This is a genomic window from Deefgea piscis, from assembly GCF_013284055.1.
In the GTDB taxonomy this organism is placed as follows: domain Bacteria; phylum Pseudomonadota; class Gammaproteobacteria; order Burkholderiales; family Chitinibacteraceae; genus Deefgea; species Deefgea piscis.
This window is the reverse complement of sequence record NZ_CP054143.1, coordinates 687,829-743,448: the sequence shown is the minus strand read 5'-3', so window position 1 is coordinate 743,448 and position 55,620 is coordinate 687,829. Positions and strand designations below refer to the sequence as shown.

59 protein-coding genes (2 of these 59 cut by a window edge) are annotated in these 55,620 nt (G+C 47.9%); 31 read left to right on the top strand and 28 right to left on the bottom strand.

What is annotated here, in order from left to right:
• On the top strand, positions 1-572 hold the 3' portion of the coding sequence (locus HQN60_RS03545) for an ABC transporter ATP-binding protein (protein WP_173532383.1). 517 nt of this gene lie to the left of the window's left edge; 572 of the gene's 1,089 nt are visible here — the last part of the coding sequence; the start codon falls outside the window, past its left edge; it ends in the stop codon at positions 570-572.
• Positions 573-636: 64 nt separating this feature from the next.
• Here the strand turns inward: HQN60_RS03545 and HQN60_RS03540 are convergent, their stop codons facing one another.
• From HQN60_RS03540 to aceA, 3 genes are all read right to left on the bottom strand, one after another.
• Positions 637-1,260, bottom strand: coding sequence for a glutathione S-transferase N-terminal domain-containing protein (locus HQN60_RS03540; RefSeq protein ID WP_173532382.1), 624 nt, complete (start codon positions 1,258-1,260; stop codon positions 637-639).
• Positions 1,261-1,390: 130 nt separating this feature from the next.
• Positions 1,391-2,962 (bottom strand): malate synthase A, encoded by a 1,572-nt coding sequence (gene aceB, locus HQN60_RS03535; protein WP_217390221.1) that lies wholly within the window; start codon positions 2,960-2,962, stop codon positions 1,391-1,393.
• Between the two features lie 99 nt (positions 2,963-3,061).
• On the bottom strand, positions 3,062-4,342 hold the full coding sequence (gene aceA, locus HQN60_RS03530; RefSeq protein WP_173532381.1) for an isocitrate lyase: 1,281 nt from the start codon (positions 4,340-4,342) through the stop codon (positions 3,062-3,064).
• 371 nt (positions 4,343-4,713) lie between these two features.
• On the opposite strand from aceA, the gene grpE reads away from it, so the two are divergent.
• The 3 genes from grpE to dnaJ all read left to right on the top strand — a co-directional run bounded on the left by grpE (position 4,714) and on the right by dnaJ (position 8,522).
• Positions 4,714-5,265, top strand: a complete 552-nt coding sequence (gene grpE, locus HQN60_RS03525) for a nucleotide exchange factor GrpE (RefSeq protein WP_173532380.1) — start codon at positions 4,714-4,716, stop codon at positions 5,263-5,265.
• A gap of 126 nt (positions 5,266-5,391) precedes the next feature.
• Entirely contained in the window at positions 5,392-7,317 is a 1,926-nt protein-coding gene (gene dnaK / locus HQN60_RS03520; protein ID WP_173532379.1) for a molecular chaperone DnaK, read from the top strand.
• A 71-nt stretch (positions 7,318-7,388) separates the two neighbouring features.
• A complete protein-coding gene (dnaJ, locus tag HQN60_RS03515; protein WP_173532378.1) occupies positions 7,389-8,522 on the top strand; it encodes a molecular chaperone DnaJ in 1,134 nt (377 codons plus the stop codon).
• 64 nt (positions 8,523-8,586) lie between these two features.
• Here dnaJ and HQN60_RS03510 read toward each other — a convergent pair whose 3' ends face one another.
• Entirely contained in the window at positions 8,587-9,741 is a 1,155-nt protein-coding gene (locus HQN60_RS03510) for an ABC transporter substrate-binding protein (RefSeq protein WP_173532377.1), read from the bottom strand.
• Positions 9,742-9,993: 252 nt separating this feature from the next.
• Between HQN60_RS03510 and coaD the strand changes: the two genes are divergently transcribed.
• The 3 genes from coaD (at position 9,994) to HQN60_RS03495 (ending at position 13,090) form a co-directional block, all read left to right on the top strand.
• Positions 9,994-10,479 (top strand): pantetheine-phosphate adenylyltransferase, encoded by a 486-nt coding sequence (gene coaD, locus HQN60_RS03505; RefSeq protein WP_173532376.1) that lies wholly within the window; start codon positions 9,994-9,996, stop codon positions 10,477-10,479.
• 87 nt (positions 10,480-10,566) lie between these two features.
• A complete protein-coding gene (locus tag HQN60_RS03500) occupies positions 10,567-11,505 on the top strand; it encodes a class I SAM-dependent methyltransferase (protein WP_173532375.1) in 939 nt (312 codons plus the stop codon).
• Between the two features lie 145 nt (positions 11,506-11,650).
• A complete protein-coding gene (locus HQN60_RS03495) occupies positions 11,651-13,090 on the top strand; it encodes an exonuclease domain-containing protein (protein WP_173532374.1) in 1,440 nt (479 codons plus the stop codon).
• 406 nt (positions 13,091-13,496) lie between these two features.
• Here the strand turns inward: HQN60_RS03495 and HQN60_RS03490 are convergent, their stop codons facing one another.
• Together HQN60_RS03490 and HQN60_RS03485 are read right to left on the bottom strand one after the other, a co-directional pair.
• Positions 13,497-13,835 carry a DUF1622 domain-containing protein gene (locus HQN60_RS03490; RefSeq protein ID WP_217390219.1) on the bottom strand — a complete coding sequence of 113 codons (339 nt, stop codon included), beginning with the start codon at positions 13,833-13,835 and terminating at the stop codon, positions 13,497-13,499.
• Positions 13,836-13,906: 71 nt separating this feature from the next.
• On the bottom strand, positions 13,907-14,767 hold the full coding sequence (locus HQN60_RS03485) for a PIG-L deacetylase family protein (RefSeq protein WP_173532372.1): 861 nt from the start codon (positions 14,765-14,767) through the stop codon (positions 13,907-13,909).
• A gap of 219 nt (positions 14,768-14,986) precedes the next feature.
• On the opposite strand from HQN60_RS03485, the gene HQN60_RS03480 reads away from it, so the two are divergent.
• Complete coding sequence (locus tag HQN60_RS03480) at positions 14,987-16,045, top strand: DUF475 domain-containing protein (protein ID WP_173532371.1); 1,059 nt, start codon at positions 14,987-14,989, stop codon at positions 16,043-16,045.
• Here the strand turns inward: HQN60_RS03480 and HQN60_RS03475 are convergent.
• The 3 genes from HQN60_RS03475 to HQN60_RS03465 form a co-directional block, all read right to left on the bottom strand.
• Complete coding sequence (locus HQN60_RS03475) at positions 16,042-16,452, bottom strand: globin family protein (RefSeq protein ID WP_173532370.1); 411 nt, start codon at positions 16,450-16,452, stop codon at positions 16,042-16,044. The genes HQN60_RS03480 and HQN60_RS03475 overlap by 4 nt on opposite strands.
• Positions 16,453-16,582: 130 nt before the next feature.
• A complete protein-coding gene (locus tag HQN60_RS03470; RefSeq protein WP_217390217.1) occupies positions 16,583-17,563 on the bottom strand; it encodes a TerC family protein in 981 nt (326 codons plus the stop codon).
• Between the two features lie 267 nt (positions 17,564-17,830).
• Entirely contained in the window at positions 17,831-19,447 is a 1,617-nt protein-coding gene (locus tag HQN60_RS03465; RefSeq protein ID WP_173532368.1) for a methyl-accepting chemotaxis protein, read from the bottom strand.
• Positions 19,448-19,648: 201 nt separating this feature from the next.
• On the opposite strand from HQN60_RS03465, the gene HQN60_RS03460 reads away from it, so the two are divergent.
• Positions 19,649-20,422 carry a TatD family hydrolase gene (locus tag HQN60_RS03460; RefSeq protein WP_173532367.1) on the top strand — a complete coding sequence of 258 codons (774 nt, stop codon included), beginning with the start codon at positions 19,649-19,651 and terminating at the stop codon, positions 20,420-20,422.
• A 67-nt stretch (positions 20,423-20,489) separates the two neighbouring features.
• Here HQN60_RS03460 and HQN60_RS03455 read toward each other — a convergent pair whose 3' ends face one another.
• Positions 20,490-21,389, bottom strand: coding sequence for a helix-turn-helix transcriptional regulator (locus HQN60_RS03455; protein ID WP_173532366.1), 900 nt, complete (start codon positions 21,387-21,389; stop codon positions 20,490-20,492).
• Positions 21,390-21,803: 414 nt separating this feature from the next.
• Between HQN60_RS03455 and HQN60_RS03450 the strand changes: the two genes are divergently transcribed.
• The 5 genes from HQN60_RS03450 (at position 21,804) to HQN60_RS03430 (ending at position 25,639) form a co-directional block, all read left to right on the top strand.
• Positions 21,804-22,808, top strand: a complete 1,005-nt coding sequence (locus tag HQN60_RS03450; protein WP_173532365.1) for an ABC transporter ATP-binding protein — start codon at positions 21,804-21,806, stop codon at positions 22,806-22,808.
• Positions 22,802-23,590: an ABC transporter permease gene (locus HQN60_RS03445; protein WP_173532364.1), complete on the top strand. Its 789-nt coding sequence runs from the start codon at positions 22,802-22,804 to the stop codon at positions 23,588-23,590. The genes HQN60_RS03450 and HQN60_RS03445 overlap by 7 nt, the downstream gene beginning before the upstream one ends.
• 3 nt (positions 23,591-23,593) lie before the next feature.
• Entirely contained in the window at positions 23,594-24,385 is a 792-nt protein-coding gene (locus tag HQN60_RS03440) for an ABC-2 family transporter protein (RefSeq protein ID WP_173532363.1), read from the top strand.
• A gap of 139 nt (positions 24,386-24,524) precedes the next feature.
• The gene (locus HQN60_RS03435) at positions 24,525-25,001 is read left to right on the top strand and encodes a YHS domain-containing (seleno)protein (RefSeq protein WP_173532362.1); all 477 of its coding nucleotides are present in this window, start codon (positions 24,525-24,527) and stop codon (positions 24,999-25,001) included.
• A gap of 137 nt (positions 25,002-25,138) precedes the next feature.
• Positions 25,139-25,639 carry a GNAT family N-acetyltransferase gene (locus HQN60_RS03430; protein WP_308419422.1) on the top strand — a complete coding sequence of 167 codons (501 nt, stop codon included), beginning with the start codon at positions 25,139-25,141 and terminating at the stop codon, positions 25,637-25,639.
• Here the strand turns inward: HQN60_RS03430 and HQN60_RS03425 are convergent.
• The 9 genes from HQN60_RS03425 to gloB form a co-directional block, all read right to left on the bottom strand.
• Positions 25,629-27,761, bottom strand: coding sequence for an ATP-binding protein (locus HQN60_RS03425; protein WP_173532361.1), 2,133 nt, complete (start codon positions 27,759-27,761; stop codon positions 25,629-25,631). The genes HQN60_RS03430 and HQN60_RS03425 overlap by 11 nt on opposite strands.
• 3 nt (positions 27,762-27,764) lie before the next feature.
• Positions 27,765-28,238, bottom strand: coding sequence for a putative pterin-binding protein (locus HQN60_RS03420; RefSeq protein WP_173532360.1), 474 nt, complete (start codon positions 28,236-28,238; stop codon positions 27,765-27,767).
• A gap of 182 nt (positions 28,239-28,420) precedes the next feature.
• Positions 28,421-29,764 (bottom strand): gluconate transporter, encoded by a 1,344-nt coding sequence (gene gntU, locus HQN60_RS03415; RefSeq protein ID WP_173532359.1) that lies wholly within the window; start codon positions 29,762-29,764, stop codon positions 28,421-28,423.
• Between the two features lie 6 nt (positions 29,765-29,770).
• Positions 29,771-30,286 carry a gluconokinase gene (gene gntK, locus HQN60_RS03410; RefSeq protein WP_173532358.1) on the bottom strand — a complete coding sequence of 172 codons (516 nt, stop codon included), beginning with the start codon at positions 30,284-30,286 and terminating at the stop codon, positions 29,771-29,773.
• Between the two features lie 236 nt (positions 30,287-30,522).
• Positions 30,523-31,536 carry a substrate-binding domain-containing protein gene (locus tag HQN60_RS03405; RefSeq protein ID WP_173532357.1) on the bottom strand — a complete coding sequence of 338 codons (1,014 nt, stop codon included), beginning with the start codon at positions 31,534-31,536 and terminating at the stop codon, positions 30,523-30,525.
• Positions 31,533-32,321, bottom strand: a complete 789-nt coding sequence (locus HQN60_RS03400; RefSeq protein ID WP_173532356.1) for a HesA/MoeB/ThiF family protein — start codon at positions 32,319-32,321, stop codon at positions 31,533-31,535. Before HQN60_RS03400 ends, HQN60_RS03405 begins: the two co-directional genes overlap by 4 nt.
• Positions 32,322-32,451: 130 nt before the next feature.
• Positions 32,452-32,853, bottom strand: coding sequence for a hypothetical protein (locus HQN60_RS03395; RefSeq protein ID WP_173532355.1), 402 nt, complete (start codon positions 32,851-32,853; stop codon positions 32,452-32,454).
• Between the two features lie 138 nt (positions 32,854-32,991).
• Positions 32,992-34,563, bottom strand: a complete 1,572-nt coding sequence (locus HQN60_RS03390; RefSeq protein WP_173532354.1) for a LysM peptidoglycan-binding domain-containing protein — start codon at positions 34,561-34,563, stop codon at positions 32,992-32,994.
• Positions 34,564-34,646: 83 nt separating this feature from the next.
• Positions 34,647-35,396: a hydroxyacylglutathione hydrolase gene (gene gloB, locus HQN60_RS03385; RefSeq protein ID WP_173532353.1), complete on the bottom strand. Its 750-nt coding sequence runs from the start codon at positions 35,394-35,396 to the stop codon at positions 34,647-34,649.
• 33 nt (positions 35,397-35,429) lie between these two features.
• Here gloB and HQN60_RS03380 point away from each other — a divergent pair, with 33 nt between their 5' ends.
• A complete protein-coding gene (locus HQN60_RS03380; RefSeq protein WP_173532352.1) occupies positions 35,430-36,164 on the top strand; it encodes a class I SAM-dependent methyltransferase in 735 nt (244 codons plus the stop codon).
• Between the two features lie 90 nt (positions 36,165-36,254).
• Here HQN60_RS03380 and HQN60_RS03375 read toward each other — a convergent pair whose 3' ends face one another.
• Complete coding sequence (locus HQN60_RS03375; RefSeq protein WP_173532351.1) at positions 36,255-36,548, bottom strand: hypothetical protein; 294 nt, start codon at positions 36,546-36,548, stop codon at positions 36,255-36,257.
• 27 nt (positions 36,549-36,575) lie between these two features.
• On the opposite strand from HQN60_RS03375, the gene rnhA reads away from it, so the two are divergent.
• Positions 36,576-37,004, top strand: a complete 429-nt coding sequence (gene rnhA, locus HQN60_RS03370) for a ribonuclease HI (protein ID WP_173532350.1) — start codon at positions 36,576-36,578, stop codon at positions 37,002-37,004.
• Here the strand turns inward: rnhA and HQN60_RS03365 are convergent.
• Positions 37,001-37,801 carry a DODA-type extradiol aromatic ring-opening family dioxygenase gene (locus tag HQN60_RS03365; RefSeq protein ID WP_173532349.1) on the bottom strand — a complete coding sequence of 267 codons (801 nt, stop codon included), beginning with the start codon at positions 37,799-37,801 and terminating at the stop codon, positions 37,001-37,003. The two genes, rnhA and HQN60_RS03365, sit on opposite strands and share 4 nt — an antisense overlap.
• 404 nt (positions 37,802-38,205) lie before the next feature.
• Here HQN60_RS03365 and dnaQ point away from each other — a divergent pair, with 404 nt between their 5' ends.
• The 5 genes from dnaQ to HQN60_RS03340 all read left to right on the top strand — a co-directional run bounded on the left by dnaQ (position 38,206) and on the right by HQN60_RS03340 (position 41,912).
• A complete protein-coding gene (gene dnaQ, locus HQN60_RS03360; RefSeq protein ID WP_173532348.1) occupies positions 38,206-38,952 on the top strand; it encodes a DNA polymerase III subunit epsilon in 747 nt (248 codons plus the stop codon).
• A gap of 8 nt (positions 38,953-38,960) precedes the next feature.
• The gene (locus tag HQN60_RS03355; protein WP_173532347.1) at positions 38,961-39,869 is read left to right on the top strand and encodes a hypothetical protein; all 909 of its coding nucleotides are present in this window, start codon (positions 38,961-38,963) and stop codon (positions 39,867-39,869) included.
• Positions 39,866-40,630, top strand: coding sequence for a 2-C-methyl-D-erythritol 4-phosphate cytidylyltransferase (gene ispD / locus HQN60_RS03350; protein ID WP_173532346.1), 765 nt, complete (start codon positions 39,866-39,868; stop codon positions 40,628-40,630). The genes HQN60_RS03355 and ispD overlap by 4 nt, the downstream gene beginning before the upstream one ends.
• Positions 40,631-40,698: 68 nt before the next feature.
• Positions 40,699-41,184, top strand: a complete 486-nt coding sequence (ispF, locus tag HQN60_RS03345) for a 2-C-methyl-D-erythritol 2,4-cyclodiphosphate synthase (protein WP_173532345.1) — start codon at positions 40,699-40,701, stop codon at positions 41,182-41,184.
• A 173-nt stretch (positions 41,185-41,357) separates the two neighbouring features.
• Positions 41,358-41,912: a hypothetical protein gene (locus HQN60_RS03340; protein ID WP_173532344.1), complete on the top strand. Its 555-nt coding sequence runs from the start codon at positions 41,358-41,360 to the stop codon at positions 41,910-41,912.
• A gap of 231 nt (positions 41,913-42,143) precedes the next feature.
• On the opposite strand, the gene HQN60_RS03335 is transcribed toward HQN60_RS03340, so the two are convergent.
• From HQN60_RS03335 to HQN60_RS03320, 4 genes are all read right to left on the bottom strand, one after another.
• Positions 42,144-43,136, bottom strand: a complete 993-nt coding sequence (locus HQN60_RS03335; RefSeq protein WP_254456671.1) for an extracellular solute-binding protein — start codon at positions 43,134-43,136, stop codon at positions 42,144-42,146.
• A gap of 155 nt (positions 43,137-43,291) precedes the next feature.
• Positions 43,292-44,017, bottom strand: coding sequence for a UDP-2,3-diacylglucosamine diphosphatase (locus HQN60_RS03330; RefSeq protein WP_173532342.1), 726 nt, complete (start codon positions 44,015-44,017; stop codon positions 43,292-43,294).
• Positions 44,018-44,097: 80 nt separating this feature from the next.
• Positions 44,098-44,601 (bottom strand): peptidylprolyl isomerase, encoded by a 504-nt coding sequence (locus HQN60_RS03325; protein WP_173532341.1) that lies wholly within the window; start codon positions 44,599-44,601, stop codon positions 44,098-44,100.
• A 26-nt stretch (positions 44,602-44,627) separates the two neighbouring features.
• Complete coding sequence (locus tag HQN60_RS03320; protein WP_173532340.1) at positions 44,628-45,227, bottom strand: peptidylprolyl isomerase; 600 nt, start codon at positions 45,225-45,227, stop codon at positions 44,628-44,630.
• Positions 45,228-45,316: 89 nt separating this feature from the next.
• Here HQN60_RS03320 and coq7 point away from each other — a divergent pair, with 89 nt between their 5' ends.
• Both coq7 and HQN60_RS03310 read left to right on the top strand, forming a co-directional pair.
• Complete coding sequence (coq7, locus tag HQN60_RS03315) at positions 45,317-45,952, top strand: 2-polyprenyl-3-methyl-6-methoxy-1,4-benzoquinone monooxygenase (RefSeq protein ID WP_173534578.1); 636 nt, start codon at positions 45,317-45,319, stop codon at positions 45,950-45,952.
• Positions 45,953-46,133: 181 nt separating this feature from the next.
• Positions 46,134-46,937, top strand: a complete 804-nt coding sequence (locus HQN60_RS03310; RefSeq protein WP_173532339.1) for a formate/nitrite transporter family protein — start codon at positions 46,134-46,136, stop codon at positions 46,935-46,937.
• 96 nt (positions 46,938-47,033) lie between these two features.
• On the opposite strand, the gene HQN60_RS03305 is transcribed toward HQN60_RS03310, so the two are convergent.
• Positions 47,034-47,453: an OsmC family protein gene (locus HQN60_RS03305; protein WP_173532338.1), complete on the bottom strand. Its 420-nt coding sequence runs from the start codon at positions 47,451-47,453 to the stop codon at positions 47,034-47,036.
• A gap of 374 nt (positions 47,454-47,827) precedes the next feature.
• On the opposite strand from HQN60_RS03305, the gene rplM reads away from it, so the two are divergent.
• The 8 genes from rplM to HQN60_RS03265 all read left to right on the top strand — a co-directional run bounded on the left by rplM (position 47,828) and on the right by HQN60_RS03265 (position 54,444).
• Complete coding sequence (gene rplM / locus HQN60_RS03300) at positions 47,828-48,256, top strand: 50S ribosomal protein L13 (protein ID WP_173532337.1); 429 nt, start codon at positions 47,828-47,830, stop codon at positions 48,254-48,256.
• Between the two features lie 29 nt (positions 48,257-48,285).
• On the top strand, positions 48,286-48,678 hold the full coding sequence (gene rpsI / locus HQN60_RS03295) for a 30S ribosomal protein S9 (RefSeq protein ID WP_173532336.1): 393 nt from the start codon (positions 48,286-48,288) through the stop codon (positions 48,676-48,678).
• 232 nt (positions 48,679-48,910) lie between these two features.
• The gene (argC, locus tag HQN60_RS03290; RefSeq protein ID WP_173532335.1) at positions 48,911-49,954 is read left to right on the top strand and encodes an N-acetyl-gamma-glutamyl-phosphate reductase; all 1,044 of its coding nucleotides are present in this window, start codon (positions 48,911-48,913) and stop codon (positions 49,952-49,954) included.
• A 3-nt stretch (positions 49,955-49,957) separates the two neighbouring features.
• Positions 49,958-50,677 carry a DUF6776 family protein gene (locus tag HQN60_RS03285; protein ID WP_308419438.1) on the top strand — a complete coding sequence of 240 codons (720 nt, stop codon included), beginning with the start codon at positions 49,958-49,960 and terminating at the stop codon, positions 50,675-50,677.
• Positions 50,678-50,687: 10 nt separating this feature from the next.
• Entirely contained in the window at positions 50,688-51,104 is a 417-nt protein-coding gene (locus HQN60_RS03280) for a bactofilin family protein (protein WP_173532333.1), read from the top strand.
• Positions 51,105-51,174: 70 nt separating this feature from the next.
• Positions 51,175-51,525: an iron-sulfur cluster insertion protein ErpA gene (erpA, locus tag HQN60_RS03275; protein WP_173532332.1), complete on the top strand. Its 351-nt coding sequence runs from the start codon at positions 51,175-51,177 to the stop codon at positions 51,523-51,525.
• Between the two features lie 177 nt (positions 51,526-51,702).
• The gene (gene pap, locus HQN60_RS03270) at positions 51,703-53,214 is read left to right on the top strand and encodes a polyphosphate:AMP phosphotransferase (RefSeq protein ID WP_173532331.1); all 1,512 of its coding nucleotides are present in this window, start codon (positions 51,703-51,705) and stop codon (positions 53,212-53,214) included.
• Positions 53,215-53,364: 150 nt separating this feature from the next.
• Positions 53,365-54,444, top strand: coding sequence for a hypothetical protein (locus tag HQN60_RS03265; RefSeq protein ID WP_173532330.1), 1,080 nt, complete (start codon positions 53,365-53,367; stop codon positions 54,442-54,444).
• Positions 54,445-54,488: 44 nt separating this feature from the next.
• Here HQN60_RS03265 and HQN60_RS03260 read toward each other — a convergent pair whose 3' ends face one another.
• Positions 54,489-55,256, bottom strand: coding sequence for a class II glutamine amidotransferase (locus HQN60_RS03260; protein ID WP_173532329.1), 768 nt, complete (start codon positions 55,254-55,256; stop codon positions 54,489-54,491).
• Between the two features lie 102 nt (positions 55,257-55,358).
• A protein-coding gene (locus tag HQN60_RS03255; RefSeq protein ID WP_173532328.1) for an enoyl-ACP reductase FabI crosses the window boundary here: on the bottom strand, positions 55,359-55,620 show its end. Its footprint extends 524 nt past the window's final position; the window shows 262 of its 786 coding nt (coding positions 525-786); its start codon lies beyond the right edge, outside the window — the gene reads right to left on this strand; it ends in the stop codon at positions 55,359-55,361.

The window sequence follows — 55,620 nt, the reverse complement described above, 5'->3', positions numbered from 1 at the left end:
GCGTTGAAATCAAACAACTGCATCAACGCTTGAAAACGACGATTGTGTACGTGACGCACGATCAGATTGAAGCGATGACTTTAGGCGATAAAATCGCGGTCATGAAAGACGGTGTGATTCAACAATTTGGCCGCCCACAAGATATCTATGAGAACCCGGCCAACCTTTTTGTGGCCAGTTTTATTGGTTCGCCATCGATGAATTTTATTCCCTGCCATTTAATTGAGCATGACGGCGAGTTGGGTGTTTCTTTGCAAGGGATGGCGAGCCCTTATTTTATTAGCTTGGCGGAACGGCCTAATTTGCGTGCACGCTTGGGTGAGAAAATTACCCTAGGGATTCGGCCAGAACAGCTGGATGTGGCAGAGGCACAATCGAGTGCGTTGGAGTGCAAGGTGAAAATCACCGAGCCGACGGGGCCTGACACCATGGTGTACACCGAAATCAACGGGGTGGAAGTGATCGCGCGCGTGCATCCGCGACTGGTGCCTCCGACTGGGCAGAGCATTAAGCTGGTGCTGGATATGAAAAAAGTGGTGCTATTTGATCCAGCGACTGAAGCTAGAATTTAAATTCAGCCCACCGCCAATAAAAAAAGCGCAGATAAAGATCTGCGCTTTTTTTATTGGCTTAGATTTAAGCGACAGAAGTCATCTCGACTGGCCGAGTCTCAATGATGGCCGCGCGCTCGCCGACGCGCTGGTGATATTGCTGCAAAGCCGGATAGTGAGTGGCCCACTGCAGTTGGGGTAGGCGTAAATCAAGATATTCCAGCATACAAATGACGCCAATATCCGCAATGCTATATGCATCACCAGAAAACCAGCGCTTTTCTTCCAGTTGGCTTTCGAGTGCGGCTAAACCACGAATGATTTTATCGTGCTGGCGGTTTATCGCGTCTTGGCTTTGCAAAGCGCTAGGGCGGCGCTGCTCCATCACGACGGCAACGGCAGCATCACAAATCCCATCGGCCAAAGCCGCGGTTCGTTTGGCGCTAATCATTGGGCGTTGATCGCTTGGAAATAACTTACACACCGGCGATAGGTAGTCTAAGTGCTCGGCGATAACACTGGAATCATAAATGACACGGCCATCATCGAGCGCCAAAACTGGCACTTTACCCAGTGGGTTATAGCTCTGAATCAGGGCATCATCTTCACCTGGCTTGGCAATGATCAGCTCAAAATCGATCTTTTTTTCCGCCAAGACAATGCGAATTTTCCGACCGAATGGGCTATGTAGTGCGGTAATCAGCTTCATTTTATGGGCTTCTCTTGAGACCGAAGTAAGATTCTAGGAGGCATTGGTAAGATAGGCTAGTGAATCTACACCGATACAACAAAAATGCCTCGGTTTCCCGAGGCAGATCAAGCATTAAATCAAATGTGCATTAAGCAATTCTGGCGTAACCCGGTAGCGTCAGAAACTCAATAAATTCATCCGCCGTGGTGATTTGGTCAAAGAGCTTGGCCGCCTCAGTCAAGGTCGCGCTAAAACGGCCCTGCGCTTCGATTTTAGCCACTTCTTCAGGCAACCATTGATGAAACATCTCCACGGTGACTTTGCGACCATCAACTAGCACGCCTTTGTCTGAGCGTAGCCATTGCCAAATTTGCGAGCGACTAATTTCAGCTGTGGCCGCGTCTTCCATCAAGTTATGGATCGGCACGCAACCCATGCCCGCTAACCACGATGCCAGATATTGCACGCCGACTGAGATATTGCCGCGTAAACCAGCCTCAGTAATTGGGCTTTCGGGTTGGAAGTTGAGTAAATCGGCTGCCGAGCAGGCAATATCATCACGCTGCTTGCTAATTTGATTGGGCTGATCGCCCAAGACTGCATCCCAAGCGGCCATCGCCACAGGGACTAGGCCCGGATGCGCTACCCAGCCACCATCGTAGCCATCACCGGCATCGCGTTCTTTATCGGCACGTACTTGGGTCATGGCTTTTTCATTGGCTACCGGATCGGATTTAACCGGAATATACGCCGACATACCGCCCATCGCTGGCGCGCCGCGCTGATGACAGGTTTTTAGTAACAGCAATGAGTACGCGCGCATAAATGGCACGGTCATGGTGATTTGGCTGCGATCGGCAAGGCAAAAGTCGCCATCCATACGGAATTTTTTGATGCAGCTAAAAATGTAATCCCAACGCCCAGCATTTAGGCCGGATGAATGCTCACGGAGTTCATATAAAATTTCATCCATTTCAAACGCGGCTAAAATCGTTTCGATTAGCACCGTGCCCTTGATACAAGCATGTGGCGCTTTGAGCTGATTTTCTGCCCACGTAAACACGTCATTCCATAAGCGTGCTTCAAGATGGGATTCCATTTTTGGCAAGTAGAAATAACAAGAGCTGCCTTGGCTGAGGCGATATTGCAGATTGTGAAACACCACCAAACCGAAATCAAATAGCGAACCGGACATGATTTCACCATCAACTTCAAAATGTTTTTCCATTAAATGCCAGCCACGTGGCCGAATGACGAGGGTGGCAATTGTATCGTTGAGTGCGTAAACCTTGCCCTCTGGGCTAGTAAAGCTGATCGTGCGGCGATAAGCGTCACGCACATTGATTTGGCCTTCGATTTGATTGTTCCAAGTTGGGGTGTTGGAATCTTCGAAATCGGCCATAAATGATTTTGCCCCAGAATTAAGGGCATTGATCATCATTTTTCTTTCGACCGGGCCAGTAATTTCGACGCGTCGATCTAATAAATCGGCAGGTAAAGGATTGATTTGCCAATCACCGGCGCGGATGTGTGCCGTTTCGGCGAGAAAGTCGGGTTTAATGCCGGCATCTAATTGCGCTTGGCGAGCTTGGCGAGCGGCCATTAATTCTCGGCGGCGGGGTTCAAATTGGCGGTGTAGTTGCGCCAAAAAATCAAGCGCAGCTGGAGTCAGTATGCTACTCACTTCTGGACTGGTTTGACCTTTAATTCGCATATTCATCGTGATGCTCCCTTGCAAGAGACTGTGACGGCACAATGTGCCGTCACAGGGTATTTGTCGCTATACCTTATTTAGCATGATCTATATGCTAATACCCGATTAATGAAATTGTTCTTCTTCGGTAGAACCTTGCAAGGCGGTGGTAGATGATTGGCCTTGCTGAATCACTTGAGTTACTTGATCAAAGTAACCGGTACCGACTTCCCGCTGGTGTTTAACTGCGGTAAAGCCGCGTGGTGCAGCAGCAAATTCGGCTTCTTGCAATTCAACAAAAGCGCTCATGCCATCACGCGCATAGCCGTGTGCCAAATTAAACATGCCGTAGTTCAAGGCATGGAAGCCTGCCAAGGTGATAAATTGGAATTTATACCCCATGGCACCGAGTTCTTTTTGGAACTTGGCAATCGTTGCATCGTCGAGGTTTTTCTTCCAGTTAAATGATGGCGAGCAGTTATAAGCCAGCAATTTGCCAGGGAATTTGGCATGGATCGCATCGGCAAATTTACGCGCATATTCCAAATCGGGCTTACCGGTTTCACACCAAACCAGATCAGCATAAGGGGCATAGGCTAGGCCACGAGAGATGGCTTGGTCTAGGCCTGGATACGTCTTGTAAAAGCCTTCCATCGTGCGCTCGCCAGTGCAGAATGGCTTGTCGTTATCATCCACATCGCTAGTGAGCAAATCAGCCGCTTCAGCGTCAGTACGTGCCACGATAATGGTCGGTACGCCCATCACGTCGGCAGCTAAACGCGCTGCAACCAGTTTTTCGATGGCTTCACGTGTTGGCACCAAGACTTTGCCGCCCATATGACCACATTTTTTTACTGAGGCCAGTTGGTCTTCAAAGTGAACCCCGGCAGCACCGGCTTCAATCATTGCTTTCATCAATTCAAACGCATTGAGTACACCACCAAAGCCTGCTTCGGCATCGGCCACAATCGGAGCGTAAAAATCGATGCTGTCATCACCTTCTGAGTGATTGATTTGGTCGGCACGCGCTAACGTATTATTAATGCGGCGAACAACTTGCGGCACTGAATTCGCTGGATAGAGCGATTGGTCTGGGTACATTTCACCGGCTTGATTGGCGTCCGCAGCCACTTGCCAGCCAGAAAGGTAAATGGCTTTAAGGCCTGCTTTAACTTGTTGCATCGCTTGATTGCCGGTCAATGCGCCCAAGGCATGAACATAAGGTGTTTCGTGCATCAATTGCCACAGTTTTTTAGCGCCGTGACTTGCAAGGGTATATTCCTGCAATAAAGTGCCGCGCAAACGATCAACATCAGCTGCGGTATAAGGGCGTGTTATGCCCTTCCAACGCGGGTTAGTCTGCCAGTCATTTTCGATTGCTGCGATGCGTTTTGCTTGCGTGCTCATACTGATCTCCGTGTTGGTTAGGGCAATTTTGAGTGTGTTTTTTTTGAAACACCGTTTCATTCTCACTTCAGCTGCCGTCTTAAAATCATTGGGTATATAAATACTCAGCGTGGTTTTAAAACGTTGGCTTGGGCGATCAAGCGCGGTAATTCAATTGTCTATCGTGTGCACTCGCTATTGCTTTCATTGAAGCAGGGTTTTTATTCAGTGCAATGTTTTTATTGCGCTGCACCATAGTGTAGTCGAATTATTCTTACTACATATTGGGGCTTGCCTGTAGAGGGTTTAGATTTTGTCGGTGTCCTCGCTCTTGAAAAGCAAGTGCCTACCCCCATTTCATATCGGAACGTAACAAATTTGGAGTACAGGCAATGAGTCAAGACAATATTCAAGACGTAAATCAAGAAGCCACTGAGCAAGAGGCCGCTGTGGCATCGACGGTAGAAACCGTTGCAGATGAAGTGGAAAATGGGATTGAAGCGCAATTGAGCGCCGCTTTGGCTGATCTAGATAAAGCACGCCAAGATATTTTGTATATTCGTGCCGAAGCCGAAAATGCGCGTCGTCGGGCATTAGAAGAAAATGAACGCACCCGCAAATTTGCGTTAGAAAAATTTGCACGCGAAGTGATTGCAGTCAAAGACGCGATTGATATGGCCTTGCTGGATGAATCGGGCAATTTTGAAGGCTTGAAAATGGGCGTTGATCTGACCGCAAAAAGCTTGACCAATGTGTTTGAAAAGTTTGATCTGCTTGAAATTAACCCGATCGGTGAAAAATTAGATCCAAACAAGCATCAAGCGATTTCAATGGCCCCTAGCGACGAAGAAGCCAACACGGTGATTCAAGTGATGCAAAAAGGCTATGAATTATCTGGCCGCGTAATTCGCCCAGCCATGGTTGTGGTTGCGGCAGCAAAATAATTTATTAGCATAAATGAAGTCGGTGGGCTTGAAATGCAAACGGCAATCCCCACTTGATTATTAAGGTTAATTGAACAAGGTGCTCCGCTTTGCGTGAGCCGCAATTAGAAAGAAGGAAAATACGACATGGCTAAAATTATTGGTATCGACTTAGGTACAACAAACTCTTGTGTAGCTGTTTTGGAAAACGGTCAACCTAAAGTGATCGAAAATGCAGAAGGTGCGCGCACAACACCTTCGATTATTGCTTATCAAGAAGACGGCGAAATTTTGGTTGGTGCGCCAGCTAAACGCCAAGCGGTAACAAACCCAAAAAATACTTTGTACGCAGTGAAGCGTTTGATCGGCCGCAAGTTCGTCGATAAAGAAGTGAAAAAAGACATCGACTCGATGCCATTTACGATTGTCGCTGCCGACAATGGCGATGCTTGGGTTTCAGTTCGCGACAAAAAAATGGCACCACCGCAAATTTCTGCTGAAATCTTGCGCAAAATGAAAAAAACCGCCGAAGACTACCTCGGTGAAGAAGTAACAGAAGCCGTTATTACCGTTCCTGCATACTTTAACGATAGCCAACGTCAAGCGACTAAAGACGCAGGCCGTATCGCTGGTTTGGACGTAAAACGCATTATCAATGAGCCAACTGCTGCGGCAATGGCGTTTGGTATGGATAAAGTTGGCCAAGGCGATCGCAAAGTTGCGGTGTATGACTTGGGTGGTGGTACGTTTGATATTTCGATTATCGACATCGCTGATGTGGATGGCTCGACTGCATTCGAAGTATTGGCTACCAACGGCGATACATTCTTGGGCGGTGAAGACTTTGACCAACGTTTGATGGATTACATCATTGCTGAGTTCAAAAAAGAACAAGGCATTGACCTGAAAAACGACGTAATGGCATTGCAACGTCTGAAAGAAGCGGCAGAAAAAGCCAAGATTGAATTGTCTAGCGGCGCGCAAACTGAAATTAACTTGCCATACGTGACCATGGATGCAACGGGTCCAAAACACTTGGTAATGAAGATTACTCGCGCTAAATTCGAATCTTTGGTTGATGATTTGATCGCTCGCTCAATTGAGCCTTGCAAAATTGCATTGAAAGATGCTGGCTTGAAAGCTTCTGATATTGATGATGTGATTTTGGTTGGCGGTCAAACGCGTATGCCTAAAGTCATGGATGCGGTGAAGGAATTCTTTGGTAAAGATCCACGTCGTGACGTGAATCCAGACGAAGCGGTTGCAGTTGGTGCGGCATTGCAAGGTGCGGTATTGGGCGGCGATCGTAAAGATATCTTATTGCTCGACGTAACACCGTTGTCATTGGGTATCGAAACTTTGGGCGGCATTATGACTAAGCTGATCCAAAAAAATACGACGATTCCAACTAAAGCATCACAAACGTTTTCAACTGCAGATGATAACCAAAGTGCAGTAACGATTCATGTGTTGCAAGGTGAGCGTGAAAAAGCGTCGGCGAATAAATCGCTAGGTCAATTTAATTTGGGCGATATTCCACCAGCAGCACGCGGTGTGCCACAAATTGAAGTGACTTTTGACATCGATGCCAATGGTATCTTGCACGTTGGTGCGAAAGACAAAGCATCAGGTAAAGAAGCCAAAATCACGATTCAAGCTTCTTCTGGTTTGTCAGAAGCAGAAATCGAAGCGATGGTAAAAGACGCTGAGCTTAATGCTGAAGAAGACAAAAAATTGCATGAATTGGTGACGGCACGTAACTCTGGTGAAGCAATGATTCACCAAGTTAAAAAAATGCTAGCTGATGCTGCAGATAAAGTCACTGAAGATGAAAAAGTAGCCATTGAAGCGGCGATTAAAGACTTGGAAGAAGTCGTTCGTGGCGATGACAAAGAAGTGATCGAAGCTAAAACAGAAGCTTTGATGCAAGCAAGTCATAAAGTGGCTGAGAAAATGTATGCTGAGCAAGGCGAAGCTGCTGGTGCTCAAGCTGCAGGTCCGCAAGCGGGTGCCAATGATAAAGATGACGGCAATGTAGTTGATGCTGAATTTACCGAAGTAAAAGACAAGTAATCAGCATATTCAATTAGGCACAGCGCTTGCACAGCAAGCGGCTGTGCTTTTTTGTCTCGGGGAAATGCATCATGGCAAAGAAAGATTTTTATGACGTTTTAGGCGTGAATCGCGACGCTTCAGATGAAGAAATAAAAAAAGCATACCGTAAACTGGCGATGAAATACCATCCGGACCGTAATCCGGATAGCAAAGAAGCTGAAGATAAATTTAAAGAAGGCAAAGAAGCCTACGAAGTCTTATCTGATTCGCAAAAACGCGCTGCTTATGATCAATACGGTCATGCTGGTGTTGATCAGCAAGCCGGTATGGGTGGTGGCGGTGGTTTTGGCGGCGGCGGTTTTGGTGATTTTGCTGATATTTTTGGTGATATCTTTGGCGGTGGTGGTGGCGGCGGTCGTGGTGGACGGAGTAATGTTTATCGCGGTGCTGATTTACGCTACAACATGGAAATCACGCTGGAAGACGCGGCACGCGGCGTAGAAAAGCAGATTAAGATTCCATCACACGATGAGTGTGAAGTTTGTCATGGCTCGGGTGCTAAGCCCGGTACTGAAGCGACAACTTGTCATACTTGTGGTGGTCATGGTCAAGTTCGTGTTTCACAAGGTTTCTTTAGTGTTCAGCAAACTTGTCCAACCTGCCATGGCTCGGGCAAATATATTCCTGATCCATGCCGTAACTGTAAAGGAACAGGCCGGGTTCAAACGCACAAAACATTAGCAGTGAAAATTCCTGCTGGTGTGGATGAGGGCGATCGTATTCGCCTGAGCGGAGAAGGCGAAGCCGGGGTGAATGGTGGACCTTCTGGTGATTTATACGTTGTGATCCATGTGAAAGAGCATGCCGTATTTAATCGCGAAGGGAATGATTTACACTGCGAAATGCCAATTAGTTTTAGCTGTGCGGCATTGGGTGGTGAAATTGAGATCCCAACCTTATCCGGCAAGGCACGCATTACGATTCCACCAGAAACGCAAACTGGTCAGGTATTCCGTTTGCGTAGCAAAGGGATTAAGGGCGTGCGTAGCGCAATGACTGGCGATTTAATGTGTCATGTTGTGGTTGAAACGCCTGTGAAATTAACTTCGCGCCAGAAAGAATTGCTAAAAGAGTTTGAAGAAATCAGCCAAGGTGATTCAGATAAGCATAATCCACGTGCGAAATCATTTATGGATAAAGTGAAAGATTTCTTTGCGACTTAATTTGATTGAGTTTGTATTAGCAATAAAAAAGAGCCGATTCGGCTCTTTTTTATTGCATAAATCATTATCGGGATAGTGCGCCAGTGGGCGACATCATGGTAATTTCGCCAAAGCTAGTGCCATTGCGATTTTTATCACTGTAGTCGATGGTAAAACCACCTAAATCATATTTTTTCATCGTGGTTAAGGCGTTATAAATTGCCGAGCGTGTTGGATTTTTTCCTGCGCGTTTAATCGCTTCAACAATCAACCGAGCAGAAATATAGCCCTCTAGCATGGCATAGCTTGGATAATTGGCAATGGCTGACAAAGATTCTTCTTTGCCTGAGCCTGTTCCCATTTCATTAAAAACGGCGGCTTGAAATTCTTGAATTAACTTGCTTCGCGTATTGTATGGATAAGGATAAACTTGGCTAATTCCTAAACCGTGCGCCCCTTTTTTACCTATCGTTTTTGCTACTTCTTCAAATTGTACTGGCGAAAGTGAATACAGCTGCGATGTGCCGCCTTTCTCTTTATATTGCTGCACAAATGAAGCGGCTGGTTTAGAGAGTGCCACGACAATAATTGCTTCTGGATTTATTTTTGCGAGCTCTTGGGCCGCTTTATTGGTGTCGCCCGATTTGTGGTCATACCAAGCTTCTCCGACTAATTTAAGCTGATTTTTTGCTAGAGAAGCTTTTAATGCGGCAACCCCAGCCACACCTAATTCACCTTTTTCGGCAACGACAGCAATTTTAGTGACACCTAAATTGCCCGCGAGCAATTTGATTAAACGATCAGTTTCTTGATTGAAACTACTACGAGTATTAAAAATAAATAAATTATTAGCGCTGCGAATTGATTCTGCGCCGCTATGAATGCCAACTAAAGGAATACCTGAATTATCTAATGTTTTAGTTTTGATGAGTTCAGAAATACCTGAGGTGCCAAAATAAGAAATTAATGCAACTGCATTTTCTTTTTCAATAAAATCTTGGGTGTTTTTTAAAGTTCGTTGCGCATCGTAAGCATCATCACGAACGAGGTGATTGATGAGTTCGCCATTGATACCGCCACGACCATTGATACTATTGAAATAAAGTGATGCACCCAGCGCAATGGCTTTGCCGGTTTCGGCTGCAATACCGGTGGTTGGAACCGATTGTCCAATGACAATTTCGGCATTTGCGAAGCTCGCAATGGATAGACTAGCGCTAATTATGAGTTTTTTTAACACGTTCGATTCCCCTCCAAGTGTCATTCTTTATCAAGCATCTTAAATTATTGTTTGCTGATGGTATAGTATTCAGCGAATACGACGTAGTAATGCGACGAAGTACCGCTATTTTGCGCATTTTAGAGCGAGTGACTGAGTTAAAATAACGCTAATGCTGCAGTGCACTGATATCGACGCAGTTTTAAAATCTATTTTTATTACCCTTGGGTTGCGCCATTAGCTAAGCGTCCCGTTGTTTTGGAGTGTGTTGTCATGCGGCGTGCAGTTTACGCAGGTAGTTTTGATCCTGTTACCAAGGGGCATTTGTGGATGATCGAGCATGGCGTCAAATTATTTGACGAAATGATTGTCGCCATCGGTGAAAACCCAGATAAACGTTACACTTTCAGCGTTGAAGATCGTGTCGCAATGCTGCGTGAAACCACCAATCAATGGCCTAATTTGCGGGTTGAAACGTTTGAAAATCGTTTCTTGGTTGATTATGCTCGCGAGCAAGGCGCGCAATTTATTTTGCGTGGGATTCGTGAAGCGGCTGATTATGAATTCGAGCGAAAAATGCGTTATGTGAATGCCGATCTAGCGCCACACATTGATACGATATTTTTAATGCCGCCGCGTGAGATCGCCGAAATCAGCTCGACGATGGTGAAAGGGCTGGTTGGTCCAACTGGCTGGGAAAATGTCGTTAAGCAATATGTTCCTGATCCGGTTTTTTTACGTTTGCTATCTGGCCGTTAAACCTTGATTTTGTGGAAATAAATACCACTAAGCTCATCGACATCGGTCTGAGCTGGTAAACTACGCTTTTGCTTTTCAGTTGCTGCCATGTCTGATCTTTCCAGTTACAAAAATCGTCTCACAAAAAATATGCGCCATTGGGGTAAATGGGCGCGCCGTCAGGGGCTGACTTGCTATCGCATTTATGACCGTGACGTGCCTGAATTCCCTATGATTGTTGACGTGTATGGTGATCGTGTTCATTTACAAGAATACGATACCGGCTGGATGGAGACTGACGAAGCCTACTCAGAATGGGTGGATGAAGTCCATGCCGCGACTGCCGAGGTGTTTGGTATTCCACTTGAGCACGTGGCGCTAAAAATTCGCAAACGAATGAAAGGGCTGACTCAATACGAAAAAGCCGAAGGCGCGGGCGAATTTTTTGTGGTGCAAGAAAATGGCTTGAATTTTGAAGTCAATCTGGAAGCTTACCTTGATACTGGCCTGTTTTTAGACCATCGCAACACGCGTAAGCGGGTCATGATGGAAGCGAAGGGCAAACGATTCCTCAATTTATTTAGCTATACCGGTGCGTTCAGCGTGTATGCCGCAGCGGGTGGGGCGACGTCGACCTTAACGGTTGATTTGTCTAATACTTATTTGGATTGGGCTGGGCGCAACTTTGCGCTGAACGGCATGAATGAAGTCAATCATCAGCGGGTGCGTGCTGATGTGTTTGAGTTCTTGCGTGAAGCGACGTGTAGCCCACAAAAATATGATTTGATCGTAATGGATCCGCCGAGTTTTTCTAATTCAAAAAAAATGCTCGGTGTGCTCGATGTGCAACGTGACCATGCATATTTAATTGAATCTTGTATGGCCATGCTGGCACCGGGTGGCGTATTGTATTTCTCGAATAATTTACGTAGCTTTGAATTAGATCCGATGTTTGTTGATCGTAGCGAAAATCTAACGGCATCATCGATTCCTGAAGATTTTCGTAATAAGCGCATTCATCAGTGCTTCCGATTCGTAAAGAAATAGCCGCAAACGCAGCAAAAATATGCCCCTAGCTTGGATTGACTTTGGCCTACCGGGCTGAGGCCTTCCAAGCTTTTTGGTTTTATGGCCCGCGCAATGTATTGCTGCGGGCATTGATTGATATTTAATTTATTTATTGAGCTGACGTATGACGCATCCGTTTTATCCAGCGCCGCTGGTGTTGCTTGATTTGGAAACAACGGGTGCCAACCCTTCGACGGATCGAATTACTGAAATCGGTTTAATTCAAGTGGATTTGTCGGGTATTTGCTCTTGGAGCTCATTGGTTAATCCTTGCCAAGCAATACCCCCATTTATTCAGCGACTGACCGGTATTGATGATGCGATGGTTGCGAATGCACCGGTGTTTGCAGATGTCGCTGATGAGGTTCTTGATCAGCTACAAAATCGAATTTTTGTCGCACACAATGCACGATTTGATTACACCTTTTTACGCAATGAATTTAAGCGTTGTGGGCGGGCATTTCGTGGTCAAGTGCTATGCACGGTGCAACTCTCGCGCAAACTTTACCCAGACGAATACAAGCACAGTTTGGATGCCTTAATTGCCCGCCATGGTTTGCAATATAGCGGCGAGCGGCATCGTGCTTTGACCGATGCACAGCTGATTTATCAATTTTTGCAAGCGGCGGTGCAGGATTTAGGAGCGGAGCGTGTCACCGCTGCCATTAATGAATTGATTCGGCCTCCGGCGCTACCGAGTCAAATCCCCGAATCGGTCATCGACGATCTACCCGATACTGCTGGCGTCTATGTTTTTTATGGTGAGCAAGACGAGGCCCTATGGGTGGGCAGCAGTATGAATCTCCGTCGTCGGGTCTTGCAGCATTTTGGCAAAAAAGCCAATGAAGGCCCAGCAGCCTATCTGGCGCGTGATCTGCGTCGAATTACTTGGTTTGAAACGGCCGGTGAGCTAGGCAATACCTTGCTTGAGCGACAACTGATTCAAACCTTGCGACCAAGAATGAATTCATCAGTACGGCACAAAGTAGATCAAACTCAGTCGCTATGGCAGATTGAGTTGCCCAAGGCAGTGCGTGGCGAAGCCATATTGCCGTTGCAACCTCAATTGATTGCTTTGACGGCATTAAGTCAAGCCAGCGGAGAATTGTTCGGCCCATTTCGCGGCGCCCGCGAAGCGCAAAATATCATGAATCGAATCATTAAAGCCCAAGGTCTATGCCGACAAGCTTTAGGATTGGAAGCTGCTAAAAAAGACGGTTCACCCTGCCAGGCGCATTTGCAAGGCGATTGTCGTGGCGCTTGCATTGGGCGCGAGCCAATGGGACTGCACAATGGACGTTTGCTGGCGGCATTGGCCAAGCATCAATTAGCCGCATGGCCCTATGCTGGCGCAGTGGCCATTGCCGAAGGACCAGAGTGGTCGACGGTGTGGCATGTGCTGGATCATTGGTGTTATTTGGGATCAATTGATCATCCTGATCAATTGTCGGCATTGTTGGCGGCAGAACGACCTGCATTTGATGTCGATATGGCGAAGTTGATTCGTACTGAGCTTAAAAAAACCAAAACCATTGTGCTCGATTGCGCGACTTTGGCGGGTTGATCGGTTAATAGCTGCGATACTCTAAATGCTGCCAGCAGCATTTGGCCGAATCGCTCGGTTGGCATAAAGCCTGTGAGGTACTGGGCTTGCTCGATAGGGTACGCGGCGCTATGAGCGCCGCACTGCCAATGGTAGCAGCCAAGCAAAGTATCAAAACCAGCACTGATTTCATGACAATTCCTGTTTAAAACACTTTTTAATCTTTCTTTTATAGAAAGAAATATCCGTATGAGCAATGACCATTAATCGCTCAAGTGGCTGCGTTAACCGGCGTAACAGGGAAATGATTGAGCCCACGCTGATAAAATTGTTATGGACTAGGGCTTGGTTCGGTTTAAATTAGCCGCAGCGATTGGCAATTGGCAGCGGCCATGATTGCGTTTGCTGTGATGGGATCAAACGACGTTTAATTCTTTTTTTGCCACGGCCAGCGGCCAGTGAGTTCCAGCTCCATGGTAAAGCTCAAAAAGGTGCGGATGATGACCACCAAGCCGAGTTTCAGCAGATTATCTACCGTGAGCTCAATGGCGATGGTGTAAATAATGTCGCTGATAATCAGAAACTCAAGGCTTAATAAAATCCCACGACCGAGCTGTTCTCGAAGGGCATCATAAGCCGCGTCCATGGTCTTACTACGGTAAACATCGCGCACAAAAAGGCATAAACCCAGCAAGGTGGAGAGTAATAAAATCGCGATACCCAAGTATTCAACGCCAGTTGCGAGCGTGTGTAAAGTCAGCATCATGACCATCCTCTTTGGTATATTGAGTGCGTAAAAAAACCGCAGTTTTGAGCTGCGGTTTTTTGTTTAGCGCATTAAGCTAAAATCGCTTGGATCTCATCGCTTTCACTTAGCGTGAATTTTTTATCGGTTGATAGCAATTGCTGACCATCAAAACGACTAATGTGATAAATCGTACCAAATGAGAACGTTGGCGCTGCAGCACCTTGGCCGCCACACACCTCTGCACCACGGCGCACATTATCAGCCATCCAGCCGGTCAAACGCAGGTGATATGGATTGCGACGAACTTCTTCCACGTGGCAAGCGAGCGCTGCGATCAGATCGGCAGTGTCTTGTTGGCTGGTGGCGATTAATGCATTTGGCGCTTCCATCTGACGCCAAAATTCACTTTGCACCACGGTGCAAGCGTGTTGAGCGGCTTTAAGTGCATCCATTAGCAAGTAATGCGTGCCGATATGCGCAGAGTGGTAATCATTGTTGTGCGGGAACACCACCACCTGCGGTTGGTATTGCTCAATCAATTGGCGAATGACGGCGACTTTTTCTGCCCAAGCGCTTGGATTGTTATCGCGGGTTTTGCAGTTCACATCCATTAAGCCGCCAGGGATGGTTTCGAGCAAATCCCAGCCTAGGTAATCACACGCATTTTTAACTTCAACCCAACGCTCAGGTTGACGTTTCAGACTCGAGCCTTGAGAAACGGCCACATTCATCACGCGAAAGCCCGCTTCACGCCCTAGGCGGAGCGGCAGCGCGCCGATGATACATTCATCGTCAGGATGCGGCGCAAAAATCATCACTACCGGTGCATCGGCCGCCAAGGCCGCTTTTGGGCTATGTCCCAAAGTATCTAAATTGGCGAATAAAGGGGCATCTGTTTTTTGCAATAAAGCATTGTGCGCTTCAACCAGCGCGAGGTAAGGATTACTCATTAGAAAACTCCGGGGCGGTATGCCAAAGACAAAATCAATAGGTAAGAGTATAGGCTTTCACACTCTTGAGACCAAGAGTCAGACGCGATCTAGTGACTGCTGAGTTGATATTTCACAGCTTTTGCATGGAAAAGCCAGCTCGATCTCGTCGCGTCACTGCGTGATTTTATCGCGCTGGCTAAACTGCGGCATAATAAGGTAAACCTTAAGAGGCACTTTATGATTCAGTACTTTCACAGCTCATTGATCGTGACCCTGATTGGGTTGATTGGCGCATGGTTGATTGCGGGCTGGGGAGGGCTGTGGATCGCATTTAACTTAGCCTTATTAGAAACCAGTCTGAGCTTTGATAATGCGGTAGTGAATGCCTCGGTACTCAAGCATTGGGATGAAAAATGGCGCAGACGCTTTTTGCTATGGGGCATGCTGATCGCCGTATTTGGGATGCGCGTGATCTTTCCCTTGCTGATTGTGGCGGTGATTGCCGGAATGCCGCCGTTACCGGGCCCAATGGCGCTGTGGCATTATTTTACTTCGGGATTATGGCCGATTAATGATGTGTTATCGCTGGCGATTGCGGCTCCGCAGCGCTATGCCGAAATCTTAACCTCTGCACATATTGAGGTTTCTGCTTTTGGTGGTACTTTTTTATTGCTGGTTTTTTTGAATTTTTTTATTGATTCAGAAAAAGACATTCATTGGTTGCGTCCAATTGAACGGCCGCTGGCCAAACTGGGCAAATTAGACTTGGCCGCGTTGCTGTTGTGTTTGTTATTACTGCTATTACTCGCGGCATCATTACCCGTTGCTGAGGCGTATGCATTTTTAGTCGCCGGTATTTGGGGGATGATTGTATTTATATTGGTCGATGGTTTGGGCGAGCTGATTGGAGATGAGGGCGCGGCGGCAAAAACCGGGCTAGCTGGATTTATTTATCTGGAAGTGCTTGATGCTTCTTTCTCATTTGATGGTGTTTTAGGCGCATTTGCATTAACCACCAATATTTTTTTAATTGCGATTGGGCTGGGCATTGGCGCCATGTTTGTGCGTAGCTTTACTTTGCTATTGGTTGAAAAAGGCACGCTCAATGCGTTTAAATATTTAGAGCATGGCGCATTTTGGGCGATTGGTGCTCTGGCTGGGGTGATGCTATTGGCGGCACGGTTTCATATTCCAGAAGTGGTGACCGGCGGTGTTGCAGCCTGCTTGATTATTTTAGCAGCACTGCATTCATGGCTGATTCGGCCCGCTGTGCACTCGGAAATAGCCCCAGATTAAACCGTTTCGGTTTTCATTACCTTGGCCATTAAGCGGTACGTTGTCGTCCATGCTTCACGTGTTTCATCATTAAAACTGTCACCTAAGCCGATTTTGAGCGTTCGTAATAATGCATTACCAACCAAGGTGTAATGCTCATTTTTGACGCCATAATCGACGTGCCGTAAAGCGAGTATTTTTAATACTGGCATCAATTTAGGTAAATCATTCAGGCTGCCAACCGCGAGTTTTAACGTACTCATCAGCATTTTTCCTTGCGCTTTCATATCGTGCTGAAACATTTTTTGTAGCGAAGGATCAATTGCAAATAGCTGCTGATAGAAAATCGCCGCTGCTTGCTCGGCGATCGGTTCTACTTTGGCGAAGCTCTCTTGCACCAAATGAATCTGCTTTGCACTTAAAGACATACGCTTCTCCTGTTGTGTTATTTACTCTAGGTGTTGAGAGTTTATGTTTTCAAGAAAGCTGATCGATGGTTTTTGTCAGGACAAGAAAAAACCCCGCATTAGCGGGGTTGTGAACAAAGTGCGGCGTTAATTATTTTGGTGGATCATTTGGCTCGTCGCGGGTTTTCCACAACGAGTACAAGACCCCAGAGAGTAATAAACCAAAGGTAACCACCAAAGACACTAAGGTTGGAATCTTAAAGGCAACCAATTGGATGTCGTTCAGATACACCAAACCGACCTTGATCCCGATAAAGACCAAAACCACGGCCAAGGCATATTTTAGATAATGGAAACGATGCACCATTGCCGCCAAGGCAAAATACAAAGCACGCAAACCCAAAATAGCAAAGATGTTCGAGGTATACACAATAAATGGATCTTGCGTGATCGCAAAAATCGCCGGGATACTATCGACTGCAAACACCAAATCAGCGGTTTCTACCAAGATCAAGCACAAGAACAATGGCGTTGCCCACCAGCCTTTGGCCAAACCATGCTGCTCGCCACGCACCCAAAACAGATTGCCATGAATCGCAGACGTGAAGCGCATGTGTTTGCGCAGCCATTTATAAAAGCCATTGTCTTCTAGTTTGCCATGTTCATCATCGGCAAATAGCATTTTAATCCCGGTCACAATCAAGAATGCACCAAAGATCATTAAGATCCATTGGTATTCCGACACCAAGACCGCACCCACGCTAATCATAATCCCGCGCATCACGATGGCGCCCAGAATCCCCCAGAACAACACGCGATGTTGGTAAATCCGTGGTACACCCAGACTCGTGAAGATCAATGCAATGACAAAAACGTTGTCCATTGACAGTGATTTTTCAATCAAATAGCCGGTAATGTATTCCATGCCGGAAGTGGCACCTTTATACCACCAGAGCCAAGCACCAAATAATAAGCCCATGGCAATATACATTGCCGAAAGCTTTAAGCTTTCTCTAACGCTAATTTCATGGTCGTCTTTTTGTAACACACCCAAATCGAATGCCAGTAAAGAGATCACCACCACAAAAAACATCAGCCAAACCCACACGGGGTAGCCGACCCAAAGACTCATCAAAATATCCATCACTGCACCTGTCGTTATTAATCTGTGAATTCTAATGGGTATTTGATCAAAGCTCCCAAAATAAGTTGCATCAATTGCTGGGAACGCAAAAATAAACCCAATGGTTACAGACGCTAATGAGCGCTTTAACCATCACGTTGGGGAAAAGCCAACACCAGCCGTTTGCTTTGAAGCAATAAAAAAAGCCGCAGCAGCGGCTTTAGGTGGTCGGTCAATGAAGGGCGGTGTTCGCGAATGCAACCCCGCCCTTTATGCTTACTGTACTTTGTAGCGAGAAATCGCTTCATCGAGCTCATTACCGAGTCGTTTTAATCGGCCACCTTCAGAAGCGGTCTGCTCGGCGACGCTACTACTTTCCTCACTCATTTGTGCGACGCGTTCCACTTGTTGCGCCATCATGGCGCTGGCGGTGCTTTGCTCGCGCATCGAACTCGAGATTTCACTCACTTGCGCTACAACGTCGTCAGCGCTTTTGCGAATATTACTAATTGCCGTGCTGGCCTCATGCGCCATGCTGACGCCATTATCGACTTGGCGTACGGTTTGCTGCATGGTGTGCACCGTATGATTGGCCTCGTTTTGAATCTCGGCCACCATGGAGGTGATCTCTTGCGTTGAGCTGGAAGTACGCTCGGCCAGTTTACGCACCTCATCGGCTACCACCGCAAAACCACGGCCGAGCTCGCCAGCACGTGCCGCTTCAATGGCGGCATTGAGCGCCAGCAAATTGGTTTGATCGGCAATGTCTTTGATGACATTCACCACCGAGGTAATGCTGTTGGTACGATCTTTCAGGTTTTCAATTTGCCCAGCCGATTGGCGAACTTGGTCGGCGATTTGGTTGATGCTGTTGATGGTGTTGTCGATCACTTCTCCGCCGGTGCCTGCCAAACGGCCAGCCTCTCGGGCAGTGACATCACATTGCTGCGCACGATCAGCCACATGCGTCACACTCACTGTGACCTGCTCAACACCAGCGGCCATGCTCGATGCCGATTCACTCACGCCACGTGAAGTACTGGACAGCTCCGAGCTGGAATTAGAGAGTCCACTGACGCAGACGCCGACTTGGCTACCAACGTGAGCGAGTTTTTGTAAACTCGCTTGCAAGGTCTCAAGCAGACCATTGAGTGCGACGGCTGATTCGCCGATTTCATCTTTGTTTTTGATGGGCATACGTTTGGTAAAGTCAAAACGCGTACCTAAATCGACGATAAATTGGCGCATTTCATTCAGCGGCTGTGTGATGCTGCGTGAAATAAACAAGCCAAGTACAGCAAATACCAGCAACGACAATATGGCGATAATGATGCTTTGCGATATCGAGGCTGCAATCGTGTCGTTAACGGATTTTTTCAGCTTATCGGCCAGTGCTTCATTATATTGTTCTGTTTTGCGGAAAGCCTGGTCAATTTTAGCGCCAAGAGGAACGAGTTTTTCCTCAAGCATCAAGGTGGCAGCATCTGGTTTTTCTGCGTACGACAGCGCCATGATTTCTTTGGCGACGGCGAAGTAAGCAGGAAAACTTTCTCGCATGCCTGCTAAGTTGGCTTTATCGGTGTCGTCGTACAGCATCGTTTCGTATTTTTTCAGCGCTTCTTCGGCACTGGCGATCGTTTTAAGGAACTTTTCTTCGGTAGCGCGCATTTTGTTTTGATCCGATTGCGCCACATGCAACACCAATAAACGCCGTGCTTCAGAGTACTGATACTGCGCATCCGCCAATGCCACAATCGACGGCAGAATGTTGTCTGTTACCTCGTAACTGGCGGTTTTGATTTCGTTAAAATGTTTGTAGCTAAGGCCAGAAATCACCAGCAAATCTAGCGAGGCAATTAAGATCAAAATGATCAGTTTGTGTACGATTTTCATGGTCGTTGAGCCCTATGAGCAAACTTGATTCTGTTACGATAGCTGTTTGTTTTGTAAGGGCAAGCTGTATTTACCTTGCATATTTATTTGTTTTTATTTTGTTGCGTGAAAGGTTTGGTTTTTTGTCGGATTTTTTACCGCCAATTTGCCGAACATCCGGCATTTTTGATGCGTATCGGTGTTTTTTATAGTGAATGAAAAATGACATTTTTTGACAGCCATTGTCATCTTGACGCACCTGAATTTGACGCTGATCGAGCCGAGGTCGTCGTGCGTGCCATCGACGCTGGCGTGACGCGTTGGCTGGTACCCAGCGTGTCAGCCGCCACCTTTCAAGCTACGCAGCAGATGCGTGTGCAATATGGCGCGCATATTGCTTTGGGTTTGCATCCGATTTATACCGCGCAGCATCAAGCTGAACATTTGGCCATGCTGCGGCAACAACTGGATTTAGGGTTTGCCGTTGCCGTTGGCGAGATCGGCCTGGATTTTTATCTGCCTGAGCTCAATGCCGAGCGGCAAATTTATTTTTTTGAGGCGCAGCTCAAAATCGCCCGAGATTATGATTTACCAGTGATTGTGCATATTCGCCGCAGCCAAGATCAGGTGCTCAAATATTTGCGCAAATGGCGGGTGAAGGGGGGGATTGCGCATGCGTTTAATGGCAGCGAGCAGCAAGCCGCTGAATTTATCAAGCTGGGGTTTTGTTTGGGCTTTGGTGGCGCGCTGACGTATAGCGGCTCACAGCGCATTCGGCGTTTAGCCGCGACTTTACCGCTGGCCTCGCTGGTGCTGGAAACCGATGCGCCGGATATGGCACCAAGCTGGCTAGCGGGTCATCCGCCACAGCGCAATGAGCCAGCGCAATTGCCGAAAATCGCCAGCGAACTCGCCGCGCTGCGCGGGATAGACGTCGCCGACTTAGCCGCGGCATGTACACAAAATACCGAGAGGGTATTGCTGCTTGGCGCTTGATGCTTATGGGCTTTAGCAATATACCCATTAAACTTTACTTTTTCCAAGCTAGGGCTTGAGACTAGATTCAATCCCAAATCTGCTGATGTCCCGCGCTGGCGAGGTGCTTGCCGAGCACTTGGCTAGGGTTGTAGCCAAAATGCTGGCGAAAACGCCGCGAAAAACTAGCGATTTCTTGATAGCCCGTAATGCGAGCCACCTCGCCAACGCTGATGCCATGCATCAGCAGTTCTTTGGCTTGATTCATTTTCATCCGAAACACAATCTTATTCGGCGTTTCACCCAAATGCTGCGTGCATAAGCGATGCAAATGCGTGGTGGTGATGTGTAGTTGCGCCGCTAAGGCTGCGTTGCTCCAATCGTGTTGCAAGTTTTTTTGTGCATGGGCAAATAGCTGTTCTAATTGCTCGCTCCAGCCTTGTTTGCTGCTTAACGCTTTGGTGGCGCGCTCTAATTGCAGGCATAAATAGTCCAGCGCAGGCACCGCCAAACTCGTGGCGTCACCGGTATTAAAGCGCAGTACTTCGCGATGAAACTGCCGCAGCGCGTCAAGTAGTGCAGTGCCGTCTTGGCTATGGAAAATCGCCGGTTGTGCGCGATTCAAAAAATCCCAACGCGAAGTGCAATGTAGCAAAAACCACACATGCAGCATCGGCGCGTCACCGATGCGACGATAGCCGCTATGGACGCCTTGTGGCATCAGCGCCAATTGCCCAGCGCCAAAGCCACGCTTTACGCCGTCGGGTGTAAACACTTCACCGCGGCCGGTTAGGCAAAAAGCCAGTACATGCCACGGCGTATCCACACGTTCGACTTCAAAAAAATCACGTCCTTCGCTGATGCCGCAAATCAAAATGCCCCGATCGCGGAGTGGTGGATACGGCTCTTTGTGAAACACGTGCGTGCCGACCATGATCTGCGGCGAATCAGGGCCAATGTCGAGTCGTTCGCGGTAAATGAGGGCCATAAGATGCGATGTGAGTTTTTGACAAATCAAATGTCATATTGCAACATTTTCACCAAACAAACAAGCCCGTAATCTATATGAAAACTTTCTGCGGCTTATCGCTAAAGTCTAGCAATCTCAATACCCACTTCATCGACCTCGCCACGCAAGGATTGCGGTAGGCACTTTGCGAACGGGTGATGGCTGCGATGGCCGCAAGGGTGAGCCGGTTTAATCCCTAGCGCGGTCATTTCGCCCATTAAATAGTTTGTCTGAAACTCACCTGTCATTCATCCCGCAGCAAGGCCAGTCAATGGGCTTTCGTTTTGGATTGAGCGCTATTTTTGGCGGCAGGTGAAGTCATCATCGTTTGGCTTCGCCCGACGAGAACGTTGTCGGGTAACGCTAAGCTAACCCGACTTACAGGAGCAGTCCATGCTGATTCAAGTTGAAAACCTAAGCCGTGTGTACCGCACGCCCATTGCCCCCAAAAATTGGGCCGAGCGTTTAAAGCATTTAGTGCGTGCTAACTATGAAGACAAACTCTCGGTGAGCGAGGTGAATTTTAATATCGCCGCTGGCGAGTGCGTTGGTTTGGTGGGGCCCAATGGCGCAGGTAAATCCACCACGATCAAAATGTTAACTGGGATTTTAGAACCCAGCTCAGGCAGGGTATTGGTCGCTGGATTTCATCCACAAAGGGATAGAGTTAAATACGTCAAGAAAATTGGCGTGGTATTTGGCCAGCGCAGTCAGCTGTGGTGGGATTTGCCAGTAAAAGATTCGTTTGAAATTTTGCAGGCTTTGTTTGACGTGCCGCAGGCGGCGTTTAATGCGCGATTGGATTTATTTCGCCGTGAGGCTCTGTTGGATGAATTTTATCATCGCCCCGTGCGCACCTTGTCACTCGGGCAACGGATGTTATGTGAAATTGCCGCCGCCTTTTTGCATAGCCCCGACGTGGTGTTTTTAGATGAGCCAACCATTGGGCTCGATCTTGAGATGAAATCGAGAATGCGCGGTTTGATTCGCAAACTGAATCAAGAATCGGGCACCACGGTGCTGATTACTTCGCATGATGTGGGCGACATTGAGCGGCTGACGCAGCGATTGCTGTTGATCGACAAAGGCACACTGCGCTTTGACGGCAGTTTGGCCGATTTTCGGTCGCACGCCGGTGATGGTCGCTGGTGGGCAGCGCGTTTGCATCCTGAGTTGGTCGCTGCCGCTGAAACGCAACTGCGTGCGCATCATTCGGCGCTGCCGGTGCGTTTACGTGGTGAATGGCTAGAAATCGCCCGCCACGATACCTTGCCATTTGCCGAGTTGATGCAATTACTCGCGCCGTATTCAGTGAGCGAGCTCAAACCGGTGGAGCAAGAATTTGAAGAATTGCTGCATGGATTTTATCTAGCCAATCAAGCGGAGGCGGTATGTTAGGTATTCCATTCAAAGCGTGTACCGCGCTGGCATGGGGCAGTGCGCGCCTCGTGGCAACCGATCGCAAAGGTCGCTGGTTGGTGACGATCGGTTATTTGATTGCGATGTGGTTGTTGTATTACCTGTGGGCCGCGCTGTATGCCGAAAGCCCTACACGGGCGGGGATGACGTTTAATAGCGCGGTGCTGCATGTGTTGGTGGCGCAAACGCTGTTGGCTTTTTTGCCCGTCGGTACGGATTGGCGGCTGGCGCGGGAAATTCGCTCGGGCGAAGTGGCCACGCAATTGATTCAGCCGATGTCATTACCGCTGCGGCAGTTCGCTATTTCTTTGGGACGCGCTCTGGCCAAAGCGACTTATATCTTGCCAGCGTTTGCACTGTTTTTATGGTATTTCGATTTAAGTCTGACGCCGAAAACGATTCCGTTGGCACTGGCGTCGATTGCTTTGTCGTTTGTCTTGTTGTTTTGCATCGATTTTGTGGTCGCTTTGGCGGGATTTATTGCCACCGATTTATGGGGCATCACCGCCAGCAAAGACGCGGTGGTGATGTTTCTGGGCGGGGCATTGATGCCGATGGCGTTTTTCCCAGCTGAGTTTCGCGAGGTTTTGGCCTACCTGCCGTTTGGGCACTTTTTTAATACCCCAGTCGGCTACATCAATGGCGATATTGTGAGCGTGCAACCGCTATTGATCCAAGCGGCGTGGGCGCTGGGCTTTGTTTTTGCTGCGGCATTGGCAGGGCGCGTGGTGCTGCGAAAACTGATTGTGTTTGGAGCGTAAATCATGACATTAAGTCCATTTTGGCGTGCTTATCGGCGCATGTTGGGTTCGGAAGCGCGAGCGCGGTTAGAAAATCGAGCCGATTTTGCGCTGATGATTTTGGGGGTGGCGGCGACTTCGCTATCAACGGCAGCCACGCTGTATTTTATGCTCGGTGCTACCGGAACGATTGCCGGTTGGCATCGCGGTGAATTGATCTTTATGCAGGGTTTTATGTTCTGCATTTTTGCGCCGCAAAGTGGCTGTTATAACGGCATGTTTTGGCTGGAACATTGGCTCAAAACCGGGGCGTTTTTGCGTTTTTATACTCGTCCTGCCAATCCACTCTTGCTGCTGGCGCTAGAGCGTTTTCATCCGCAAGGCTTTGTGGTGCTGGCCATTGGTTTGGCGTATTGCCTATTTGGTCTGTGGGGCAGTCCTTTATTGCTCGAGCCACTGTTTTACCTTGGATTTGTGTTGTTGCTGCCGCTATCGGCGCTGGTGCTGTGGGTGATTAATTTAGCGGCGATTTCGACGTGTTTTTGGATTGGAGAATCTGATCCGGTGTTTTCTATGACGGGAAAACTCACCGATATGTCGCGGTATCCGCTGGATTTATTTCCTAAATTGGCAACAATGGTTTTTATGGCCTTGCCACTGGCCGGTACGGTGTGGTGGCCGTGCCAAGCGCTACTTCGCAACGCTAGTTTGCCGCTGACTGTGCTGGGCATGGCTGCTTTGGCGGTGATTTGTGTCGGCTTATTAAATGGCATGTGGCAACGAGGAATGCGGCGTTACGCCGGTGCGGGAGGCTAGCTTCTAGAGTTGCAGAAGACTCAAGTAAGAAGTGTGTGGTTTCTATACAGTGTTTTGTATTTGAATTGACGCTTACTACATGACTCTGGCCTAATTGCCGCCGTCAGTTTCATGTACCGGTAATTCGTAAGGATTCTATATGGCTTCAGTCTTGATCCGTTCTACCGCCTTGGCCATTTTGATGGGCCTATCACTTTCTGTGGCTGCTTTTGATGCCAGTTCTAATCGCCCGGTGAATTTGAATGACAAAGGTCTGGTCTTAGATGGCTACGATCCAGTGTCTTATTTTAGCGGCCGGCCAGTGCAGGGTAATAAAGACTATAGCGTGAGCTTTGAAGGTGGCACTTATTACTTTGCTAGCAAAGAAAATATGGCCAAATTCAAAGCCAACGCCAGTCAATTTGCGCCTAAATTTGGTGGGTTTTGCGCGATGGGCGTCGCAAAAAGCAAAAAGCTCGATAGCGATCCAATGGCATGGCGGATTGTCGATGGCTATCTATTTGTGCTGCAAAATAAAGAAGTACAAAAAAGCTGGTTAGTGGATGTGTCATCCAATTTAAAAGTTGCCACCGGAGAATGGGCGACGATTAAGAATATTGCGCCTAAAGGCCTATAACTCGGCTGCAAAAACCAAACTTTACCACGCCGAAGCGGGGCTCGTTGTCTGGTATGCTCCAATGATGGATTGGCATCAATGTTTGGTTTTGTCGCGCGGATCGCACCGCACGGCAGCGTTTTTGTAGGAGCATTATTTTGATCTGGGATTATCGCTTAGCGGTGATGGATGATTTGGCACAGATTGTCGCCATCTATAATTCAACCATTGCCTCGCGGCAAGTCACTGCCGATACCGAGCCGGTCACCGTGGCGAGTCGGCAAGCGTGGTTTGCTGCGCATCAACAAGCGGATCGCCCGCTGTGGGTGGTTGAGCAAGCGGGGCAAATTATCGCGTGGCTGTCGTTCTCTAGCTTTTATGGGCGTCCTGCCTACCACGGCACGGCGGAGGTGAGTATTTATTTAGCCACCTCAGCCCGCGGGCAAGGCTTAGGGCGGTTTCTATTGCAGGCGGCGATTGCACATTCGGCGGGTATTGGTCTACATACCTTGCTTGGATTTATCTTTGGGCACAATACCCCGAGTATCCGCTTATTTGAAACTCAGGGTTTTAAGCTTTGGGGACATTTGCCAGAGGTCGCCGAGCTCGATGGCATTGCGCGAGATTTGCTGATTTTAGGTTTAAAAATTAAACCTTAGTGGCTTGCTCTTGCGCCGCTTGCTGAGTGCGACGACGTAATTCAATTAGCGTTTGGATGGAATGTGAGTCGGGCTCGATTTCCAATTGCGCCCAATAATGCCCGAGTAAATTAGCGCCAATTTGCTGGGCAATCCCCTTGGCACTGTGTGCATGCCGTATTGCGTCGTGTTTAGCGTGTTGCTCGATCGCCATTTGGTATTCACTTTCAAGTGCTTTGAGCCGCAATAAACCTTTATTACATAGACTCCAAAACCGTACAGGCGAAAAGCCAAGGCGCTGCATTGCGGTGCGTGCATCGAGTAGCGATAAGTTATCGGGTTGGCTTTGCTCGTCAATGTATTGACGATTGAGTAATTGAATAATGTCGTCGATTTTAAATGGTTTTCTGAGATGACCACTAAAAGCAGCAAAGTCTGGCGCGAGTTGTAATTCACTCAATGGGCTGGCCGAAACGAGATAAATCGGCTTGAGCCAGCCTTGCTCGCGTAAGCAGCGGGCGGCGGTCATGCCGTTCATTTCTGGCATTTGGTAATCCATAATAATGTCGTCAATGTCTGGATGCAGTGCGACTTGCTGTAAGCCTTCTTTGCCGTTGGCCGCTTCTAGTGTTTGAGCGCCAAAGTCATGCAAGATTTCACAGATCATTTCACGGTTAACCGCTTGGTCTTCAACCACTAAGATGAGGCGCTGATTTAGCGATTCGGCGTCGAGCGTGAGCTTGACTGGGGGCGCTTCAGGGGTAGGGGCTAACAGCGCGGCGATAATTTGTGTTTTTACGCTAACAATAAACTCACTGCCTTGGCCTACGCGACTGGTAAAGCGAATATTGCCTTGCATTAAGTTGGCAAAATCGCGGCTGAGTGCTAAGCCCAGCCCCGTTCCTCCGGCAAGTTGCCCAGATTCACTTTGCTCAAAAGGTAAAAAAATACGCGCTTGATCGGCCAGCTTAATGCCGCAGCCAGTGTCTTTTACCGCGGCATTGAGTTGATAGTCATGCGCTAATTTTTGCCCATAAAAATGAACGTTGATGGATCCAGAATCAGTAAATTTGAGGGCATTACCAATTAAATTAATTAAAATTTGCCGGAATTTTCCCGCGTCGATATTCACATTGCTGGGTAAATCAGCGGCCAAACTGATATTAAATTGAATTGATTTGGCTCTGGCCATCATTGCAAACATGGTTTCTAGCTCTTGTTTGAGCTGTTTTAAATTGAGCGATTCATTTAACAAACTGAGTTTGTTTTGCTCCGATTTGGAAAAATCCAGCACATTATTTAATAGGCTCAATAAATGCGCGCCACTATTGGCGATGTAGCCGATTTCTTTTAAATCCTCTGGGGCGATATTTTTTTTGCGGGAAAGGCGGTCGGTATAGCCAAGAATCGAGGTCAGAGGGGTGCGAATTTCATGGCTAATATGCGCTAAGAATTGGCTTTTGGCGGCATTGGCCACATCGGCTTGTTGGCGCGCTTCTTGTAAAGATTGCGCCGTTTCGGCCAGTTGTTTACGGCTGTGCTCTGAGCGCCATAGCGCATACAGCCCTAATGAGGCACTAATAATCAGTAGTAAAACTTGAATCACTGCCAATATGATGCGTAGCTCACTCCAATGCGCAATATTTTGCTGATATTTTTCCATGGCCAACGCGTCTTGCGTGCGTGCCTCTTGAATGAGATTGTTCACCGCTTCTTGTTGCGCTAGGGTTTGGGCCTGAAACTCTTTCCACGCGGCACGACTGATCGGCTGTTGTTCAAGTAGGTTGGCGGCGCGATCAATATAGGTTTTTAGCGGATCGATGTAGCGATGTTGCAAGGGGGTATTTTTAAAAAATGCCGAGTCTTCAACCTCATTTTTGGCGATGCTATCGATGCGGCTGTAGTAAATATCAAAGCGCATCTTGACGTTGTCCAGCTGCGCGGCACTGCCGTGTTCAACCGCTTCGCGTAGGCGCTGGTATTCATTATTAAGTTGAAAAAATTGCCAAAGTTGATTGTCCAGACCGAGTTGATTGGTGCGGCTGAGCTCTTGCTTTTGTTTTAATTCGAAGTGCACCATCAAACTAAAATTAGCCAGTAAGACCAGACAAATTAAACTTAATATAAGACGAAATCGGGTCATTGATTACTCGGCAGCAATGCTGCGTAATTGCCAACTACAGCGCCGATAATATTCAGTTCGACGCAGATTTTCATGTTGATGAAATGGATAAATAACAAACAATGGCCCTTTATCACGGACTGTCATTAGTTGCCCATTGCGCTTTCTGGCGATAATCACATCGTATTGCAGCGCATCGCTCACGGGGATGCTGATCGTGTACTCATTGAGTGATCGCAATTTGATATTGCCCGATTGAATGCCTGCCAATTTTAAAACGTCTCTGAGCAAAGGGCCTTCAAAGGTTTGCTCGGTCGGGTACCACGCAGTTGGCATGGTCATGATTTGCTGTGGCAACTTCGCAATCATCTGTTCAGTGAGTTGCACTTCTGAATGGGTTGATTTTCCGGTAACGGTCAGAATAATGTTTGAGTTGACAGTCTGAGCTAGCGCTAATGTACTGCAAAAGAAAAGGCTAAAAAACACGATCCAGCGCATTGAGCATCTCGTTGATTTGATTTTCGCAAATTGTAACTTGAATACTCGGTAGATGTGGTTTTTTGCCGTTAACAAAGCGTCGTTTTATGATAATCGGTGCAGTTTTTCAGCGTTAGATAGCAGCATGCCCAACAAAACACTTGCGCTTTGTTGGGCATGAATGAGCGAGATGAGTCGCCGCTTTACATCATTGAGAATGCAACCATACCAACAACGGCACCGGTAGTACCCAAGATGGTTTCCATCACTGACCAAGTTTTCAGTGTTTGCATTTCATTGGCACCCGTAAATTTACCGTATAGCCAGAAGCCTGAATCATTCACATGGCTCAACACAATAGAACCACCTGCAATACAGATCGACAAGGCAGCCAATTGGGCACCTGAATAGGCCAATTGCGACGCTTCAATCACTGGTAACACCAAACCAACGGTGGTTAAACAAGCAACAGTTGCCGAGCCTTGAATCACACGCACTGCAGCAGCGAGTACAAAGCAAGCAATCGCAATTGGCAAACCTGCGCCAATCAATGCATCACCCAAAGCAGGGCCCACACCAGAATCAACCAAGACTTGTTTAAACACACCACCGGCACCGGTCACCAGCAAAATGATACCGGCGGGTTGCAAGGCAGCACTGCAAACTTCCATGACTTTTTCTTTGCTCATGCCACGACGTAACGCTAAGCCGTAGGTCGCCAGTAAACAAGCCAATAAAATGGCAGTAAATGGGTGACCAATCAATTGCAGCCATTGATGCAAAGTACCGCTGGTATCAATAAAGCGCGCAACGATGGTTTTCAGACCCACCAACAATAGTGGGAACAAAATCAGTGCCAAACTAAAGCCAAACGATGGCATTTGGTTTTTGCCCAAGCTCGGTTCACTGACATCAGCAGGCAATGGCAAATGCACGTGCTTGCTAATAAAGTTACCAAAAACAGGACCGGCAAGCAGCATGCCTGGAATCGCAGCGGCCAAGCCGAGCAAAATCATCCAGCCAAAATCGGCTTTCATTTGCGAAGCCAACAGCATGGCAGTTGGGCCTGGCAATAAGAAGGCTGCAGAACCCGCAACACCAGCAAACAGTGGAATCGCCAAACGAACCACATTACCGCCGGTACGGCGAGCAACAGCAAACACCACACCAATCAACAATACAATCGCCACGTCAAAAAACAGCGGCAAAGTACAAATCAAACCGGCAATACCCAGTGCATAGTTGGCACGGCTATGGCCAAACTTGTCGAGTAATTTAACGGCGATTTGGTCCAAAGCGCCGGTTTCGTGCAAGATTTTGCCGAACATCGCGCCCAAAGCGACCACAATCGCCAAGAAGCCGAGCGTGCCGCCCATCCCTTTTTGCATGGTATCGGCGATTTTATCTACTGGCATGCCAGAGAAAATACCTGCGCCAATTGACACAATCATCAAGGCAACAAAGGCGTGCATCCGTGCTTTCATTACTAAGAACAGCAACAGCAGCACTGAACCGAGTGAGGTAAATATGAGTGTAAACGTATCCATGCTCGATTACTCCTGTGCCAAGATCGCTTGATGAGCTGCAGCAATCACGCTTTCGAGTGGCGGCGCGATATCAATGATGATCACATCGCTTTCGTCGGCGGTTGGTGCTTCTAATGTGGCAAATTGTGACGCTAACATGCCGCTCTTTTGGAAATGACCTTGGCGCGCAATCAAGCGTTGTTCGATCAATTCGTAATCACCTTTTAAAAAGATGAAAGAGAGATTCGGATTACCTTGGCGCAAACGATCACGGTAAGACTTTTTGAGTGCCGAGCAAACAATCAACGACACTGGGTTAGTGCGTTGCATTGCAAATGCCGCATCATTAACTGCACCCAACCAAGGCGCACGATCATCGTCGTTGAGTGGTTGGCCAGACGACATTTTTTCAATATTGGCGCGTGGGTGCAAAAAATCACCGTCTAAAAACGCGGCATTAAGATCTTTTGCGAGTTGATTGGCGACAGCTGATTTACCACAGCCTGATACCCCCATCAAAACGTAAACTTTTGTACTTGTCATTTTTCGACTCCAATCGAAATATTTGAAGATGTTACTGGTAACATGTTTTCGGTAACATCTTGCCTTTATTTTTATCTTCGCTCAAGTGTTGACGTGGCTTTAAGGGCTGTTTTGACCTAGGGATTACACTTACGTAGTCGAGTGAATATTTACTACGCAATGTATGTGTATCGGTGTTAGTAAGCTAAAGGCTTACAGCTAAATACATCAGGAGGGTATCTGGAGTAGGGCGCGGATTAAACGCGTTTTAAGATGCTGCCGCCCAAAAAAAGATCAAAACCTAGGTTCAAGGTCCGTTCAGGATATTGCTGGCCATTGATGCTGCCAATGAGTCGTTCGGCGGCATGTCGGCCAATGGCTTCGCGGGGCGTAATAATGCTCGCGAGCTGGGGCTTGAGTGCCAAGCCAATATCCAAATGGTTAACGCCAGCAATGCCAATGTCGTCTGGGATGCGGCGGCCAATACTTTGTAATTCCAATAATGCACCGGCGGCGATGTCATCATTGGTACAAAAAACGCCATCTAGATCGGGCACTTCGAGTAAAGCTTGGCGAATTAAGCTGGCGCCTAAAGTAAAGCTCGATGATTCACTGGTTTGGATGGTGTGCATTGGCAATTGTTGTGCGGCCATGGCTTGGCAGTAACCGTCATTGCGTTGCTGAGTGCGGGTATCCATACGTGCGGCTAAATACACAATACGCCGATAGCCGTGCGCCAGCATCGCTTCGATCATGGCTTTGGCGGCGGCAACGTGATCAAGGCCAACGGCCAAATCTATGGGTTGAGCCGGTAAATCCATGATTTCCACCACCGGAATCGCAGCCACTTCTAGCATTTTGCGGGTGCGGGTGGTGTGATTGGATTCCGATAAAATTAAACCATCAATATGAAATGACAGTAATTGCTCGATTTGTTGTTCTTCTCGCTCGGGCTCATAACCATAATGGCCGTACAAAGTGTGGTAGCCCGCTGGGGTGCTGACTTGTTCAATGCCATGGGCAACGGCAGAAAATACCTGATTGGACATTGAGGGCAATAGCACGCCAATCGCGCGGCTGCGCGAGTTCGACAGCATCGCTGGAACGCGGCTCGGAATATAACCGAGTGTTTGCATGGCTTGCGCGATTCGCGCAGCCGTCAGTGGGGCTACTTGCTCAGGGGAGCGCAAGTAGCGGCTAATGGTCATTTTGGAGGTGTTGACTAAATCGGCAACGTCTTGCAAGGAAGGGCGGCGTGGCTTGTCGTTCATGCTTGAGTACCGCACACTGGGCAGATCGGATCTTGCTTGTATTTCATTTCGCGCCAGCGAGCGGTACGAGCGTCATACAGTTGCAAGCGGCCAATCAAGGTTTCACCCAGCCCCATTAAGACTTTAAGCGTCTCGGCAGCTTGTGCCGCCCCGATAATCCCCACTAGTGGCGCAAAGACGCCAAAAGTGGCGCAAGGGCCATCATTGGCTTCGCCTTCTTCGCCAAACAAGCAGTGATAACACGGCGCGCCGTCGATTCGAGCATCAAATACCGTCAATTGCCCATCAAAGCGTACTGCGGCACCCGATACTAATGGGGTTTTGCTGGCAACACAGGCGCGATTAATCGCATGGCGGGTGGCAAAATTATCACAACAATCCACGACAATATCCGCAGCGGCGACTAATTCCAGCAAGCGCTCGCTACTGGCGCGCTCGTTGAGCGCAATAATGCGAATTTGGCTATTGAGGGCTTCTAAGGTTTGTTTGGCCGAGAGGGCTTTATTTTGGCCGACACGATCTTCGGTATGGACGATTTGCCGTTGTAAATTGCTTAAATCGATTTGATCGTCGTCGACAATGGTGAGTGTGCCAATGCCGGCGCTGGCCAAATACAGCGTAACGGGCGAGCCTAAACCACCGGCGCCAATGACTAAGACATGCGCTTGGCTGAGCGCGGTTTGTCCTTCAATACCGATTTCGTCGAGCAAAATATGGCGGCTATAGCGCAGTAGGGCATTGTCGTCGAGATCGATCTGGGCACTACGAGTCGGGCAAAAAGTCATGGCAACAGAGGATTGAGGAGTAAGCGCCGATTATAGCGCGTAGCGATCGCTTCGGGATTATTGCGGTATTAGTTTGTGCGGCGTGGCTTCAGCTTGTTGTCAGCGTGGACAAATGGGAGTGCGCGAGTATTTAAAGGTAACGCCGCAGCTCTTCCGGCGTATCGTCATGATCTCCATGCGGGTGTTTTTCCCAAACATGGATATAAATTTGTGGCGATTTTAAATTGTGTTCTGGCATGGCGAGATTATCGCGTTGAACGGTTTCGCTGTAATGCACAAATTCGCGTTTGATTTTTTGCCAAAAGTGCGTGTCGAGCTCAAATCCAGCATTTTGTAGTTGCTGCTCAATATCCAGCAAAGCATATTCGCACAGTGAGTAACTAATGGTGATTTTGTGTTCTGCGGGGTAGGCTTGCGCTTGAATGCCATTGAGGTGTGCCAAAAAGCGCGCCGCAGCGACGGCTTGATCGACTGCGGTGGGATTAAAAACAATGTCGTGTTGCGTGCGTTGCACTTCGAGTTGCTTAGGCATGATCTAGCCTCTTAATAAGAGATATCTCCCAAATAGATTAAGCCTTTCTTGGCGTAATTGCACTGATTTTATGCGCAAAAAAAACACCTTCTGGATCAATCGCAGAAGGTGTTTTTTGTTCTGTTGTTGCTTTGTGGCTTAGCGGCCGGCTTGCGAGAGTACGACTTTCATGCCGGGAACTAAATTTTGCCGATTCCATTTTTTGAGATCCGCTAGCTCAACGTCAAATTTACGCGCAATTGAGCTATAAGTATCGCCGCGCTGAGCAACGTATTTGCTGGGCGATTTGCTCGCCAGCGAATTTTGCGGGCGTTGCACCAGCAAGGTATCGCCGATTGCAATATGGTTGGTTTTTTGTCCATTGAGCGATTTTAATTGCGCCAGACTCAAGCCATAGCGGTTGGCAATATTAAATAAAGTATCGCCTTTGGCGACTTTATGTTCGGTGGTTTTGCTGTTTTTAGCTAACACCGGTTGCGCTTTGGGTTTGTCATTGGCGCCAGTATCGATGGCGTCTGACTCACGATTTTTATGTAGCGCCGCTAATGTTTGTCGCTCAGAGATATCTAGCCCAGCAAGGCGAGGCACTAAAATCGTTTGGCCACGCGCAATGTTTTCTTTGCTGGCAATGTCATTCATATCGCGTAATTCAGCCGCTGCAATGCCAAAGGTGCTGGCTAAATCTTCAAAGCGTTCCCCCGTTTTGGTGACATAAGGCTGCCAATTAAGTAATGGCTCGGTGTATTGCGCTAAGTTGCGCTCAAAAATCGCTTTGTTGGCAATTGGCAAAACTAATTGTCGGTCATCTTTGTGGGCAATCACCGGGCGGATAAAACCAGGATTGAGGCGCAGTAATTCATCCACGCTAATTTCGGCCAATTGCGCGGCAATGGATACATCCATATGTTTGCCCGGCTGCAAAGTGGTGAAATAGGCTTGATTGGCCATCGGCTTAAGTTCAACGCCATAGGCCGCCGGGTCGGCAATAATATTGCGGATGGCGAGTAATTTCGGCACGTAGTTACGGGTTTCGTCAGGCATTCTTAAGTCGATATAGCTAGCGCTAAGGCCCGCGGCTTGATTGCGATCGACTGCGCGGCGAACGGCATTTTCGCCCCAGTTATACGATGCGAGTGCCAGTTGCCAATCATCAAATAGGCCGTGAATTTCTTGTAAATAAGACAAAGCCGCGCCAGTTGCCGCGACCACATCACGACGGCCGTCGTACCACCAAGTGCGCTCCAGACCAAAACGCTTGCCCGTGGCAGGAATAAATTGCCACATGCCAGCAGCTTGCGCCGAAGACAGTGCTTTAGGATTGTATGCCGATTCGATCATCGGCAAGAGCGCCATTTCCATCGGCATGCCGCGCTTTTCGACTTCTTCGACCACAAAGTATAAATACGGGGTGCTGCGACTGATAATGCGATTGAGATAATCAGGTCGGCTGGCGTAGTAGTTTTCCCATTTACTGACTAAGGGGCTGTCAATATCGGGGATAGCAAAGCCTTTACGCACGCGCTCCCAAATATCGGCTTCTGCTGGAATAATGACCTTATTACTAAATAAAGCCTGCATCACGCGTTGGGTATCGGCGCTAATGGGCGCCGTAGGCTGGGTGAGTGCATAATCAAAGCGAGTATTGGGATCAGCTGCAAGCAGCGGTGTGGCTAAAAAAGCGCTTAAAATGAGCGCAGGTAGTCGCAGCATAAGCTGAGCCCCAAAGTAAATGAATCTGCCGATACTAATGGCGGCTTTCCTGCTGTGTCAACGAGTTAGCGCCTGAAAGTTGATTAACGGAAAGAATCTTTCCAGCGGCGCAATGCGGTAAAGCAATCTAATGGCGTGGTTATCTCTGGCTGATGCGCTTTGACGTGTTCAAATAACTCAGCATCTGTGCAGCGTAGATAAGGATTGGTCGCCAATTCAAGTGCAATCGTGCTGGGTAAAGTGGCTTGTTGCCGGGAACGTTTTTCGCTTTCTATGGCCTGACGTTCTATTAACGCGCTGTTATTGGGTTGCACATGCAGCGCAAAGCGTAGATTGCTGAGCGTGTACTCGTGAGTACAGCAAACCTGCGTTTGCAAAGGGAGCTGGGCTAGTCGTTGTAAACTATTAAATAGTTGCACCGGTTGACCTTCAAACAGTCGACCACAGCCAGCAGCAAATAAAGTATCGCCACAAAACAAGAAACCAGCACCAAAATAGGCTAAATGATCCAAAGTATGCCCCGGCGTGGCGATAACTTGAAATGTCTCTCCCAATAAAGTTAAGGTATCGCCATCATGGCAAGGATGATTCACCCCAAGGATGCCTGCGGGGCCGTAAATGGGCAGCGTGCTGGCAGCGAATGCAGTTAAGCCGCCAGTATGATCGTGGTGATGGTGCGTAACGAGAATGCCGGCTAATTGCGCTTGATGGGCTGCCAGCCAATTTTTTAATGGGGCGGCAAGACCAGGATCAACGGCAATGACTTGGTGTTGATGCTCGATGAGCCAGATGTAGTTGTCATCCAGAATCGGTAGGCAATGTAGTTTAAGCATGTTTATTTATTTAAATCCTGTGAGCCATCAAAAATGAATGCTGAGTTTGATCATTTTGCTACTTGGCTAGCAACTCCGCTAGGGCGCTATGTGGCCATGAGCGAGTTGGCTTGGTTTGAGCGCTCGGTGGTGGATATTTTTGGCTACAAAGCGGTGCAGCTTGAATTGCCACAAATTGATTGTTTACGCAGCAATCGTATGCCTTGGCGTTTGCAAGCCGGTGAAGCAGCTGGCACGCAGTTGAAATGCTCGGTACAAGCGTTGCCATTTGATGAGCAAAGCTTGGATTTGATCGCTTTACCGCATGTGCTGGATTTTTGTCAGGACCCGCATGCGGTGCTGCGCGAATGTCAGCGCGCCTTGCGCCCAGAAGGGCGTTTACTGATTACCGGCTTTAATCCATGGAGTTTGTGGGGTTTACGCCGTTTAAAGCCCAATTCAGAAATCCCGTGGAAAGGCAATTTTGTGGCGCTACCCAAATTAAAAGATTGGTTAAGTGTGCTGGATTTTCAAACGTTGCAAGACGAGCATTTATGCTATCGGCCACCGGTACAACGCCCCGGCTGGTTAGAAAAAAGCCGTTTTCTCGATCAAGCGGGTGATCGCTTATGGCCCGCTGGTGGTGGCGTGTATTGTGTTGCCGCGGTAAAGCGGATTCGTGGCATGCATTTGATTGAGCCGCAATGGCGCTCGGCCACCGCCACTGCGGGCTCGGCAATGGCCATCGAAAAACTCCGCCAGCAAGCGCGTAAAGATCGTTGTAAATAAAGTAAATCAGATTATTGCTAAAGGTATGTGCTTGTAGCTTTTCAATTTAAAGATCGACAGGTATATACCCTTGTAATATGGGTTGCAGTTTTATTTATCACATTGTTTTGCCGCATCTTGCATTGATTTAATCAATTTATTGCCTTCATCGCGATTTTTAGTCGCTAAACGAATATCATGGCCGCTGCCCAGATTGCCGCCGCCAAAAGCGATTTTGACTTCTTCATCATTTACATCAATAAATTGCACCACGGTGAGATTGATTAAACGTTCGGTTTTGCTGTCGCTGGGAATTTTCCATGGACAAAAAGTCACGGCATACAGCGGAACTGCGGTTAAACTGAGCGGCAATATACAACTTAAAACCAGTGCAGAAACACGCATTGCGGCACTCCAAAAGTGAACAACATCATGGTAGAAATCTATACCGACGGCGCTTGTAAAGGCAATCCCGGTCCTGGCGGCTGGGGCGCTTTTTTGCGCTTTGGCGAGCATGAAAAAGAATTATTCGGTGGTGAAGCCCATACCACCAATAACCGAATGGAATTACTGGCGGTGATTAGCGCTTTAGCGGCGTTAACCCGAACCTGTGAAGTCACTATTCATACCGATTCACAATACGTTAAAAATGGCATTGAAACTTGGATTCATGGCTGGAAAAAAAACGGCTGGAAAACCGCCGCTAAACAAGCGGTTAAAAATGAAGACTTGTGGAAGCAGCTCGACGCGCAAGTGGCACGGCATACTGTTGCTTGGCGTTGGGTGAAAGGCCATGCCGGTAATCCGGGCAATGAGCGCGCCGATCAATTGGCCAATCGTGGCGTTGAATCACTCACTTAACGCGCGCTTGACGTAAAGCCAATCACATCCATCCCCAACACCCCCAGCGACATACTTTGATGCAGCGCCTGCACGTCGACCTGATCGCCAGCGGCGGCGCGCGCAATCAGTAGCGGTAAAAAATGTTCAATCGTGGGGTGGGCTTGCCGTGCATGCGGCAAGTTTTGTTGCCAATTAACCCAATCCAATAAAGGCTGGGTATTGAGCGCCGAGTAAGTTGCAGCAATGAATTGCGCCGCATACGGCTCAATTTGATACTCAGTTTGCCCAGTTCTCATCCGACTAAAAGCATCATTGAGATTGTGCGTAATGCTGCCTGAGCCAATCAGCAACACCTCATCAGGTAAATATTTTGCCAGTGATTGGCCAAGCGCTAAATGCGCGGCGCTGTCCATTGATGCTGCCAATGAAATCGTCACCAAAGGGATATCAGCCTTGGGATACATCAGCATTAACGGTACCCAAGCGCCATGATCAATCGCCGGATGTTCGCTGATGGCCATCGCGTGCCCGTCGTTGGCCAGTTGTAAAGCCAGGCGTTCGGCCAATCCCGGATCCCCTTGCGGGCGATATTGCAATTGATATAGCTCGGATGAAAACCCACTAAAATCATGCACTTCTTGCCATTGCTGGGCGCTACCGACGGTGAATTGCGCTTGAATATTGTGCGCTGAAATCAGCACGATGGCCTTAGGGCGAGGCCAGCTTTGGCCCAGCGAAATTAAAAAATCGTGGGCAAGGCTGGGCTCAATCGCTAACGATGGCGCGCCGTGGCTAATAAAGAGAGAGCGGGGCATGGTCTTCCTGAATGTATTGATATTGGCCGTGTTGGCATTCGCGCTAGCGTGCGGTTGGCGCGTTTCCAATCATACGAGTTTGCCGCAGGCGCCGCGGCGAAATGATTTGAACGAATTGGTGAGAAAAAGCGAAGCCAAGTACCTGCGGTTCACTTGAGCCTTCAATATCAAAAAGCCAACGCCGAGGCTTAGAACAAAACATCAGCCAATTGCAGTTTAAATCAGCGTGTTGGTGATGGTTTGAGACCTAAATTGGTGTTCTCTGCGCCTTGGCGTCTCTGCGTTAAAAAGGTTTTGATGTTGTCGACATAAAGGCAGAGTGCGTGGTTTTTCACGCGGTGGACGGTTTTTTGCCAGTGATCAACATCAGTTACAATAGCGCCATTGTTTTGTTGGGAATCATCATGCGTCAAATTTTCCTCGATACCGAGACGACAGGTCTGCGGGTTGAAGACGGTAACCGAATTTTGGAAATCGCTGCGGTTGAAATGATTGATCGTAAATTATCCAAAGCCGAGCGCCATTTTCATCGCTACATCAATCCGGGCCGCGACTCTGAAGAGGGCGCTTTGAATGTCCATGGTTTAACCACGCAATTTTTGTCTGACAAAGCCAAGTTTGGGCAAATCGTCGATGACTTTCTGGAATTTGTAACAGACGCCGAAATCATTATCCATAACGCGCCATTTGACGTTGGCTATTTGAATATGGAGCTGGGCAAGTTAGGCCGTGGCAAGCTAGAAGACTACGTCGCTAGCGTGACCGACACGCTGAAAATGGCCAAAGATCTGTGGCCTGGCAAACGCAATAGCCTGGATGCGCTGTGTGATCGTTATGACGTCGATCGTTCTGGTCGAACATTACACGGCGCGCTGATTGACTGCGAATTGCTTGCCGAAGTGTATATGGCGATGACGCGCGGCCAAGATAGTCTATTGATCGACTACGCGCCAACCGCAGAAGAAAACGCCAGTAATTTAGCGCGCCGCAGCAATAGCTTGCCGCTGATCGTGACGCAAGCCAGCAGTGAAGAACTGGCATTACATCAAAAGTATCTCGATGCGCTAGATAAAGCCGTCAAGGGCAGCTGCGTGTGGCGCGAACTTGAGCCGCTCGCAGCGTTGCCCAATACCGAGGGCAATCCACAATGAGCGTTTGCATGAATAGCACTGAACTTAAAACCGCCGCGCATGTGGCGTGGGAAGAGCACGACGAAGCGCTGGCCGAGCAGCATTTTTTGGCGGCGCTGGCGATTGACGAACAAGACGCGGTGACTCATTTCGATTTGGCGCTGCTGTATAAATATCAAAGCCGCTGGGCTGAATCTCTGCGCTACAACCGCCGCGCAACCGAGCTCAATCCCGAAGACGCCGCCGCGTGGTGGAATATGGGCATCGCGGCAACCGCGATTGCTGATTGGGAAACGGCGGCCAAAGCGTGGGTATTCTTTGGCATTACGCTGCCATTGGATGCGGTGGAGCATGCTGCGCCCGATTTAAAATTGGGCTTGATTCCGGTGCGAATTACGCAGGGCGATCAGGTTGAGGTGCTGTGGGCCAATCGTCTTGATCCAGCGCGCGCGCAGATTATCAGTGTCCCTTTGCCCGATTGCGGCGTGCGTTACCAAGATATTGTGCTGATTGACGGCGCACCGCGCGGCACGCATGAACTCAATGGCAATCCAGTGCCCGTATTTGATTGGTTAGAATTTTGGCAACGCGCAAATTACTCGACGTATGTGATCGAAGCCACTGTACCTAGTGAGCTAGCGGCTAATACCCTTGGTGAGCTGGTTCTAGACAGCGATATGGCGCTGGAGGATTGGTCGAAGCTTATGTCAATGCAGGGCCAAGCGGGTGGCGAAGGGACGCAGTACGCACACGATGCGGCGAGCGCAGCTACAGTCGCTTGGCTGCCTGAACGACAATTTGGCGTGGCGGCGCTCAATGATCAAGCATTAGCTGACGTGCTCGACGCTTGGCAAACCGCGCACCCTGAAGTCGAGATCGCCGAAGTGTATAACGCGCTCGATGCACAAGAAGACGACGAGAACGAGGCCACAGAATGACTGCCATCGCCTTAGTTCCTGCCGCGGGAAGCGGCAGCCGTATGGCGTCTGCGACGCCGAAACAATATTTAGATTTACTTGGGCAACCGTTGATCGCGCATACGCTGCGCGCCTTGCTGGGCGCTGCGAGCATCGCCCAAGTGGTGGTGGTGATTTCGCCAGCAGATGAATGGTGGGAAAGCTACGATTGGGCCGCTTTACTGGGCGAGTCGTTGGCCCGCTTGCTGGTGCTGCGAGTAGGGGGTGTTAGCCGCGCTGAATCCGTGATGAATGGTCTGACGGCACTTGCCACTTCACCTGTTGACAATCCTCAAGCCGGCCAACACGCACAGGGTTTTGCGACGTCTGACGATATTTGGGTGCTGGTGCATGACGCCGCCCGTCCTTGTATCACCAGCCAACAAGTGGAGGCTATGATTGTTCAGTTGGAGTATGACGCTGTCGGCGGTATTTTAGCTGTTCCGGTGGCCGATACCCTCAAGGTCGCCGTCAATCATTCTGCCGAGCCACGCATCGCTCACACCACGCCGCGTGCTGGACTTTGGCAAGCACAAACGCCGCAAATGTTCCGCCGTGGCCCATTGCTCGCCGCGCTACAAGACGCGCTACCCGAACACGTAGCAGAGATCACCGACGAAGCCAGCGCGCTCGAACGCCTCGGCCATTCACCCAAACTCATCATGGGTAGCCCATGGAACCTGAAGGTGACTTATCCGCAGGATTTGCAGTTGGCGGGGTTGCTGTTACAGGCTAACCGTTGATCTTGTCGTTGTAATGTAAACCTTATTGTATGGCGCTTGTTGGCAAGCGTTTCGCTGGAGAATTCAACATGACTTTACCTTTTCGCATCGGCCAAGGCTGGGATGTTCATCGTATGGTGGCTGATCGCCCTTTAATTTTGGGCGGCGTACATATCCCGTTTGAAAAAGGCCTGCTTGGGCATTCCGATGCCGATGCTTTGTTGCATGCGATTACCGATGCGATTTTGGGGGCGGCGGGTTTGGGTGATATTGGTCGGCATTTTCCAGATACGGCCACCGAATTTAAAGGCGCAGATAGCCGCGTTTTATTGCGCGAAGCGGTGCGGCGAGTGGCGCAAGCAGGTTGGCAAGTGGCGAATATTGATGCATCGATCTTAATTCAGCAGCCCAAAATGGCCCCGCATATCCCCGCAATGCGAGTGAATATTGCCGAAGATTTGCAAATTGATGTGGCGTTGGTCAACGTGAAAGCCAAGACCTATGAAAAGCTCGGCCCCGTGGGAGAGGGCGCTGCGGTTGAAGCTCAGGCGGTTGCCCTGCTGTCGCTAAGGTGAGTTAGTGCTGGATTCTGCTGGTTTTTCAATTATATTGATTAGGCAAATTATTTATTTCTAGCCTGTCAATTTCGCGCTAGACTGATTTTTTGCTGACACTGCGTGTTAGCCTCGATGGGTGATAATTTGCTTTATGCTTATCGTTTGAATAAATAAATCTAGGGGTATCAATTATGCGCACTAAATTACTTGCTTCTATCTTGTTAACTGCTGGTTTATTGGTCGGAACGGCGTCGATTGCCGCAACTGGGCAAGATGAATTACTAGTGGCGACTTCTGAACGTAAGATTGATGAGGCACGGGTGGTATCTGTCGATTTAGCAACGCGCAGCGTTGTGCTTCAAATGCCAAGCGGGCAAATGCTCGAGTTTGCGAATATTAATCCCAAGGTCACGCGTCTGAATACCTTAAAACCGAATGACACGGCAACAGTGACGGGCGCCGAAACGATGGCTTTTGTCTTGCAAAAAGGCACTGCCGGCATTCGTAAAGTGATTGATACCAAAACACAGGATTTATCTGTCGATGGCGCAGGCATGACATTAACGCATACCGTTTACAATGATATTGTGGGCGTGAATGTTGCCGCTGGTACGCTGCGCGTTAAAGATTTTGCTGGCAAGATCATTACCGTACCGGTTGCAAACAAAGAATGGCTAACACAAGCAGCAGCGGGTGATCAGTTGTTAGTGGTGACACGCGCCTCAATGATGGCATTTGCGAACTAAGCGGTAATTTAAACGTTTGCTATTGTTTTTTACTAGCAAAGTCTCGTAAGGTTTTTGATGCTTTACGATCAAACGAGCTCTTAATATTTAAATTCACCCTTTACTGCCGAGCCCACCTATATGGTGGGCTTTTTTATTCTGGCTTGTGAATACATCGCAGCGAATCAATAGGGCTGAAGTTTTTACGTATGAAGATGGACCAAATTTGCGAGTGCTCTGGATGATAAGGAGTTATTTAGTTAATTGTCGTTGAGCGTCTTGCCGCGCTTTGCCGGCGCGAATTCGATCCCAATATTGACTGCGCAAGGCAAAGTTTTCCGATGGTTCTAGCCATAAAATTTTATCACTATCTTTTAAATTACCACCAATTAAGGTGTTAGATAAACCGTGCCGCTGACTTAAAGAGTGACTCACTGTTTTTTCTAAAGTGTAATTAATCCAATTTTCGGCGAGCTTGCGATTTTTGCTGGTATTGCTGATTGCCCAACAATTTAACCATGCCAGTACGCCTTCTTGCGGAATAATATAGCCAATATCGGCGCCCGCATTTTGTAATAATTTAATTTGTTGCTGACCATAATTGGCAAACATTAACGCAGCTTTATTGTTAATAAAAGCTTGAGTGCCTTGTTCTGGGGTGGTGTAAAAAATAGGATTTTGCGGGCGTAACTGGAGTAATTTATCGACGGTTTGTTTCATCTCATTAGTAGAGAGTTTAAATGGGTTATTGGCATGCAATGTGAGTGCGGTTAGGCTGAAATTGTGATTGCTGCCGTCGTAGAGAACGATTTTTCCACGGTATTGGGTTTGCCATAGGTTATCCATTGACGTAGGGGGTGTTTTGAATTGCTTTTTATCATAAATGAGCCCCATTTCTGAATAAGTAAATGGGATGGCGTATAAATGACCATTGCGATTTAAACCTAATATTTGCTCAGTTTTACGAAAACGAGGTAGTTGATTTTTGGTGTTAGGAATTTGATTTTGTTTAATCGGGGTGACGAGATTATGGTCAATATAGCGCTGTAATTCTGCAGTATTCACGGCAAAAACATCATAAGTATTGGCTTGTTTACGATTGATTTTTTCCCATAACTCATCGTCACTTGAAATATAAGTCAGCTCAACTTTGCTATGGTATTTCTGCTCAAATGCAGCAACCCAGTCGGGATCTGCATAGCCATGCCAAGTCAAAATACGCAAAGTGTTTTCGGCGCTTGCCATTGAAGATAGCAATGCAAGCGTCAGAAAATCTAGTCGTATTTTACGAGTAAACTTCATTTTTATAGCGCATTAAGTAAGTTGATAAGCCCCAATAGTAGTGGGTTTTGTCATAAAAACAAATGCTTGTCGCTATGGTGATGATTTATTTCACTGAGTTAAACAGGATAGCTATGTAGGCTGATTTGACCATCTTGGCTTAATAGATAGCCACCATGCCCCTTTTTCCAATCAGGAATAACCCAGCGAATTCCGTGTTGATGCTGGTGTTGTGCTGGCCTGTGGGTGTGTCCATGAATGAGCAACCGTGCAGGACTATGCTGTAATTCGGTTTCAATCGCGGCAAGATTGACATCCATAATCATACGGTTTTTATTTTTATTGGATTGTTGTGATTTTAATCGTAAGTTGGCAATTTGTTTATCGCGGATTTTTTTTGGTAAATGCAGCCAAATCCATTGCACAATTGGATTATGTGTCAGCCGGCGATAGCGCTGGTAGGCGATATCATCAGTGCAATAACGGTCGCCGTGGCCCAATAAAATCGCTTGCCCTTGTAAATGTATCAAGCTCGGGTCTGGTAATACCGTGAGTTGACCACTTTTTGCAAATCGTCGACCAACGAGTAAATCGCGATTACCGGCCATAAAAAAAACTTTGACGCCAGATTGTGCTACAGCAGCGATTTCGGCCACTTGCTCAGCGTAAAATGGCTCGTCGAGCTGATCATCACCTAACCAGTATTCAAATAAATCCCCCAAAATATATAAATATTCAGCTTTGCTCGCGACAACGTGGCGCATAAATTGTTGATACGCTTGCACTGTTGGCACGTCGCTAGGGGATAAATGCAGGTCAGAGATAAAGTATGTGGCTTGAGTCATTCGAAAGGCTTTGCAGGTTGATCATAAAAAAAGCGCAGGCTTGCTGCGCTTAAAATTAAATCGATCGTGAGTCAAAGTAATTAGGCAAGTACTTCGGCACTCAAAATGACCACATCGGTTTTTGGCACATCTTGGTGGAAACCATTGCTGCCGGTTTTTACTTTTTCGATTTTGTCGACGATGTCTTGCCCTTCAATCACGGTGCCAAATACGGCATAGCCCCAGCCTTGGGCTGTTTTATTGCGATGATTTAAGAAGTCATTGTCAGCAGCATTGATGAAAAACTGTGAAGAGGCTGAATGCGGTTCTGGCGTGCGGGCCATTGCGACGGTGTAAATATCGTTTTTTAAACCATTGTCAGCTTCATTTTGAATGGTTGGGTGCTTGTCTTTTTTTTCTTTCATACCAGGTTCAAAGCCACCGCCTTGCACCATAAAGCCATCGATGACGCGATGGAAAATCGTACCATCGTAATGACCAGAAGTAGCGTATTGAATAAAGTTAGCTACCGTAATCGGCGCTTTTTCTTCGTTTAGTTCTAAAACAATGTCGCCCATGCTGGTCGTGAGTTTTACTTTAGTCATCTGTTTTGTCCTTGAAAAAATATAAATTACTTTGTCGTGCTGCTTTTGCTAGCGCTGGCTTTTTCGGTTTTGGCGGCTAATTCTTTGGCGCTAATTAAGATGATCGGTTCGGCAGGGGTATCACCAGGCAGTAAATTCACTTTTGCCATTTGATCTGCCACTTCCATGCCACTTAATACTTTACCAAATACCGCGTAACCCCAGCCATCAAATGAAGGGTAGTTTAAAGCGTCATTGTTTTTTAGGTTGATATAAAACTGGCTTGTTGCCGAATGCGGCTGACCGGTTCTGGCCATCGCCAGCATACCGCGGTCATTTTTTAGCCCTTTTTCTTTTGTGATTTTGGCTTCGTTTTGAATCGATGCTTTAGTTGGTTTTTGTTCTTGTTTTGCATCGTAACCACCACCTTGCACCACAAATCCGGGCACTACACGGTGAAAAATCGTGCCGTCATAATGTTTGCTTTTGACATATTGCAAAAAATTAGCCACAGAGATTGGTGCTTGTTCTGGGTAGAGTTCAACGATGATTTTACCTTTGCTGGTGTTGAGCTCGACTTGCGGATTGGCGGCGATGGCGGTCAAGCTTGAAAGTGCTAAAGCGGCAGCGATAACGAAGCGTTTCATGAAAATTCCTGCAAATTGGAGGTAAAAATACAATCTCGTAATCATAACATGTGCACAGTGTAGAATTGCCAGCTTAAGGAGAACTGATGATGCTGAAATTACCTTCTTTGGACCAATTTATTACTGAATTTGACACGGTGTTGCGTACTTTAGCTGCGCCCGCTGTGAGTGCTCGGGCTCATCCTGATGCCAAAATTGATGATGTAGCAATGAGTAGCGCAGAAAAAGCGCACGCAGCAGGATTGATGCGGGTGAATCACTGCGGCGAAGTGTGCGCACAAGCGCTGTATCAAGGGCAGGCTTTGACCGCCAGAGACCCTGCTGCACGGCAAGCATTACGCCAAGCGGCCGATGAAGAGGTCGAGCATTTGGCTTGGACTCAGCGGCGTTTGGCTGAGCTAGGTAGTCACCGCAGTGTGCTTAATCCTCTGTGGTATGCCGGTTCATTGGCGATGGGCGTTGCCGCTGGTGTGATTGGTGATAAATGGAATTTGGGCTTTTTGGCCGAAACCGAGCGGCAGGTTGGCGCACATTTGCAAAGTCATCTTAATGAATTGCCTGAGTCGGATGAAAAAAGCCGTGCCATTGTGGCGCAAATGTATTTGGATGAAATGAGCCATGCCGAGCTGGCCGATCAAATGGGGGCGGCTCCTTTGCCACAGCCTGTGCCACAAATAATGCAGTTAACTTCTAAATTAATGACGCAACTCAGTTATCGGTTTTAAGCGAGTTTAAAAATTAAATAGCATATTGTGAGCATTGCGGCGGCTGACATGAGGCGCTAGAACTTTGCGCCAGATCAGATTTGTCGTATTCAATACCAACGTCATGGCAATACTTCCGCTCTTTGTGGGTATGCGCGTTATAAAATAGCGCCATCTAAATAATAGAAATGCAGGCTTTGATATGAATGGGATGTTAGCTCCTTCTGCCATTGTTGATTATGTTGAACACAGTGCTTTAGAAAAATCAGCGTTGCCTTGTTCACGATTGGCAGTCATGGCCATTATCGGCGGTATGTTTATTTCCCTTGGTGGTTTGCTCGCGGTTTGTGTCGCAGGGGGCTCACCGGAGTTGATGCAGAGTAATCCTGGCTTGGGTAAATTATTATTTGGCGCGGTTTTCCCTTTGGGCTTTATTGCGGTGGTGTTGACTGGGGTAGATCTTTTTACCAGTAATTGCGCGACGCAAATGGTGCCATTGCAACGTAATTTATTGGCTAAACGCGATGTGGCAAAAGTCTGGGGGCTCTCTTATTTGGGTAATTTTATTGGTGCTTTATTTACCGCATGGGCCTTTGCCTATATGACGGGGATTTTTAAGCCCAATGATTCTGCAACGCTATTTTTACTCTCTGTTGCCCATCACAAATTAGAAAACCCATTTGTCGTGACTTTCTTTAAAGGTATTTTGGCGAATATTTTGGTGTGTGTGGCCGCTTGGCAAGGTTATTCAGCGAAAGACACTCTCGGGCGCATGATGGGTATTTGGTTGCCTGTCATGGCATTCGTTGCGCTGGGCATGGAACATAGTATTGCGAATATGTTCTTTATCCCTGCCGCAATGTTGCTTGGGTTGGATGCCAGCTGGAGTGACTTTTTCCTGCATAATTTATTGCCTGCAACGCTAGGTAATATTGTGGGTGGGGCTTTATTTATTGGTTTGCCTTATGCTTGGATTTTTCGCCGTCAAGAAGTCGCTGCGCATTAAACATTATTAGATTCAAGCAAATAAATACTGCATCGGCATTCAATAAAAAAACGGCAAGAATTGCTTCTTGCCGTTTTTTTGCGTCAAACATATCAATTAATTGGCTTCAAGCACGCTGAAATCATGCGTAATGGGGACGACTTGGCCAAGCATGATCGAGGCAGAGCAGTATTTTTCTGCCGATAATTTAATCGCTCGCTCAACGGCTTCTGTCTTAAGTGCTTTGCCGGTCACAATAAAATGTAAATGAATTTTGGTGAATACCTTAGGGTCGGTTGCTGCGCGTTCGGCGTCGACTTCAAGTACGCAGTCTCTAACGTCCGCACGGCCTTTTTTAAGGATGTGGATGACATCATAGCTAGAGCAGCCTGCCATGCCCATCAGCAGCATTTCCATCGGGCGTGGCCCGAGGTTACGTCCACCGCCCTCTGGTGGGCCGTCCATCAGCACGGCATGGCCAGATTCGGACTGCGCCAAAAAACTCACTTCTTCGACCCATTTAATGCGTACTTTCATAATTCACTTGTCCTTGGATTAAGGCAAAACGATGGAATATCGGCCGCTATTCTAACGGGGAAACGCCGGTGATGCGATGGCACGGCAGGTAAATTGAACGACAAGATTGGTGCTATAACCATTGGTCGCAGCGCGGAAAACTTGGTTGTCTTACACCTAAATTTCTGTGATAATCGGCGATGACATTGGGCTTTGCTCGATGTCGTCTCCTCCATCCTCCATTTATTTGGTAGGATTTCGCGCAATCTAGGCATGCCTTGATTGCGTTTTTTTTGTCTCGGATTGCAATCTGTTTGCAAATGCATTTGACAGAGTGGCATTTAACCCGCTACAATCCGCGACTTTCTCAAATTCAAAAACGTGGACTAGCAGTCATGAAAACCTTTTCTGCCAAGCCGCACGAGGTGAAGCGCGAGTGGTTCGTTGTGGACGCCACAGACTTAGTGCTGGGCCGTCTCGCTGCCGAGATCGCCAAACGCCTGCGTGGCAAACATAAAGCTGAATACACTCCGCACGTCGATACCGGCGACTACATCGTTGTGGTAAACGCAGACAAGATCCGCGTTACTGGCGATAAAGCAACGGCGAAGATTTATTACCGTCACACTGGTCACCCAGGCGGTATTTACGAGCGTACCTTCACTGAAATGCAAAACAAATTTCCTGGCCGTGCGTTGGAATTTGCTGTTAAAGGCATGTTACCAAAAGGCCCATTGGGCTACGCAATGATCAAGAAAATGAAAGTTTATGCCGGTGGCGAGCATCCGCACACTGCGCAAGAACCTAAAACTCTTGCTCTCTAAGCGATCGCAAAACTTAAAGGAATTGCATCATGGTAGGTAAATACAATTATGGTACTGGCCGTCGCAAGAGCTCTGTAGCTCGTGTGTTCTTGGCAAAAGGTACTGGCCAAATCATCGTTAACGGTAAAGCATTGGACCAATACTTTGCTCGCGAAACTGGCCGTATGATCGTTCGTCAACCACTTGTGTTGACTAGCAATCTTGAAGCTTTCGACATCATGGTAAACGTGGTTGGCGGCGGCGAATCTGGCCAAGCTGGCGCGGTTCGTCACGGTATCACCCGTGCCTTGATTCAGTACGATGCAGCGTTGAAACCAACTCTGAAATCGGCTGGTCTGGTTACTCGTGACGCTCGTGAAGTTGAACGTAAGAAAGTCGGTCTACGCGGCGCACGTCGTCGTAAACAATTCTCTAAGCGTTAATTCGTTTACAGATTGTTTGGATCAAAGAGCCATCCTAGGGGATGGCTTTTTTACGTCTGTCATTCTGGTATTGGCGCGCCTGCGCTGATCTGACAAGCCTTGCATTAATATACCCCGCATCCCAATTTGAATTGACTGTCGTATTGCTGGCGCGTTAGCAATGCATGCAAGCTCACACAGTGCTGGCATTTTGCTTTATTATCGCTGTGATAATTTGAACAGGGAAAAGAGCATGATCAAGGTTGGGATTGTTGGCGGTACTGGTTACACAGGGGTTGAATTGCTGCGTTTATTGTCGCGCCATCCTGATGTAGAACTCAAAGCGGTGACTTCGCGAAAAGAAGCCGGCATGAAAGTATCTGAGATGTTTCCTAGCCTACGTGGCCACGTTGAGATTGCTTTTTCCACTCCCGAAGACGCCAAACTGACCGAGTGCGACGTGGTTTTCTTTGCAACGCCGCATGGTGTCGCAATGGCACAAGCGCGTGAATTACTCGAAGCGGGCGTTAAAGTCATCGATTTAGCCGCAGATTTCCGCCTCAAAGACCCTGCTGAATTTACGCAGTGGTACGCAATGGAGCACAGCTGTACCGATTTACTCGCCGAAGCGGTGTACGGTTTGCCGGAAGTGAATCGCGCAGCCATCCAAAAAGCGCGCTTAATTGGTATGGCTGGCTGCTATCCAACGTCAGTACAACTTGGTTTATTGCCGTTGATTGAAAATGGCCTGCAATTGATTGAAACCAGCGGCATTATCGCCGACTGCAAATCGGGTGTTTCCGGTGCCGGTCGTAAAGCCGAGGTGGGCACTTTATTTGCCGAAAGCAGTGATAATTTCAAAGCTTATGCCGTAAAAGGTCATCGCCATTCGCCTGAAATCATGCAAGGACTATCAGCAATTCACGGCGCGCCTGTGCAATTGACGTTTGTTCCGCATCTTACGCCGATGATTCGTGGTATTCATTCGACGATTTATGCGCGCTTAACTGAGGCTGGTAAAGCGGCCGATGTGCAAAAATTATTTGAAGAGCGATTTGCGGCTGAGCCGTTTGTTGATGTGATGCCTGCAGGATCTTGCCCAGAAACCCGCTCGGTACGCGGCAGCAATACGGCACGTATTGCTGTGCACCGCCCAGGTAATGGCGATTTGCTGGTGATCTTGGTGGTGGAAGACAATTTAGTCAAAGGTGCTTCAGGCCAATCTGTGCAAGTAATGAACTTGATGTTTGGTTTACCTGAACAGCATGGTTTAGATGTTGTGCCATTGCTGCCTTAAGTGATGCCAATTAAACGTCTATATCGTTCGCAAAGGGCGCGCATCACTGCAACGCCCTTGTCATTACGCCCGCAGTTAAGTATGAAAGAAAAATTCTTTCGTATTGCTATATTTATGGGGGTATTGCTTGCAGCGCTTTATGCTGGAATGCAGTTGGGCGAATACCGCAAAGATATGCGGCAATCGAATTCTTCGCTTTTGCAGCAAAATCAAATGCAAGGTCTACAACAGCAGCTCGATGCTTTGCACAAAGAGCAGGCTTTGTTATCGCAGCAGCTGACTGTTGTGGGGGCCGAGCGAGATGCGCTCAAGCGTGAGCTCACTGCATTGCAGCAAGATTTTGCAATCACTCGAGAAACTTTATCGTTTTTTGAATCTTTATTGCAAAGCAATGATAGAAATCGCTCCGCCAGTTTTGTGGCCTGTGAATTGCAAACCAGCACCGTAGATCGATTGCGTTATCGTTTATTACTGGTGCAAGGAACGGATAAAACGACTGAGCTGGCCGGGCGTTTATTAGTTAGTTTGCAATATCATCAGGGCGGTAAAAAACAACAATTGTCTGCAAATACCCAAGGCGCATCGATTGCCGTTGCGCATTATCATCGCGCTGAAGGCGAATTTGAATTGCCGGTTGGTGCGACGGGCCCATTTGTGATGGAGGCTCGCTTGGTTGAACCACAAGGCAGTAAAGTATTAGCCAGTTGCCAAAAAAAATTCTAAGGGGATATGTGTGTTTAATAAGAAAAAAGGCAGCACCAAAATTGATAGCCTGATTGGCCAAGGCACGACGGTGACTGGGCATGTGAAATTTGCCGGCGGCCTACGCTTAGACGGTGCCATTATCGGTGATGTGAGTATGACTGATGAAAAAAACGGCACGTTGGTGGTGAGTGACAAGGCTAAAATCGAAGGCAAAGTGGTGTGCTCGCATTTAATTTTAAATGGTGAAATTTGTGGGCCAATCGAAGTCAGCCACTATGTTGAGTTGCAAAGTAAATCCAGAATTCGCGGTGATTTAGCGTATAAAACGCTAGAAATGCATCCGGGTGCGATTGTCGATGGGCGATTGATTCATGTGCATAATGGTCAGCGTGAAGAGATGGCCATCGATGATCTACCACGTGTAGCGGACAGCAAGGCAGAGTGATTGACCTTGCTGGGCCAGACGTGGATAATATACCCTATCAATTTAGTCAACTATTATGGGCGGAGCTGTTATGACCACTGAAACCGAGATGCCACTTCCTTTTGTCTTTACCGATAATGCGGCGAGTAAAGTCAATGAATTGATTTTGGAAGAAGGTAATCCAGATTTGAAATTGCGCGTCTTCGTGACGGGCGGTGGCTGCTCAGGCTTTCAATATGGCTTTACTTTTGACGAAATCGTCAATGAAGACGACACGCCAATTACTAAAAATGGCGTGACCTTATTGGTTGATCCAATGAGCTATCAATATTTGGTTGGTGCGGAAATTGATTACGTTGAAAGCCTAGAAGGCTCGCAATTTACCATTAAAAACCCGAATGCCCAGTCAACATGCGGCTGTGGCTCTTCATTCTCGGTTTAATATTCACCGATGATGTAAGTAAAAAAAGAGGCGTAAGCCTCTTTTTTTATGGCTGATCGCTTGAGAACTTTGATTGAGTATTGGGCAGTTATGGCTTTCTGGTTGCGCTCTTAAGCAAACGCTTCCCGAAATGCAGCTAAAGCTGAATAATGACTCATCATGACTCGGAGTCAGCATATGTTTGAATCTGCAGAATTAGGGCATCAACTGGACAAGCAGTCTTACCAGCAATTTGAAGCTGAATTACGGCAAAGCTTATTGTCAATTCAATATGATTTAAAGCAACGTGCTGATTTTCAGGTGGTTATATTGCTCGGTGGCGTGCCTACCGCAGGTAAAAGTGAGGTGGCTAATCTGTTATTAAAGTGGTTAGATCCCCGCTTAATTGCCACGCATGCATTTGCCGAACCGAGTGATGAAGAGAGTGCTCGACCGCCATTTTGGCGTTATTGGCGTATTTTGCCGCCCAAGGGCAAGATGGCTATTCTTTTTGGTGGTTGGTATAGCGGTCCGATGTGGGATCAAATGCAAGATGCGGCAGAGCCAATTGCTTATGAGCGTGAGCTGGCTAAAATTTTGCGCTTAGAAAAAATGCTGTCTGATGAGGGGGTGCTGGTTTTAAAATTTTGGCTGCATTTATCTAAAGACCAGCTGAAGAAACAAATCAAAAAACTCAGCGCCGATTCACGTACGGCATGGCGAGTTGAAGAATCAGATCGGTGGTTTTTAAAAAACTATGATCAAATGATTGATCGTTACCGTGATTTATTGCTGCGTACCAATTTAGCGGATGCGCCATGGCGAGTGATTGAAAGCTCAGACAATAATTACCGCAATATCTCAGTCGGGCGACATATTGAAGAAGCCATTCGCCATCATCTGGAACGCGGCTCTGTTCGGCAAAATCGTATTGATGCTGCCCCATTGATGCCGTCTATCGATGGCGTTCGCCTGCTCGATACGCTGCCTTTAGATTATGTTTTAAGCAAAGATGATTACAAAGTTCAGCTCGAAGAATTGCAAGGCCGACTCAATGGCCTAGTTCGACAGCCTCAATTTAAGCAGCTTTCAGTGGTGTGTGTGTTTGAAGGCATGGACGCTGCCGGTAAAGGCGGGGCAATTCGCCGGATTACTGCGGCATTGGATGCTCGGCAATATCGCACCATCCCGATTGCGGCGCCGACCGAAGAGGAGCGTGCTCAGCCGTATCTATGGCGTTTTTGGCGACATTTGCCGCCACATGGGCAGCTCACACTGTTTGATCGCTCTTGGTATGGTCGAGTCTTGGTGGAGCGCGTAGAGGGTTTTGCTAGCCATGCAGATTGGATGCGGGCCTATGGCGAAATTAATGATTTCGAAGCGCAAATTGCGGCAGCGAACGTGCTGGTGGTGAAGTTTTGGCTGGCGATTAGTAATGAAGAGCAATTAAACCGCTTTCATGAGCGTGAAGCGATTGAATATAAACGTTTCAAAATTACCGAAGAAGACTGGCGTAACCGCGAAAAATGGGATGACTACGTCACCGCCGCCAGTGATTTAATCGAGCGAACCAGTACCCCGAATTCACCGTGGCTAAGGGTCGGGGCAAATAACAAATATTATGCACGGATTGAAGTGCTTCGCCATTTGTGCGAGCGTATTGAAGCGGCGTTAAGTCAACAAGAACAACCGGCTTTAGATGTGCGCTAGGTGGTTTTTTGGCGCAAAGAGCGTTGATGAATTGATGTTATGCTGCGCCAGGTCGCAGCTAATTTACGACCGTTTTGCGTGGTGATGGCCAATTGGGGCAGGTGAGGCGCGAGAGCGCTGTGGTAAAGGTTTGAGGGAATAAAATAAATAATGGCCGATTGGAGTATTTGGCAGGCGCTCGAAGAATGGCGAAATAAGCGGCATGAACTAGATCCAGTTTTTGCCCGGGCGGGTGTCGCGCCAGAGTTAGATAGTGTGGTCAATCGCATTGGATTAGATTTACGCCGCGAGCCGCCGACTCGCCCACTGCTGACGGGGGATAAGCAGCGCGACGAGGAAGAAATTGGTCGTTACAACGAGGCTTATTATCGTCATTATGATGAGCCGTTAGATAAAATTGATGGTTTATTGCGTCGCTCATGGGTGCCAGAAGCGGGGCCGATCGCGGATTTAATTCGTCAAGAGGTCGCTCGATTACGTGGATTACTCAGAGAGCAGCCCGGCACGCATCCCTCGTTTGATGATGTTGATAAATTGCTGCAGCATTATTTGCATCTGGATCATCCTGAAATCATGATTAATCCCGATGTATTGAATGAGCGTCGGCGATTATTAATGGATGTGGCTGGATACCCCCTACAAGTACAAAATGCACTGAAAGATCCATATAACGATAGTGTGCCACCCTTGTCGAGCAGCTCATTTCGAGATCAATTGCATGAAAAAATGGCGCAGTATTTGGCTACCCATTGGTTGCATTCAAAAGTAATTACCCATTGGTATATTAGTCTGGCACTGGATGGCGCTTTGGCCCGCAAAAAGCGCGATGCAACCGATGACACCCGCATTGCTTCGATGATGAAACGCCGCTGGCCTAGCTTGTCGGTCATGGTGCCGCAATTTGAGCAGGCCGATCAGATTTGGTATTTGCTGATGACTTTGATTGCGATTGCCAGTTTGTTTTTTGAGCTATGGTGGGTGGCTGGCGGCTTAATTTTTTGGCTGTATTTATCGGTTGGCGGACATCAGCGCGAGCGCAAAGAGATTGAAGCGCGGCGAAATCAGCTCGCCGCACGAGCGAGCAGCATGAAGATGACTCGAGATCGCTTTGCACACAATCAAATCAGCCTCGAACGGCTTTCGTTTCAATTGCGCCAGCTCGATGAGCAGGGCGAATATTTTGATGATACGGTGTTTGCCTTGCTTGGCTTGCATCAGCACGAGGCCTAGTATCTATCGCTGTGCCATATAAAATAAAGCATACATGAGAATACCTATGTTTTTTGTATCTCACCATCAACAAACATCAGTAGCTCGCCCGGCTGCATTGCGGTCCATGTTTCATTGTCGGTGAGCGGCTGAGTGGCAATGACGGCAACTCGATCATTGGGCCGGGTTTCATTGGAAAAATCGACCGTTAAATCCATATCTGACAAATGCGCGACGGTGAATGGCGCTTGGCGCACGATATAGTGCAGCGCCGTTGAGCAGTGGGCCCATAAGGTTTCGCCATTGGAGAGTAAAAAATTGCAGCAGCCATGTTGCGCTAATTGCGCCGCAATGCGGCTTAATGCCTGATGGAGTTCGATGCGGCTTGGCATGACGCTAAATTGTTGCGCGAGCTGATCAAGTAACCAACAAAAAGCCTGTTCACTGTCGGTATTGCCCACCGGCTGAAAGCGCGATGGCTCAAGTTTGGCGAGCTCAGTGAGGTTGCCATTATGAGCGAAGATCCAGTATTTACCCCACAATTCACGCTGAAAAGGGTGGGTATTGGCGAGGTTAATCACACCTTGGGTGGCTTTGCGAATATGCGAAATGACATTTTTGCTTTTGATTGGATAGCTACGGACCAAATCAGCGACCGGACTACTGCTCGACGGTAGATAGTCTAAAAAAAGTCGGCAGCCTGCATCTTCAAAAAAAGCGATTCCCCAGCCATCGGCATGTTCGGCAGTGAGTCCACCACGGCGCCGAAATCCTTCAAAGGAAAACACAATGTCGGTTGGGGTGTTGCAATTCATTCCGAGTAACTGGCACATCGCTAAATACCTTTAAAATTGGGGTCTTGCTTGTTTGCGTGGCAATCAATAACAATAAAGCCCGCGATTGCGGGCTTTATTTTGGGCGAAATCGAGGGGTAATTAACCCGCCAAAGCGCCTGCGCCGATACTAAAGCCCACATCAACGTGCAAGATTTCACCGGTCATGCCTGAGCATAAGTCAGACAATAAGAAGGCCGTGACATTACCCACTTCTTCTTTGGTGACATTGCGTTTAGACGGTGTAGCTTCTGCCGCGCCTTTAAGCAGTTTACCAAAGTCTGAAATCCCTGCTGCAGCTAAAGTTTTGATTGGGCCAGCAGAAACACCGTTGACACGGATTTCTTTGCTGGTTCCCAATGCC

What these genes read in the sequence shown, in the direction of transcription:
- aceA (WP_173532381.1), bottom strand. Translation starts at nt 4,342, where the DNA reads ATGAGCACGCAAGCAAAACGCATCGCAGCAATCGAAAATGACTGGCAG.
- coaD (WP_173532376.1), top strand. Translation starts at nt 9,994, where the DNA reads ATGCGGCGTGCAGTTTACGCAGGTAGTTTTGATCCTGTTACCAAGGGG.
- HQN60_RS03330 (WP_173532342.1), bottom strand. Translation starts at nt 44,017, where the DNA reads ATGACTCAAGCCACATACTTTATCTCTGACCTGCATTTATCCCCTAGC.
- HQN60_RS03320 (WP_173532340.1), bottom strand. Translation starts at nt 45,227, where the DNA reads ATGAAACGCTTCGTTATCGCTGCCGCTTTAGCACTTTCAAGCTTGACC.
- HQN60_RS03460 (WP_173532367.1), top strand. Translation starts at nt 19,649, where the DNA reads ATGACATTTTTTGACAGCCATTGTCATCTTGACGCACCTGAATTTGAC.
- HQN60_RS03260 (WP_173532329.1), bottom strand. Translation starts at nt 55,256, where the DNA reads ATGTGCCAGTTACTCGGAATGAATTGCAACACCCCAACCGACATTGTG.
- HQN60_RS03310 (WP_173532339.1), top strand. Translation starts at nt 46,134, where the DNA reads ATGAATGGGATGTTAGCTCCTTCTGCCATTGTTGATTATGTTGAACAC.
- HQN60_RS03420 (WP_173532360.1), bottom strand. Translation starts at nt 28,238, where the DNA reads ATGCGCTGGATCGTGTTTTTTAGCCTTTTCTTTTGCAGTACATTAGCG.
- HQN60_RS03365 (WP_173532349.1), bottom strand. Translation starts at nt 37,801, where the DNA reads ATGCCCCGCTCTCTCTTTATTAGCCACGGCGCGCCATCGTTAGCGATT.
- ispF (WP_173532345.1), top strand. Translation starts at nt 40,699, where the DNA reads ATGACTTTACCTTTTCGCATCGGCCAAGGCTGGGATGTTCATCGTATG.
- HQN60_RS03395 (WP_173532355.1), bottom strand. Translation starts at nt 32,853, where the DNA reads ATGCCTAAGCAACTCGAAGTGCAACGCACGCAACACGACATTGTTTTT.
- HQN60_RS03380 (WP_173532352.1), top strand. Translation starts at nt 35,430, where the DNA reads ATGAATGCTGAGTTTGATCATTTTGCTACTTGGCTAGCAACTCCGCTA.
- dnaJ (WP_173532378.1), top strand. Translation starts at nt 7,389, where the DNA reads ATGGCAAAGAAAGATTTTTATGACGTTTTAGGCGTGAATCGCGACGCT.
- HQN60_RS03285 (WP_308419438.1), top strand. Translation starts at nt 49,958, where the DNA reads ATGCCAATTAAACGTCTATATCGTTCGCAAAGGGCGCGCATCACTGCA.
- gloB (WP_173532353.1), bottom strand. Translation starts at nt 35,396, where the DNA reads ATGCTTAAACTACATTGCCTACCGATTCTGGATGACAACTACATCTGG.
- HQN60_RS03455 (WP_173532366.1), bottom strand. Translation starts at nt 21,389, where the DNA reads ATGGCCCTCATTTACCGCGAACGACTCGACATTGGCCCTGATTCGCCG.
- dnaK (WP_173532379.1), top strand. Translation starts at nt 5,392, where the DNA reads ATGGCTAAAATTATTGGTATCGACTTAGGTACAACAAACTCTTGTGTA.
- HQN60_RS03435 (WP_173532362.1), top strand. Translation starts at nt 24,525, where the DNA reads ATGGCTTCAGTCTTGATCCGTTCTACCGCCTTGGCCATTTTGATGGGC.
- grpE (WP_173532380.1), top strand. Translation starts at nt 4,714, where the DNA reads ATGAGTCAAGACAATATTCAAGACGTAAATCAAGAAGCCACTGAGCAA.
- HQN60_RS03475 (WP_173532370.1), bottom strand. Translation starts at nt 16,452, where the DNA reads ATGTCTTTAAGTGCAAAGCAGATTCATTTGGTGCAAGAGAGCTTCGCC.
- gntK (WP_173532358.1), bottom strand. Translation starts at nt 30,286, where the DNA reads ATGACAAGTACAAAAGTTTACGTTTTGATGGGGGTATCAGGCTGTGGT.
- HQN60_RS03500 (WP_173532375.1), top strand. Translation starts at nt 10,567, where the DNA reads ATGTCTGATCTTTCCAGTTACAAAAATCGTCTCACAAAAAATATGCGC.
- HQN60_RS03390 (WP_173532354.1), bottom strand. Translation starts at nt 34,563, where the DNA reads ATGCTGCGACTACCTGCGCTCATTTTAAGCGCTTTTTTAGCCACACCG.
- HQN60_RS03450 (WP_173532365.1), top strand. Translation starts at nt 21,804, where the DNA reads ATGCTGATTCAAGTTGAAAACCTAAGCCGTGTGTACCGCACGCCCATT.
- gntU (WP_173532359.1), bottom strand. Translation starts at nt 29,764, where the DNA reads ATGGATACGTTTACACTCATATTTACCTCACTCGGTTCAGTGCTGCTG.
- HQN60_RS03495 (WP_173532374.1), top strand. Translation starts at nt 11,651, where the DNA reads ATGACGCATCCGTTTTATCCAGCGCCGCTGGTGTTGCTTGATTTGGAA.
- HQN60_RS03540 (WP_173532382.1), bottom strand. Translation starts at nt 1,260, where the DNA reads ATGAAGCTGATTACCGCACTACATAGCCCATTCGGTCGGAAAATTCGC.
- coq7 (WP_173534578.1), top strand. Translation starts at nt 45,317, where the DNA reads ATGCTGAAATTACCTTCTTTGGACCAATTTATTACTGAATTTGACACG.
- HQN60_RS03375 (WP_173532351.1), bottom strand. Translation starts at nt 36,548, where the DNA reads ATGCGTGTTTCTGCACTGGTTTTAAGTTGTATATTGCCGCTCAGTTTA.
- HQN60_RS03335 (WP_254456671.1), bottom strand. Translation starts at nt 43,136, where the DNA reads ATGGCAAGCGCCGAAAACACTTTGCGTATTTTGACTTGGCATGGCTAT.
- HQN60_RS03405 (WP_173532357.1), bottom strand. Translation starts at nt 31,536, where the DNA reads ATGAACGACAAGCCACGCCGCCCTTCCTTGCAAGACGTTGCCGATTTA.
- HQN60_RS03480 (WP_173532371.1), top strand. Translation starts at nt 14,987, where the DNA reads ATGATTCAGTACTTTCACAGCTCATTGATCGTGACCCTGATTGGGTTG.
- HQN60_RS03265 (WP_173532330.1), top strand. Translation starts at nt 53,365, where the DNA reads ATGGCCGATTGGAGTATTTGGCAGGCGCTCGAAGAATGGCGAAATAAG.
- erpA (WP_173532332.1), top strand. Translation starts at nt 51,175, where the DNA reads ATGACCACTGAAACCGAGATGCCACTTCCTTTTGTCTTTACCGATAAT.
- HQN60_RS03355 (WP_173532347.1), top strand. Translation starts at nt 38,961, where the DNA reads ATGAATAGCACTGAACTTAAAACCGCCGCGCATGTGGCGTGGGAAGAG.
- rnhA (WP_173532350.1), top strand. Translation starts at nt 36,576, where the DNA reads ATGGTAGAAATCTATACCGACGGCGCTTGTAAAGGCAATCCCGGTCCT.
- rpsI (WP_173532336.1), top strand. Translation starts at nt 48,286, where the DNA reads ATGGTAGGTAAATACAATTATGGTACTGGCCGTCGCAAGAGCTCTGTA.
- HQN60_RS03465 (WP_173532368.1), bottom strand. Translation starts at nt 19,447, where the DNA reads ATGAAAATCGTACACAAACTGATCATTTTGATCTTAATTGCCTCGCTA.
- ispD (WP_173532346.1), top strand. Translation starts at nt 39,866, where the DNA reads ATGACTGCCATCGCCTTAGTTCCTGCCGCGGGAAGCGGCAGCCGTATG.
- HQN60_RS03445 (WP_173532364.1), top strand. Translation starts at nt 22,802, where the DNA reads ATGTTAGGTATTCCATTCAAAGCGTGTACCGCGCTGGCATGGGGCAGT.
- HQN60_RS03440 (WP_173532363.1), top strand. Translation starts at nt 23,594, where the DNA reads ATGACATTAAGTCCATTTTGGCGTGCTTATCGGCGCATGTTGGGTTCG.
- HQN60_RS03485 (WP_173532372.1), bottom strand. Translation starts at nt 14,767, where the DNA reads ATGAGTAATCCTTACCTCGCGCTGGTTGAAGCGCACAATGCTTTATTG.
- HQN60_RS03305 (WP_173532338.1), bottom strand. Translation starts at nt 47,453, where the DNA reads ATGAAAGTACGCATTAAATGGGTCGAAGAAGTGAGTTTTTTGGCGCAG.
- aceB (WP_217390221.1), bottom strand. Translation starts at nt 2,962, where the DNA reads ATGAATATGCGAATTAAAGGTCAAACCAGTCCAGAAGTGAGTAGCATA.
- pap (WP_173532331.1), top strand. Translation starts at nt 51,703, where the DNA reads ATGTTTGAATCTGCAGAATTAGGGCATCAACTGGACAAGCAGTCTTAC.
- HQN60_RS03470 (WP_217390217.1), bottom strand. Translation starts at nt 17,563, where the DNA reads ATGAGTCTTTGGGTCGGCTACCCCGTGTGGGTTTGGCTGATGTTTTTT.
- HQN60_RS03325 (WP_173532341.1), bottom strand. Translation starts at nt 44,601, where the DNA reads ATGACTAAAGTAAAACTCACGACCAGCATGGGCGACATTGTTTTAGAA.
- HQN60_RS03400 (WP_173532356.1), bottom strand. Translation starts at nt 32,321, where the DNA reads ATGACTTTTTGCCCGACTCGTAGTGCCCAGATCGATCTCGACGACAAT.
- rplM (WP_173532337.1), top strand. Translation starts at nt 47,828, where the DNA reads ATGAAAACCTTTTCTGCCAAGCCGCACGAGGTGAAGCGCGAGTGGTTC.
- HQN60_RS03490 (WP_217390219.1), bottom strand. Translation starts at nt 13,835, where the DNA reads ATGATGCTGACTTTACACACGCTCGCAACTGGCGTTGAATACTTGGGT.
- argC (WP_173532335.1), top strand. Translation starts at nt 48,911, where the DNA reads ATGATCAAGGTTGGGATTGTTGGCGGTACTGGTTACACAGGGGTTGAA.
- HQN60_RS03340 (WP_173532344.1), top strand. Translation starts at nt 41,358, where the DNA reads ATGCGCACTAAATTACTTGCTTCTATCTTGTTAACTGCTGGTTTATTG.
- dnaQ (WP_173532348.1), top strand. Translation starts at nt 38,206, where the DNA reads ATGCGTCAAATTTTCCTCGATACCGAGACGACAGGTCTGCGGGTTGAA.
- HQN60_RS03425 (WP_173532361.1), bottom strand. Translation starts at nt 27,761, where the DNA reads ATGACCCGATTTCGTCTTATATTAAGTTTAATTTGTCTGGTCTTACTG.